At 72.0% G+C, this 56,849-nt stretch carries 52 protein-coding genes and 2 tRNA genes (2 of these 54 cut by a window edge); 17 read left to right on the top strand and 37 right to left on the bottom strand.

Annotated elements, in window-relative coordinates:
• The 4 genes from tyrS to argF form a co-directional block, all read right to left on the bottom strand.
• A protein-coding gene (tyrS, locus tag BLT44_RS06525; RefSeq protein WP_050803076.1) for a tyrosine--tRNA ligase crosses the window boundary here: on the bottom strand, positions 1–672 show its 5' portion. It extends 654 nt beyond the left edge of the window; 672 of the gene's 1,326 nt are visible here — the first part of the coding sequence; the start codon lies at positions 670–672; the stop codon falls past the left edge of the window.
• A 165-nt stretch (positions 673–837) separates the two neighbouring features.
• On the bottom strand, positions 838–1,296 hold the full coding sequence (locus BLT44_RS06520; protein WP_010154841.1) for a hypothetical protein: 459 nt from the start codon (positions 1,294–1,296) through the stop codon (positions 838–840).
• Positions 1,297–1,303: 7 nt separating this feature from the next.
• Positions 1,304–2,764 (bottom strand): argininosuccinate lyase, encoded by a 1,461-nt coding sequence (gene argH, locus BLT44_RS06515; RefSeq protein ID WP_050803151.1) that lies wholly within the window; start codon positions 2,762–2,764, stop codon positions 1,304–1,306.
• Positions 2,765–2,783: 19 nt separating this feature from the next.
• Positions 2,784–3,707 carry an ornithine carbamoyltransferase gene (argF, locus tag BLT44_RS06510; RefSeq protein ID WP_010154844.1) on the bottom strand — a complete coding sequence of 308 codons (924 nt, stop codon included), beginning with the start codon at positions 3,705–3,707 and terminating at the stop codon, positions 2,784–2,786.
• Positions 3,708–3,815: 108 nt separating this feature from the next.
• Between argF and BLT44_RS15590 the strand changes: the two genes are divergently transcribed.
• The 3 genes from BLT44_RS15590 (at position 3,816) to BLT44_RS06500 (ending at position 5,065) form a co-directional block, all read left to right on the top strand.
• Positions 3,816–3,953, top strand: coding sequence for a hypothetical protein (locus BLT44_RS15590; RefSeq protein WP_155818983.1), 138 nt, complete (start codon positions 3,816–3,818; stop codon positions 3,951–3,953).
• A 17-nt stretch (positions 3,954–3,970) separates the two neighbouring features.
• A complete protein-coding gene (locus BLT44_RS06505) occupies positions 3,971–4,195 on the top strand; it encodes a hypervirulence associated TUDOR domain-containing protein (RefSeq protein ID WP_010154845.1) in 225 nt (74 codons plus the stop codon).
• Positions 4,196–4,300: 105 nt separating this feature from the next.
• Positions 4,301–5,065: an HAD-IIB family hydrolase gene (locus tag BLT44_RS06500; protein ID WP_010154846.1), complete on the top strand. Its 765-nt coding sequence runs from the start codon at positions 4,301–4,303 to the stop codon at positions 5,063–5,065.
• 70 nt (positions 5,066–5,135) lie between these two features.
• Here BLT44_RS06500 and BLT44_RS06495 read toward each other — a convergent pair whose 3' ends face one another.
• Complete coding sequence (locus BLT44_RS06495; RefSeq protein ID WP_029608028.1) at positions 5,136–6,638, bottom strand: malate:quinone oxidoreductase; 1,503 nt, start codon at positions 6,636–6,638, stop codon at positions 5,136–5,138.
• A gap of 30 nt (positions 6,639–6,668) precedes the next feature.
• On the bottom strand, positions 6,669–7,991 hold the full coding sequence (gene radA / locus BLT44_RS06490; RefSeq protein ID WP_010154848.1) for a DNA repair protein RadA: 1,323 nt from the start codon (positions 7,989–7,991) through the stop codon (positions 6,669–6,671).
• A gap of 95 nt (positions 7,992–8,086) precedes the next feature.
• Here radA and BLT44_RS06485 point away from each other — a divergent pair, with 95 nt between their 5' ends.
• Positions 8,087–9,880 carry a bifunctional 3'-5' exonuclease/DNA polymerase gene (locus BLT44_RS06485; protein ID WP_074690038.1) on the top strand — a complete coding sequence of 598 codons (1,794 nt, stop codon included), beginning with the start codon at positions 8,087–8,089 and terminating at the stop codon, positions 9,878–9,880.
• Here the strand turns inward: BLT44_RS06485 and BLT44_RS06480 are convergent.
• From BLT44_RS06480 to BLT44_RS15245, 5 genes are all read right to left on the bottom strand, one after another.
• Positions 9,849–11,537: an MDR family MFS transporter gene (locus tag BLT44_RS06480; RefSeq protein WP_010154852.1), complete on the bottom strand. Its 1,689-nt coding sequence runs from the start codon at positions 11,535–11,537 to the stop codon at positions 9,849–9,851. The two genes, BLT44_RS06485 and BLT44_RS06480, sit on opposite strands and share 32 nt — an antisense overlap.
• A 98-nt stretch (positions 11,538–11,635) precedes the next feature.
• Complete coding sequence (locus BLT44_RS06475) at positions 11,636–12,286, bottom strand: TetR/AcrR family transcriptional regulator (RefSeq protein ID WP_010154853.1); 651 nt, start codon at positions 12,284–12,286, stop codon at positions 11,636–11,638.
• 139 nt (positions 12,287–12,425) lie between these two features.
• Positions 12,426–13,565 carry an HTTM domain-containing protein gene (locus BLT44_RS06470; RefSeq protein ID WP_010154854.1) on the bottom strand — a complete coding sequence of 380 codons (1,140 nt, stop codon included), beginning with the start codon at positions 13,563–13,565 and terminating at the stop codon, positions 12,426–12,428.
• Positions 13,562–14,380, bottom strand: a complete 819-nt coding sequence (locus BLT44_RS06465; RefSeq protein ID WP_231291479.1) for a DUF5819 family protein — start codon at positions 14,378–14,380, stop codon at positions 13,562–13,564. Before BLT44_RS06465 ends, BLT44_RS06470 begins: the two co-directional genes overlap by 4 nt.
• Positions 14,381–14,524: 144 nt before the next feature.
• Entirely contained in the window at positions 14,525–18,100 is a 3,576-nt protein-coding gene (locus BLT44_RS15245) for a choice-of-anchor G family protein (RefSeq protein WP_010154856.1), read from the bottom strand.
• Positions 18,101–18,558: 458 nt separating this feature from the next.
• On the opposite strand from BLT44_RS15245, the gene BLT44_RS15240 reads away from it, so the two are divergent.
• On the top strand, positions 18,559–21,078 hold the full coding sequence (locus tag BLT44_RS15240) for a LuxR C-terminal-related transcriptional regulator (RefSeq protein WP_010154857.1): 2,520 nt from the start codon (positions 18,559–18,561) through the stop codon (positions 21,076–21,078).
• 10 nt (positions 21,079–21,088) lie between these two features.
• Positions 21,089–21,179, top strand: a tRNA-Ser gene (locus BLT44_RS06450).
• 117 nt (positions 21,180–21,296) lie between these two features.
• Here BLT44_RS06450 and BLT44_RS06445 read toward each other — a convergent pair.
• Together BLT44_RS06445 and BLT44_RS06440 are read right to left on the bottom strand one after the other, a co-directional pair.
• The gene (locus BLT44_RS06445) at positions 21,297–21,944 is read right to left on the bottom strand and encodes a hypothetical protein (protein ID WP_143026011.1); all 648 of its coding nucleotides are present in this window, start codon (positions 21,942–21,944) and stop codon (positions 21,297–21,299) included.
• 109 nt (positions 21,945–22,053) lie between these two features.
• Positions 22,054–22,368, bottom strand: a complete 315-nt coding sequence (locus BLT44_RS06440) for a hypothetical protein (protein ID WP_143026010.1) — start codon at positions 22,366–22,368, stop codon at positions 22,054–22,056.
• A 412-nt stretch (positions 22,369–22,780) separates the two neighbouring features.
• Here BLT44_RS06440 and BLT44_RS06435 point away from each other — a divergent pair, with 412 nt between their 5' ends.
• From BLT44_RS06435 to BLT44_RS06420, 4 genes are all read left to right on the top strand, one after another.
• Complete coding sequence (locus tag BLT44_RS06435) at positions 22,781–23,689, top strand: cation-transporting ATPase (RefSeq protein WP_143026009.1); 909 nt, start codon at positions 22,781–22,783, stop codon at positions 23,687–23,689.
• 60 nt (positions 23,690–23,749) lie between these two features.
• Positions 23,750–23,995, top strand: coding sequence for a hypothetical protein (locus BLT44_RS06430; RefSeq protein ID WP_010154863.1), 246 nt, complete (start codon positions 23,750–23,752; stop codon positions 23,993–23,995).
• Positions 23,992–25,056: an SRPBCC family protein gene (locus BLT44_RS06425; protein WP_074690034.1), complete on the top strand. Its 1,065-nt coding sequence runs from the start codon at positions 23,992–23,994 to the stop codon at positions 25,054–25,056. Before BLT44_RS06430 ends, BLT44_RS06425 begins: the two co-directional genes overlap by 4 nt.
• A 79-nt stretch (positions 25,057–25,135) precedes the next feature.
• Entirely contained in the window at positions 25,136–26,533 is a 1,398-nt protein-coding gene (locus tag BLT44_RS06420) for an MFS transporter (protein ID WP_010154866.1), read from the top strand.
• 90 nt (positions 26,534–26,623) lie between these two features.
• Here BLT44_RS06420 and BLT44_RS06415 read toward each other — a convergent pair.
• The 3 genes from BLT44_RS06415 to BLT44_RS06405 all read right to left on the bottom strand — a co-directional run bounded on the left by BLT44_RS06415 (position 26,624) and on the right by BLT44_RS06405 (position 28,254).
• Positions 26,624–26,714 (bottom strand) — tRNA-Ser (locus BLT44_RS06415).
• Positions 26,715–26,812: 98 nt separating this feature from the next.
• Entirely contained in the window at positions 26,813–27,541 is a 729-nt protein-coding gene (locus BLT44_RS06410; RefSeq protein WP_010154867.1) for a DUF981 family protein, read from the bottom strand.
• 152 nt (positions 27,542–27,693) lie between these two features.
• Positions 27,694–28,254, bottom strand: a complete 561-nt coding sequence (locus BLT44_RS06405) for a phosphorylase family protein (RefSeq protein WP_010154868.1) — start codon at positions 28,252–28,254, stop codon at positions 27,694–27,696.
• A gap of 368 nt (positions 28,255–28,622) precedes the next feature.
• Here BLT44_RS06405 and BLT44_RS06400 point away from each other — a divergent pair, with 368 nt between their 5' ends.
• On the top strand, positions 28,623–28,946 hold the full coding sequence (locus BLT44_RS06400; protein ID WP_010154870.1) for a hypothetical protein: 324 nt from the start codon (positions 28,623–28,625) through the stop codon (positions 28,944–28,946).
• Positions 28,947–29,006: 60 nt separating this feature from the next.
• A complete protein-coding gene (locus BLT44_RS06395; RefSeq protein WP_010154871.1) occupies positions 29,007–29,498 on the top strand; it encodes an S-ribosylhomocysteine lyase in 492 nt (163 codons plus the stop codon).
• Here BLT44_RS06395 and BLT44_RS06390 read toward each other — a convergent pair.
• The 5 genes from BLT44_RS06390 to BLT44_RS06370 all read right to left on the bottom strand — a co-directional run bounded on the left by BLT44_RS06390 (position 29,453) and on the right by BLT44_RS06370 (position 34,041).
• Positions 29,453–30,187: an HAD family hydrolase gene (locus tag BLT44_RS06390; RefSeq protein ID WP_010154872.1), complete on the bottom strand. Its 735-nt coding sequence runs from the start codon at positions 30,185–30,187 to the stop codon at positions 29,453–29,455. The two genes, BLT44_RS06395 and BLT44_RS06390, sit on opposite strands and share 46 nt — an antisense overlap.
• Positions 30,184–30,936 (bottom strand): nucleoside phosphorylase, encoded by a 753-nt coding sequence (locus BLT44_RS06385; protein WP_010154873.1) that lies wholly within the window; start codon positions 30,934–30,936, stop codon positions 30,184–30,186. Before BLT44_RS06385 ends, BLT44_RS06390 begins: the two co-directional genes overlap by 4 nt.
• A gap of 81 nt (positions 30,937–31,017) precedes the next feature.
• Entirely contained in the window at positions 31,018–32,352 is a 1,335-nt protein-coding gene (locus BLT44_RS06380; protein WP_010154874.1) for an amidohydrolase, read from the bottom strand.
• 35 nt (positions 32,353–32,387) lie between these two features.
• Positions 32,388–33,251: an SDR family NAD(P)-dependent oxidoreductase gene (locus tag BLT44_RS06375; RefSeq protein ID WP_083351978.1), complete on the bottom strand. Its 864-nt coding sequence runs from the start codon at positions 33,249–33,251 to the stop codon at positions 32,388–32,390.
• A 4-nt stretch (positions 33,252–33,255) separates the two neighbouring features.
• Positions 33,256–34,041 (bottom strand): isoprenyl transferase, encoded by a 786-nt coding sequence (locus tag BLT44_RS06370; protein ID WP_010154877.1) that lies wholly within the window; start codon positions 34,039–34,041, stop codon positions 33,256–33,258.
• Positions 34,042–34,143: 102 nt separating this feature from the next.
• On the opposite strand from BLT44_RS06370, the gene trhA reads away from it, so the two are divergent.
• The gene (gene trhA, locus BLT44_RS06365; protein WP_010154878.1) at positions 34,144–34,899 is read left to right on the top strand and encodes a PAQR family membrane homeostasis protein TrhA; all 756 of its coding nucleotides are present in this window, start codon (positions 34,144–34,146) and stop codon (positions 34,897–34,899) included.
• A gap of 18 nt (positions 34,900–34,917) precedes the next feature.
• Here trhA and BLT44_RS06360 read toward each other — a convergent pair whose 3' ends face one another.
• From BLT44_RS06360 to mca, 4 genes are all read right to left on the bottom strand, one after another.
• Positions 34,918–35,613, bottom strand: a complete 696-nt coding sequence (locus BLT44_RS06360) for a gluconokinase (RefSeq protein ID WP_010154879.1) — start codon at positions 35,611–35,613, stop codon at positions 34,918–34,920.
• A 190-nt stretch (positions 35,614–35,803) separates the two neighbouring features.
• Positions 35,804–37,864 (bottom strand): DNA helicase RecQ, encoded by a 2,061-nt coding sequence (recQ, locus tag BLT44_RS06355; protein WP_010154880.1) that lies wholly within the window; start codon positions 37,862–37,864, stop codon positions 35,804–35,806.
• A 4-nt stretch (positions 37,865–37,868) separates the two neighbouring features.
• Entirely contained in the window at positions 37,869–38,246 is a 378-nt protein-coding gene (locus tag BLT44_RS06350; protein ID WP_010154881.1) for a hypothetical protein, read from the bottom strand.
• Entirely contained in the window at positions 38,243–39,109 is an 867-nt protein-coding gene (gene mca / locus BLT44_RS06345) for a mycothiol conjugate amidase Mca (protein ID WP_010154883.1), read from the bottom strand. The genes BLT44_RS06350 and mca overlap by 4 nt, the downstream gene beginning before the upstream one ends.
• Before the next feature lie 85 nt (positions 39,110–39,194).
• Here mca and BLT44_RS06340 point away from each other — a divergent pair, with 85 nt between their 5' ends.
• Positions 39,195–39,647, top strand: coding sequence for a DUF4307 domain-containing protein (locus BLT44_RS06340; RefSeq protein ID WP_010154884.1), 453 nt, complete (start codon positions 39,195–39,197; stop codon positions 39,645–39,647).
• 196 nt (positions 39,648–39,843) lie between these two features.
• Entirely contained in the window at positions 39,844–40,329 is a 486-nt protein-coding gene (gene greA / locus BLT44_RS06335; RefSeq protein ID WP_010154885.1) for a transcription elongation factor GreA, read from the top strand.
• A gap of 46 nt (positions 40,330–40,375) precedes the next feature.
• Here the strand turns inward: greA and BLT44_RS06330 are convergent, their stop codons facing one another.
• The gene (locus tag BLT44_RS06330; protein WP_010154886.1) at positions 40,376–41,788 is read right to left on the bottom strand and encodes an APC family permease; all 1,413 of its coding nucleotides are present in this window, start codon (positions 41,786–41,788) and stop codon (positions 40,376–40,378) included.
• A 27-nt stretch (positions 41,789–41,815) separates the two neighbouring features.
• Entirely contained in the window at positions 41,816–43,615 is a 1,800-nt protein-coding gene (locus BLT44_RS06325) for an amidohydrolase (RefSeq protein ID WP_010154887.1), read from the bottom strand.
• 248 nt (positions 43,616–43,863) lie between these two features.
• On the opposite strand from BLT44_RS06325, the gene BLT44_RS06320 reads away from it, so the two are divergent.
• A complete protein-coding gene (locus tag BLT44_RS06320; RefSeq protein WP_029608034.1) occupies positions 43,864–44,463 on the top strand; it encodes a TetR/AcrR family transcriptional regulator in 600 nt (199 codons plus the stop codon).
• Positions 44,464–44,677: 214 nt separating this feature from the next.
• Here the strand turns inward: BLT44_RS06320 and ilvA are convergent, their stop codons facing one another.
• From ilvA to BLT44_RS06295, 5 genes are read right to left on the bottom strand one after another with little or no spacing between them, the layout of a single operon-like run.
• The gene (gene ilvA, locus BLT44_RS06315) at positions 44,678–45,922 is read right to left on the bottom strand and encodes a threonine ammonia-lyase (protein WP_010154889.1); all 1,245 of its coding nucleotides are present in this window, start codon (positions 45,920–45,922) and stop codon (positions 44,678–44,680) included.
• A complete protein-coding gene (locus tag BLT44_RS06310; RefSeq protein ID WP_010154890.1) occupies positions 45,919–47,115 on the bottom strand; it encodes an AI-2E family transporter in 1,197 nt (398 codons plus the stop codon). The genes ilvA and BLT44_RS06310 overlap by 4 nt, the downstream gene beginning before the upstream one ends.
• Before the next feature lie 35 nt (positions 47,116–47,150).
• Entirely contained in the window at positions 47,151–48,566 is a 1,416-nt protein-coding gene (locus tag BLT44_RS06305) for an aldehyde dehydrogenase family protein (RefSeq protein WP_010154891.1), read from the bottom strand.
• A gap of 23 nt (positions 48,567–48,589) precedes the next feature.
• The gene (locus BLT44_RS06300; RefSeq protein ID WP_010154893.1) at positions 48,590–48,886 is read right to left on the bottom strand and encodes a hypothetical protein; all 297 of its coding nucleotides are present in this window, start codon (positions 48,884–48,886) and stop codon (positions 48,590–48,592) included.
• Positions 48,883–50,250 (bottom strand): inorganic phosphate transporter, encoded by a 1,368-nt coding sequence (locus BLT44_RS06295; protein ID WP_010154894.1) that lies wholly within the window; start codon positions 50,248–50,250, stop codon positions 48,883–48,885. The genes BLT44_RS06300 and BLT44_RS06295 overlap by 4 nt, the downstream gene beginning before the upstream one ends.
• Positions 50,251–50,492: 242 nt before the next feature.
• Between BLT44_RS06295 and BLT44_RS06290 the strand changes: the two genes are divergently transcribed.
• Positions 50,493–50,768 carry a mycoredoxin gene (locus tag BLT44_RS06290; RefSeq protein ID WP_029608035.1) on the top strand — a complete coding sequence of 92 codons (276 nt, stop codon included), beginning with the start codon at positions 50,493–50,495 and terminating at the stop codon, positions 50,766–50,768.
• A 33-nt stretch (positions 50,769–50,801) separates the two neighbouring features.
• Here BLT44_RS06290 and BLT44_RS06285 read toward each other — a convergent pair whose 3' ends face one another.
• From BLT44_RS06285 to manA, 5 genes are all read right to left on the bottom strand, one after another.
• Entirely contained in the window at positions 50,802–51,839 is a 1,038-nt protein-coding gene (locus BLT44_RS06285) for a 6-phosphofructokinase (protein ID WP_029608036.1), read from the bottom strand.
• Between the two features lie 179 nt (positions 51,840–52,018).
• On the bottom strand, positions 52,019–54,178 hold the full coding sequence (locus BLT44_RS06280) for a DEAD/DEAH box helicase (RefSeq protein WP_010154897.1): 2,160 nt from the start codon (positions 54,176–54,178) through the stop codon (positions 52,019–52,021).
• A gap of 182 nt (positions 54,179–54,360) precedes the next feature.
• Entirely contained in the window at positions 54,361–55,299 is a 939-nt protein-coding gene (locus BLT44_RS06275; RefSeq protein WP_010154898.1) for a bifunctional riboflavin kinase/FAD synthetase, read from the bottom strand.
• On the bottom strand, positions 55,299–55,796 hold the full coding sequence (locus BLT44_RS06270; protein ID WP_010154899.1) for a hypothetical protein: 498 nt from the start codon (positions 55,794–55,796) through the stop codon (positions 55,299–55,301). Before BLT44_RS06270 ends, BLT44_RS06275 begins: the two co-directional genes overlap by 1 nt.
• A 31-nt stretch (positions 55,797–55,827) precedes the next feature.
• On the bottom strand, positions 55,828–56,849 hold the 3' portion of the coding sequence (manA, locus tag BLT44_RS06265; protein ID WP_010154901.1) for a mannose-6-phosphate isomerase, class I. It continues 286 nt past the right edge of the window; the window shows 1,022 of its 1,308 coding nt (coding positions 287–1,308); its start codon lies off the right edge, out of view; the stop codon is at positions 55,828–55,830.

Raw genomic sequence — 56,849 nt, 5'->3', positions numbered from 1 at the left:
GCTCGTGAGGTTGCCCCACTGATCGCTGCCGCCCGACTGCAGCTTGCAGTCGTACTGGCGGTACAGCTCGAGGAAGTCGAGCCCCTGGAGGATCTGGTAGCTGAACTCCGTGTAGCTGATGCCCTCATCCGAGTTCAGCCGCTTCGCGACGATGTCCTTCTTGATCATCGTGCCGACGCGGAAGTGCTTGCCGATCTCGCGGAGGAAGTCGATCGCCGACAGCGGCGCCGTCCAGTCGAGGTTGTTGACCAGTCGCGCCGCGTTCTCCCCCTCGAAGCTCAGGTAGCGGGAGACCTGCCGGCCGAGGGAGTCGACCCACTCGGCGACGGTCTCGCGCGAGTTGAGCACGCGCTCGGCGGTGGGGCGCGGGTCGCCGATCAGACCGGTCGACCCGCCGACCAGGCCGAGCGGCCGGTGGCCGCGCAGCTGGATGCGGCGCATGAGCAGCAGCTGGACGAGGTGCCCGAGGTGCAGGCTCGAGGCCGTCGGATCGAACCCGCAGTAATACGCGAACGGCTCGCCCTCGAGCAGGTTCGACAGCGCCTCGGCGTCCGTCGACACGTGGATCAGCCCGCGCCACTCCAGCTCCTCCCACAGGGTGGGGAAGCTGTCGTCGTTGCGCTGGGCGGCCAGGATCTCGGTGCGATCGTTCAGTTCAGACACGCCTGTCATCGTAGCGCCTGCGCGGCGCGCGCGTCGGTGAGGGGTTCGGCTTCGGCGCGCGCGTCGGTGAGGGATTCGGCTTCGGTGAGGCTGATCACCGCCGATGCGTCTCACCGACGCCGCATCTCCGACCGACGGCAGTGCGGGAGGAGGGAAGGAATGGAGCGCGGGGCATCACTCGCCGCGGCGATCCTCGCGGTCACGACCGCGGCTGCGACGCACGGCTCGGGCGGCGCTGCGCACGGCCGCAACCACGATGGCGAGCGCGCCGCCCCAGATGAGGATCGCGAGCATCCACAGCGAGGCCGACCTGCGGCCGCCCCCGAGCACGTCGCCCCAGCCGGTGCCCGCCGCGTGCAGCACGAGCGGCCCCGCCGACATGACGGCGGCGCCGACGAGCAGCAGCGCCCAGCCCGCCGCGCCCGGTGCCCGCTTGCCCCGCGCATCGGCGGGCCCGAACGCGAAGACCGCGCCGCCCATGATCGCGAAGCCCGCGCTCACCGCGGCGAACCCCCACCCCGTCGGGTCGTCGCTCGAGATCGCGACGGCGGCCATCGCGACGGCGACCACGGCGAAGAACGCGACTGAGAGCCCGACGACCGCGAGCGGATTGCGCGGGCGCCCCGAGCTCATCGGAGGATCAGGCCCGGAACTCCGCGATGCGCTCGCCGAGACGGGCGAGCTGCTCCTCGACGCGCACGCGGGCGGTGCCGCCCGCGCCCACGCGCGAGTTCACCGATCCCTCGACGGTCAGCACCTCTCGCACGGCGGGCGTGAGGTGCTCCGAGACCGACGCCAGCTCGGCGTCGCTCGGCTCGTGCAGTTCGAGCCCGCGCTCCTCGCAGTAGCGCACCAGTTCGCCCGAGATCTCGTGGGCGTCGCGGAAGATGACGCCCTGCTTGACGAGCCACTCGGCCACGTCGGTCGCGAGCGAGAACCCCTGGGGCGCGAGCTCGGCCATGCGCTCCGTGTTGAACGTCATCGTGGCGACCATGCCGGTGAAGGCCGGCAGCAGCACCTCGAGCTGGCCGATCGAGTCGAAGACGGGCTCCTTGTCCTCCTGCAGGTCGCGATTGTAGGCGAGCGGGAGTCCCTTCAGCGTGGCGAGCAGCCCGGTGAGGTTGCCGATGAGCCGCCCCGACTTGCCGCGCGCGAGCTCGGCGATGTCGGGGTTCTTCTTCTGCGGCATGATGCTCGACCCCGTCGAGTAGCCGTCGTGGAGGCGCACGAAGCCGAACTCCTTCGTGTTCCAGAGGATGATCTCCTCCGAGAACCGCGACAGATCGATGCCGATCTGCGCCGCGATGAACGCGAACTCGGCGACGACATCGCGGGCGGCCGTGCCGTCGATCGAGTTCTCGAGCGGATCGCCGAGGCCGAGCTCCGCGGCGACGAGCCGGGGATCGAGCCCGAGCGACGATCCGGCGAGCGCGCCCCCGCCGTACGGAGACGCGCTGGCGCGCGCCGTCCAGTCGCGCAGGCGCTCGAGGTCGCGCACGATGGGCCACGCGTGGGCGGCGAGCTGGTGCGCGAGCAGCACGGGCTGGGCGTGCTGCAGGTGCGTGCGGCCCGGCAGGATCGCGTCGGGGTGCGCGGCCGCCTGGTCGGCGATCGCGTCGAGCAGATCGAGCAGCATGGCGCGGATCACTGCGGCGTGATCGAGCAGGTAGAGGCGCACCAGCGTCGCGATCTGATCGTTGCGGCTGCGGCCGGCGCGGAGCTTGCCCCCGAGCTGCACGCCGGTGATCTCGATGAGCAGGCGCTCGAGCGCCGAGTGCACGTCTTCGTCGTCTTCGGCGGGCACCGCGCGGCCGTCGGCCACACGGACGGCGAGTTCGTCGAGCGCCGCGCGCATCTCGGCGAGCTCGTCGTCGGTCAGGTAGCCGGCCGCCGCGAGCGCCGTCGCGTGGGCTTTCGAACCGCGGATGTCGTAGGGGGCGAGCACCCAGTCGAACTGCGTCGACTTCGAGAGCACGGCCAGGGCGGGGGCCGGCCCGCTCGCGAAGCGACCGCCCCAGAGCGCGCCGCTCTCCCCCGCCCGGTTGCCCGGGGCTCCGGCTGCGTGCTCGTCTCCTGCGGTGGGCACCTGATCGTTCGTCATCATCCAGTCTCTCTCCGTGTTACGCCTGCGCGAGCAGCCAGGTCATGAGCGCCTTCTGCGCGTGCACGCGGTTCTCCGCCTCGTCCCACACCACGCTCTGCGCGCCGTCGATCACCTCGGGGGCGACCTCGTACTCCCGGTACGCGGGGAGGCAGTGCAGAAAGATCGCGTCGCGCGCCGCCAGCTCCATGAGCTCGCCCGTGACGCGGTAGGGCGCGAAGGTCTCGATGCGCGCGGCCTTCTCCGCCTCCTGCCCCATCGACACCCAGGTGTCGGTGATCACGGCATCGGACCCGGCGACGGCGCGAGCCGGGTCGGTGAAGATCTCGACGCTCCCGCCGGTCTCGGCTGCGATCCGCTCGGCGTCGGCGACGATGTCGGGGCGCGGGTGGTGGCCCTCGGGGCCGGCGATGCGGATGTGCATGCCCGCGGTCGCGAAACCGAGCAGGTACGAGTGGCCCATGTTGTTCGCCGCGTCGCCGAGGTACGTCGCGGTGAGCCCCGCGAGCTCGCCCTTCTGCTCGCGGATGGTCTGCAGGTCGGCGAGGATCTGGCACGGGTGGAAGTCGTCGGAGAGCGAGTTGATGACGGGCACGCTCGCGTGGGCCGCCATCTCCTCGAGCCCGGCGTGCGCGAACGTGCGCCACACGATCAGCGACACCATGCGCGACAGCACCTTCGCGGTGTCGCCGATCGACTCCTTCGCGCCGAGCTGCGCCTCGCCCGGGTTCACGATGATGGGCGACCCGCCGAGTTCGGCGATGCCCGCGGCGAAGCTGAAGCGCGTGCGGGTGGAGGTCTTGTCGAAGAAGACCGACACGGATCGCGGGCCCTCGAGCGGGCGCTCCGAGAACGGCTCCCGCTTGAGACGGGCGGCGAGTTCGAGAACGTCGCGCTGCTCGGCCGGGCTCAGATCGTCGTCGCGGAGGAAATGTCGGGTCACCCGTATCAGTCTAGACGCGCGCCGGCGGGGCGTCGCCCCGGCGTGCGCGGCCCCCGGTCTCCCGAGGTAGGCTGATTGCGACCCGATGTGCACCCAGAGAGGCCCGCAATGTTCAACAAGATCTTCGACGCCGTCGCCCTGTTCACCTGCGTCGTCTTCGTCGGTACGGCGGTCGCGACGCTCGGGCTGGTGCTCGTCTCCGCGATCACCGGGACGTCGCCGATCGACTTCTCCGGCCAGCACTAGGCCGCGGGAGCTGCATCGTGAGCGAGCCGCTGCAGGTCGGCGATCGCGTCAGCTGGAATACGCCGCAGGGTCGCACGCGCGGCGAGGTCGTCGCGGAGAAGACCCGCGACTTCACCCACGACGGGCAGCGGTTCACCGCCTCGCAAGAGGCTCCCGCCTACCTCGTGCAGTTGGAGAAGTCGGGGGCGACGGCGGCGCATCAGCGCTCCGCACTGCGCAAGCTCCCGCACGGCGGCGCCTGATCCCCCACGGCGGCGCCCGATTCCCACGGCGGCGCCCGACCGCGCACGGCGGCCCGTGACCGCGCGTCGAGCCTCCGCAGCGTCGGCGCGTGGAAGAATCTTCCCGTGACCGAACTCCCGCGCATCATCGCCTTCGACCTCGACGACACCCTCGCACCCTCGAAGTCTCCGCTCGACCCGCGCATGCTGGCCGTCTTCGCCCGGCTGCTCGAGCGCACGAGCGTGGCCGTCATCTCGGGCGGCAACTTCCAGCAGTTCGAGTCTCAGCTGGTCTCCCAGCTCGACGGCGTCTTGAGCGTCACCGAGGAGGCGCTGGAGCGACTGCACCTGTTGCCCACCTGCGGCACCCGCTACGAGCGCCGCGAGGGCGGCCGATGGGTGACGGTGTATCAGGAAGAGCTCTCAGCGGAGGAGCGCCGCGACGCGCTCGCCGTGCTGCGCGCGGAGGCCGAGCGTCTGGGGCTCTGGGAGCGGGAGACGTGGGGCGAGATCCTCGAGGATCGCGGTTCCCAGATCACCTTCTCCGCCCTCGGGCAGCGCGCCCCCGTGGAGGCGAAGCACGCCTGGGATCCGTCGGGCGCGAAGAAGAGCGCGCTCCGGGCGGCGGTTGCCGCGCGACTGCCGGGGCTCGAGGTGCGCAGCGGCGGGTCGACCTCCGTCGACATCACCCGGCGCGGCATCGACAAGGCGTACGGCATGCGGAAGCTCGTCGAGTACACCGGTGTGCCGCTCGGCGACATGCTGTTCATCGGCGACCGTCTCGACGAGGACGGCAACGACTACCCGGTGCTCGCGCTCGGGGTGCGCTGCCATGCCGTCACCGGCTGGGCCGAGACCGCCGACTACATCGAGGCGCTGATCGCCGCGTAGCGACGCCGCGCCGCCCGTGAGCGGTCAGTACGGTGCGCTATCGCGCCGGATAGCGCACCGTACTGACCGGTCACAGGGCGGTGTCGGCGCTCGCCCGGGTGAGGCCGAGCACCTCGGAGGTGTGCGCGAGCGAGGCCGCGGCGAGCTCGGGGTGGTCGTTGAGACCGCCGGTCTTGAGGGCGGGGATGTTCTCCGCGAACACGGTCTCCCACGCGCCGGTGAACTGCTCGGGGAAGCACTTGCGCAGTACGCCGAGCATGGCGTACACCGCGGTCGATGCACCGGGCGATGCGCCGAGCAGGCCCGAGATGGTGCCGTCGGCGCCCGTGATGACCTCGGTGCCGAACTGCAGGATGCCGCCCTTCTCGGGGTCGTTCTTCATCACCTGCACGCGCTGGCCGGCCTCGATCATCTCCCAGTCCTCGGTGCGCGCCGTGGGCATGTACTCGCGCAGGGTCTCCATCTGCTTCTCGCGGCTCGCGAGGAGCTCGCCCAGCAGGTACTTCTCGAGGGCGAACTCGGTGAGCCCGACCTTGAGCATCGGCCCGAGGTTGTGGGGCCGGATCGACCCGGGGAGATCCCACCAGGAGCCCTTCTTGAGGAAGTTGGGGCTGAACCCGGCGTAGGGGCCGAAGAGCAGGCTCTGCTCGCCGTCGACGACGCGCGTGTCGAGGTGCGGCACCGACATGGGGGGTGCGCCGACCGCGGCCTTGCCGTACACCTTGGCCTGGTGCTGGCGCACGATCTCGGGGTTGCTCGTCTTCAGGAACTTGCCGCTGATGGGGAACCCGCCGAAGCCCTTGATCTCGGGGATGCCCGAGGACTGCAGCAGCGAGAGCGCCCCGCCGCCGGCGCCGACGAAGACGAACTTCGCGTTGACGATCGAGGTCGTGTACCCGGCGCGATTGCGCACGTAGACGTCCCACGTGCCGTCGTCGAGGCGGCGCAGCTTGCGCACCTCGGCGCCGAGGCTCAGCGCGGCGCCCTCGGAGACGAGGTGCGAGATCAGCTGCCGCGTCAGGGCGCCGAAGTCGACGTCGGTGCCGCTCTCGGAGCGGGTGGCCGCGAAGACCTCGTCCTTCGAGCGGCGGTCGACGAGAAGGGGGGTCCACTCCGCGATCTGCTCGGGGTCCTCGCTGAACTCCATGTCGGAGAAGAGGGGCTCGCTGCGCAGCAGCTCCCAGCGGCGGCGGAGGTAGTCGACGTTCTCGGCCCCGCGCACGAAGGTCATGTGCGGGGTGGCGTTGATGAACGAGGACGGCTCGCCGAGCACGCCCTCCTCCACGAGCTTCGCCCAGAACTGGCGCGAGAGCTGGAACTGCTCGTTGATGTCGATGGCCTTGGCCGCCGACAGGCTCCCGTCCTTCCCCTCCGGCATGTAGTTGAGCTCGCAGAGGGCGGCGTGACCGGTGCCCGCGTTGTTCCACGCGTTGCTGCTCTCGGTCGCGACCTCGGTGCGGGACTCGAAGATCTCGATGGACCAATCGGGCTGGACCTGCTTGATCAGCGTGCCCAGCGTGGCGCTCATTACGCCGCCACCGATGAGGACGACGTCTACGGTGTTCTTGCTCACGATGTGCAAGTCTAGCTCGCTCCGCCGAGCCTAGAACCCAGCTTGACGTCGCGCGCGATCCAGGGTCTCGACCGACGCGTCGACGACGCGCGCGTAGCCGAGGCGCGCGGCCTCCGATGAGCGCTGGGCCCCGCTCGCGACGGGTCGCACCTCACCGGCGAGGCTGATCTCGCCGAACGCCGCGAGATCGTGGGGCAGCGGCTGGTCGGCGATCGCCGAGAGCACGGCGAGCGCGATCGCGAGATCGGCCGCCGGCTCGGCGAGCTTCACGCCGCCCACGGTCGACACGTACACGTCCTGGTCGTGCAGGCGCGCCCCGAACCGCCGCTCGAGCACGGCGAGGATCATCGCCACGCGGGACTGATCGACCCCGCTCGTGACCCTCCGCGGGTTCGGCGTCGCGCTCTTGGCGACGAGCGCCTGCACCTCGACGGGCAGCGCGCGCCGCCCCTCCATCGCGACGGTCGCGCAGGTGCCGCTCACCGGCGACGCCGATCGGCTGAGGAACAGGCCGCTGGGGTCGGGCACCTCGGAGATGCCGCGATCCGTCATCTCGAAGCAGCCCACCTCGTCGGTGGGGCCGTACCGATTCTTGAGCGTGCGGAGGAACCGGAGCGCCGTGTGGCGGTCCCCCTCGAAGTGGCAGACCACGTCGACGAGGTGCTCGAGGAGGCGCGGGCCCGCGACCGACCCGTCTTTCGTGACGTGCCCGACGAGGATCACCGGGGTGCCGCGCTCCTTCGCCGCGCGGATGAGCGCGGCGGCGACCTCCCGCACCTGTGCGGGGCCGCCCGCTCCCCCGTCGACCTGATCGCTCGCCATCGTCTGCACCGAGTCGACGATCACGAGCGCGGGGTCGACCGCCTCGATGTGGCCGAGCACCGTCGCGAGGTCCGTCTCGCTGGCGAGGTACAGCGTGTCGTGCATCGCCCCCGTGCGCTCCGCGCGCATGCGGATCTGCCCCGTCGACTCCTCGCCGCTCGCGTAGAGCACCCGCGCCCCCGACTGCGCTGCCCGCGACGCCGCGTCGAGCAGCAGCGTCGACTTGCCCACCCCGGGCTCGCCCGAGAACAGGATCGCCGCGCCCGGCACCACCCCGCCGCCGAGCACCCGATCGAGCTCGCCGATGCCGGTCTGCCGGTGCTGCACCCGGTCGCCCCGCAGCTCGGTGATCGGTCGCGCCTCACGGCCCGCCCCGGGCGCGCTCGCCCGGGTGGTGCGCGCGATCGACGCGCCGGCCCGCCCCTGCTCGACGACCGTGCCCCACTGCTGGCATTCGCCGCATCGGCCGACCCACTTCGACGTCTGCCACCCGCACTCCGCGCAGGTGTATGAGCCGCTTGATTTCGCCATGCTGCGAGCCTACTGGCGACCTCCGACATCGTCGGTCGCGCGGTCTCGGCGCCGATCGCGGCCGGAGTGTCGGCGGTCGCCGCTACGGTGAGAGCGTGACCGGATCCACGCCTCCGAGCCCCGGGCGGGCGGCAGCCGCCGCCGGGCCGCGCTGGTGCGTCGTCGGCCGCCGGGGCGATGGCTGGTCGCTCGTCGACATCGGCGCCGGCGGCGACGCCGGCTCGGCGGTGCCGGTGAGCGACGCTGAGCTCCCCGCGGCGGTCGCCGAGCGCGAGCGGGCGCGCGCACCGCGCTGGGTCTGGTGCGACACTCCGCACGTGTACGCGCCGTTGCTCGCCGCCGGGGTGCGTGTGGCGCGCTGCCACGATCTGCGGCTCGCGCATCAGATTCTGCGCCACGCCGCAGCAGCGGGCGGCGGCCCCGCGGCGCGCGAACTGCGCAGTGCCGACGAGTGGAACGCTCCGCCGCGAGCGGCCCCCGTGCCGCCCGCGGCCGCCCCGGGAGCCCCGATGCTCTTCGACGATGTGATCGCGGCGGCCCCGGAGCCGGGCGGGGTGCCGGAGTCGGTCGAGGCGGCGCTCGCCGAGTTCGAGCGGCAACGCGCAGCGCTCGGGGCCGCGTCGCCCCCATCGGGGCTCGCGCGCCTCGTCGCCGCGGAATCCGCGGGAGCCCTGGTCGCCGCCGAGCTGACCGCGGCGGGGCTGCCGTGGGACGCCGACGAGCACGACCGCATCCTCGCCGCGGAGCTCGGCCCGCGGCCGCCCCTGGGCGTCAAGCCGGAGCGCATGCAGCGGATCGGGGCGGATGTGCGCCGGCACCTCGGCGCGCCCGACGCTCCGCTCGACTCCCCTCCGCGGCTCCTGCGCGTGCTGCAGGCCGCCGGCATCGACGTGGCGTCGACGTCGCGCTGGGAGCTCCGCGAGCACGAGCACCCGGCCATCGCCCCGCTGCTCGAGTACAAGAAGCTCTCCCGTCTGCTCACGGCGAATGGATGGGCGTGGCTCGACGACTGGGTGCGCGACGGGCGCTACCGCCCCGTCTACGTACCGGGGGGCGTCGTGACCGGGCGGTGGGCCTCGAGCGGCGGCGGCGCGCTGCAGATTCCGCGCATGCTGCGGCCCGCGATCCGGGCCGACCCCGGGTGGGTGCTCGTCTCGGCCGACGTCGCGCAACTCGAACCGCGCGTGCTCGCCGCGATGGCGGGCGACCGTGCGATGGCGGCGGCGGGATCGGGCAAGGACCTGTACGCGGGCATCGTCGAGAGCGGGGCCGTCGCGACGCGCGAGGAGGCGAAGTACGCGGTGCTCGGCGCCATGTACGGCGCGACGAGCGGCACGGGCGGCCGCCTCGTGCCGCGCCTGCGCCGCGCCTTTCCGGCCGCGATGCGCCTGGTCGACGACGCCGCCGAACGGGGCGCCGCGGGCGGCACGGTCTCGACGTGGCTCGGGCGCAGCTCGCCGGCGCCCGGCGCGGAGTGGAACGCCGTGCAGTCGGCCGCGAGCCTCCCCGGGGCCAGCGCGCGGGACGAGGCGCTCGCACGTCGCCTCGCGCGGGAGCGCGGCCGCTTCACGCGCAACTTCGTGGTGCAGGGAACGGCCGCGGAGTGGGCCCTCTGCTGGCTCGCCGAGTTGCGCACGCGACTCGCAGGTCTCGACGCGGCACCCGCCGATCGCACGGCTCGCGCATCCGGCGCCGTCTTCGCGCGCCGACCCCATCTCGCGTTCTTCCTGCACGACGAGGTGATCGTGCACGCCCCCCTCGCGCAGGCCGACGCCGTGTCGAGCGCCATCGAGGAGTCGGCCCGCGCCGCGGGTCGACTCCTCTTCGGGGACACCCCGGTGGAGTTCCCGCTCGACCTCAGGGCGTCTGAGCGGGCGGGGAAGAGCTAGCGGCGGGCGCTGCCTGCGATTCCGACGCCGACGCCGACCCCGCGGCCGGCGCCGCCGATCCCGGCGACGCCCCCCGCAGCTCCGCTTCGAGACGCTCCGCCTCCTCGCCCGAGATCGCCTCCCCGCGGGCGACCAGACCCGCCTGATCGGAGAGCGGGATCTGCTTCAGCACGAGCGACAGCACCAGAGCGACGGCGATGAACGGGATCAGGTACCAGAACACGGGCGCGAGCGCGTCGGCGTACGCCGTCACGATCCCGTCGCGCACCTCGTCGGGAAGGGCGTTCAGCGTTGCCGGATCGATCGTGGAGGTCGCGGCCGCCGCGGCGGAGGGGCTCGCTCCCGCCCGGGTGAACACCTCGGTGAGGTTCTCGGCGAGGCGCGTGGTGAAGATCGTGCCGAACACCGCGGTGCCGAGCGAGGCACCGACTTCGCGGAAGTAGTTGTTGGTGCTCGTCGCCGTGCCGATCTGCGCCGCCGGCACCGCGTTCTGCACGACGAGCACGACCACCTGCATGATGAGGCCGAGGCCGGCCCCGAAGAAGAACAGGTAGACGCAGATCAACCAGACCGGGGTGGTGGCGGCGAGCGTGGTCATCGCGGTCATCGCGAGCCCGGTGACGATCGTGCCGACGATCGGGTAGATCTTGTAGGCGCCGGTCTTCGAGATCGCGATGCCCGAGGCGATCGACGTGCCCATGAGCCCCACCATCATCGGGATCATGAGCAGCCCCGACGCCGCCGCCGAGGTGCCCGACGACATCTGCAGGAAGGTGGGGATGAAGCCGATCGCGGCGAACATGCCCACGCCGAGCACGAGCCCGATGGCGGTCGCGTTCACGAAGATCGGGTTGCGGAAGAGTCCCAGCGGGATGATGGGATCCTTCGCGCGGGCCTCGGTGATGATGAACGCGGCCGCAGCGACGACGAGCCCGGCGCCCCACAGCCACGTCGCCGGCGAGCTCCAGCCGTACTCCGCATCGCCGCCGAAATCGGTGAAGAAGATGAGGCAGGTGGTCGCTGCCGAGAGGAAGACGACGCCGAGCACATCGATGGGCTGCGTCGCCCGCTTCGTCGGCAGCTTCAGGGCGACGAGGCCGATGATGAACGCCGCGATGCCGACCGGGATGTTGATGTAGAACGCCCACTGCCACGTGAGGTGGTCGACGAAGTAGCCGCCGAGCAGCGGGCCGGCGACCGCCGAGAGGCCGAAGACCGCGCCGAGCGGGCCCATGTACTTGCCGCGCTCGTTCGCGGGCACGATGTCGGCGATGATCGCCTGCGAGAGGATCATCAGCCCGCCTCCGCCGAGACCCTGCATCGCGCGGAACACGACGAAGCCCCAGAAGTCGGTCGCGAAGGCGCACCCCACAGAGGCGAGCGTGAAGAGCGCGATCGCGAGGAGGAAGAGCCCGCGGCGGCCGAGCACGTCGCCGAACTTGCCGTAGATGGGCATCACGATGGTCGTGGCGAGCAGGTACGCGGTCGTGATCCAGACCTGGTGCTCGACGCCGCCGAGCTCGCCGACGATCGTCGGCATCGCGGTGGAGACGATCGTCTGATCGAGGCTCGAGAGCAGCATGCCGGCGATGAGGGCGCCGAAGATGATCCAGATTCTGCGCTGCGTCAGCAGAAAGGGGGTGGCGGGTGCGGTCATGATTCCATTTCGAGAGGGGGCGGGGTTCGGGCGCGGATCCGGGAGCTGCGGAGCGGGATCCGGGACTGCCGGGGCGGGCTGCGGGCGCGATGCGGCAGTCACCGCAGCAGCGATCGGGCGATCTCGATCCGTTCGCGCAGCATGCGGGTGTAGGTGTCGATGCCCATCGGGCTGCGCTCGGGCTGCCGCTCGGCGGTGGAGAAGTACTCCTCGGCGACGAGGCGCGTCATCGCGCCGAGCAGGTGGACGAGCGTCGCTGCGCGCCGGTCGCCGGCGTCGAGCCGCTCGCGCCGTTCGACGAGTGCGATGTCGATGAGTTCGCTCTCGCGCAGGTGCTCGAGTATGCGGCGGTGCAGCCGCGGTTCGCGATCGACCGCGGCCATCAGCGCCTGGGCGTCGTCGAGCGCGAGGTCGAGGTGCTGCCAGCGGGCGCGGAAGAGCTCGACGAGGTCGTCGACGAGTGCGGGGCTCAGCCCGGTGCCGGCGCCATCGGCCGCCGCCCCTCCGGCGACGAACGCCTCCTGCAGCTCGGCGTCGTCTCGGTCGGCCGGCACCCCCAGCACCGCGTCCTCCTTCGAGGCGAAGTAGTTGAAGAACGTGCGGCGCGAGACGCCCGCGGCATCGCAGAGCTCTTCGATGGTGAACCCGCTGATGCCGCGCTCGGCGGTCCAGCGGCGCGCGTGCGACGACAGCGCACGCGCGGTGAGGGCGCGGCGGCGCGCGCGTGTACTGGTTGCACTCTGAGGCATGGAATGCATTTTTGCACTGCAACGCTGAAAGTGCACTGAACGGCCCCGGGGATCACCTGTGGGCGATCCAGCGCACCCGTCGGCCCCGCTTCGGCGCCCCGCTTCGGCGCCCCGCCTCAGCGCCCCGCCACCGCGACCGCTACGACGAGCGCGTCGCCGCGAGATCCCGTGGTCGCTCCACGCGCTCCGCCGCAGGCTCAACCGGGCTGCCGGGCCCGGCCGGAGACCCCGCATCGTCGCCCCGACCCATGTGCTGCCGCCAGCGCCGCGACACCGACGCGCTCAGGTGCTTCCAGCTGCGGTCGCGGATGAAGATCGAGTCGATCGCGATCATCGTCAGCGAGAACCACGGCAGCCCCATCAGCACGCCGATGGCGATGTGGAAGCTCAGAATGCCGAAGAGCGCGAAGAGCCGTGTGGGCCGCGACAGCAGCATGAGCAGGAACGCCACCTGCAGCACGATGGACCCCCAGGTGCCGATCGCGACAGCGGGGCCCCAGGCGGTGACGATGTCGCTCAGGATCGGCCACGTGCCGAACCGCATCGTCTGCAACGGGTTGTACACCGCGTAGCCCTCCGCCCACGGCGCCCCCTGGGCCTTGTACAGCCCGCCGGAGGCGTAGACGAACGTCACCTGCGCGGTGAGCGCCACGAGCGCCAGATTGTGGAGCACCGTGCCGATCTGGTTGCCCGACGAGCCGGCCGGGAACCACTCCCGCCGTGCCCGGCGACGCGCGTCGAGCGACCACCGGGCCGCGGGGTCGGCGAAGAACATGAGGATGAGCGCGATGCGGAACATGTTGTCGCCCTGATCGCCGACCATGTCGTTCATCTCGATGAAGCCGACCCAGAGCGCGAAGAACACGGGGTGCACGATCCGGAACCGCCACCCGAGCAGGAAGAGCACCGCGAGCACCATGAGGCAGAGATACAGCAGCGTGAACGCGACATCGTTGCCCGCGACGGCGTGGAACGCCCCGAAGATCCACACCTTCGGGAAGTCGCTGACGGGCTCGGCGAGCTCCCCGTTCCAGGCCGACCCCGAGCCGAAGATGTAGAGGCGGGTGCCGAAGTTCGCGAGGAGGAGCCCGAGCGCGGTGGCGCCGAAGACGATGCGGGTGACGGCGAGACCGTACAGCGCTTTCTTCCCGTCGAACAGCCACCGCTCGACGAAATCGAACGCGCGGCCGATCGTGCCCGTCACGGCCGACCACGCCGCGGCGACGAGGCTGCCGATGAACGCGCCGAACCGGCCGGGAGCGGAACCCTGCTCGCTCATTCTGAGATCCTCTCGAACTGCCCGCCGAAGACGTCGGCGAAGTTGCCCTCGTTCTGGCCCTCCTCGACCACGAGGGGCCGCCACCCGGGGAGCACCACCGCGGGCTCCGGGCGCTTCGCGTCAGGGTTGTGGCGCTGCGCGAACGGGATGATGTTCTGGCGGCTCACGCGATACTGCACGGCCACCACCTCATCGCCCCAGACGGCCTTCGCCACCTGCGTGGCGTACGCCGTGGAGCGGCGCTCGTCGCTCATGAACTGGTCGACCGCACCCGCGTTCTCCTCCACCGCGGCGGCATCGAGCCCCGAGTTCTTCGCCCCGTTCTCGAGCGCGGCGCGCAGCCCGATCTCCCACTCCGGAGTCGCGAAGTCGCCCGCCGCAGTGGTGCGCTGCACCTCGGTGAGCGCATCGAACGACTTCTTGAAGCTCGAGGCGAGCTCGGTCGACTGGATGCCGGCGCGCGGCGGCGTGAGGTTGTAGCGGATCATCGAGAGCTCGACGTCCGTCGCGCTCACCCAACCCGTCTCCGTGCGCGCCCCCGACTCGTCCTCCACCGCGGCGCGCACGTTGAAGTGGTAGTCGCCGTTCACGGGCTCCGGCGCGAACACGCTCCACGACTGGCCGAACATCGGCAGCATGTACGAGCTGAGCGCGTCGCCCGGAACGATCTCGCGCGCGTTCGCCGAGTACGGAGCGATCCACAGGAACGAGGCGAGGATGTGCCAGGCCGCGAGCAGCACGGCCGCCCATGCGACGAGACGGACCCAGAGCTTCACCGCGGGTCGCGCGCTCGGTTGCGTCGTTTCAGGGGTCACACCTGCTCCTGTCTAGCCGGAATGGAGTGCAGTCGTGGCGAACCTATCACTGCGAGAACCCGCGCGTCAGCAGTGCGTCGCGCGTCGCCACGACGAAGGCGTGCGGCCGGGGCGCTCCCCGACCGCACGCCTTCGCGACTCCGATCAGTCGGTGCGCGCGTGGGTGCGACGGCGAACCGTCAGCGCCACGCCGGCACCCGCGAGCACCAGCAGCAACCCGGCGATGCCGAGACCGAGCTGGCTCTCGCCGCCGGTGTTGCTGAGGTACCCGCCGCCGGAGGCGTTGCTCGAACCCGAGGCGCTCGCCGACGAGGATCCGCCGGCCGACGACGTGCCGCCCGCGTCAGCGGCGCCACCCGCATCGGCCGCACCCCCGGCGCTGGGATCGGCATCGGCGGCCCCGGCCGCGAGCACCGTGAGCTCCGCGGCGTCGGTCGTGACCGTGGTGGTCCCGTCCGTCGCGACGGCCCGGAAGAGCATGCCCGTCTCGGGCACCTCGGCGTCCTCGATGGTCAGCGTGCGGCCATCGTCGGACACGGGCTCGTCGGTCGGCGACCAGGCGTTCTCGGCCATGGGCTGGACGCCCTCGGCTGCACCCTCGGACTCCGACGGGGCGACCGGCGTGTACTCCTCCCACGTGATCGAGGTCGGCGAACCCGAGACCACGTCGACGGTGAACACCGCGTCCTCGCCCTCGGTGACGGTCACGTCGGCGGGATCCGACAGCACCAGCTCCTGGCCGTCGGCGTCAGCGGTGGCGTCGGCCGAAGCCGCAGCCGACGCATCCGCCGACGACGTCGCCTCAGCCGCAGCCTCCGACGCCGCATCCGCAGCCGACGACGCATCCGCTTCCGCCGCAGCCGAAGCCGCCGCCGACGCATCCGCGTTCGACGCCGCATCCGCCGTCGAATCCGCACTCGCCGTCGCCGCAGCCGAAGCCGCAGCATTCGTCTCAGCCGACGCCTCCGCAGACGCATCCGCCGTCGCAGCCACCTCGGCCGCCGCGTTCGCCGACACATCCGCAGCCGCCGAAGCGTCGCTCGTGTTATCCGCGTTCGCCGCCGCCTGAGCCGCAGCCTGCGCCGAAGCCGAAGCCTCGTCATCCGCAGCCGCATCAGCCGAAGCCGACGCGGACGCCGACGCGTTCGCATTCACCTCGGCATCGGCATCAGCGGTCGCGTCGGCCGAAGCCGCCGCCGACGCATCCGCCGACGACGTCGCCTCAGCCGCAGCCTCCGACGCCGCATCCGCAGCCGACGACGCATCCGCATCCGCCGCAGCCGAAGCCGCCGCCGACGCATCCGCGTTCGACGCCGCATCCGCCGTCGAATCCGCACTCGCCGTCGCCGCAGCCGAAGCCGCAGCATTCGTCTCAGCCGACGCCTCCGCAGACGCATCCGCCGTCGCAGCCACCTCGGCCGTCGCGTTCGCCGACACATCCGCAGCCGCCGAAGCGTCGCTCGTGTTATCCGCGTTCGCCGCCGCCTGAGCCGCAGCCTGCGCCGAAGCCGAAGCCTCGTCATCCGCAGCCGCATCAGCCGAAGCCGACGCGGACGCCGACGCGTTCGCATTCACCTCGGCATCGGCATCAGCCTCGACCACCGTGGTGGCCGTGGCGGTCAGCCCGCTCGTCGCGCCCGTCGCGGTGAACGTCGCCTCGCCGGGCTCGTAGTCGGCGGGCACCTCCCAGGTCGCGGTGACCGCTCCGCCGGCTGCGGCGGTCACGGTCTCCGTGGTGCCGTCCGGGAAGGTAATGGTCACGTCCTCGCCCTCGGTGAAGCCGCCGCCCGTCAGCGTGACGGTGCCGCCCTGCTCGACCGGGTTCGGCGTGGCCGTCAGCGTCGCCGCAGCGTCGGCGGCCACCTCCGTCGTCGCCGTGGCCGTGAGTCCGCTCGTTCCGCCGGTCGCCGAGAAGCTCGCGGTGCCGGGCGCGTAGTCGGCGGGCACCTCCCAGGTCGCGGTGACCGCTCCGCCGGCTGCGGCGGTCACGGTCTCCGTGGTGCCGTCCGGGAAGGTGATCGTCACGTCCTCGCCCTCGGTGAAGCCGCCGCCCGTCAGAGTGACGGTGCCGCCCTGCTCCACCGGGTTCGGGGCGGCGGTCAGCGTCGCGGCAGCAGCTTCGGCGAACGCCGAGGCTGATCCGAGCTGCACGTCCACCGACGCGTCGCCGAGCAGCGGCAGCAGCGTGACGCTCAGCGCCCGCACCGTGAAGCCCTCGGCCCCGAGATCGCTCTCCTCCGGCTGCTCGTTGATGGTGACATCGAGCACCTGGGTGAGCACCGGCTCGAGCGCCTCGTCGAGCAGCCCCGTCACGATCGGCTCCAGGAGCTCGACGAGCGACGGCTGGATGTCTGCGACGGTCGTGGTGAGCACGGGCAGGATCGCCGCGCCGATGCTCGAGACGACCGGCGTGATCGCGTTGACCACGGGCTGCAGCACTGCGCCGAGGTCGACCGGAACGGGGAGCCCGGGCAGCAGCGTCACGTCGGACGTGTCGATGCCGAGCGGGTCGTAGCCCGCCTGCCCCAGGATGCCGCCGAGCGTGCCCTCGATGAGCACCGAGCCGGCGGCGACGTCGACCGTCGACAGTCCGAGGTCCAATCCCAGCCCGACCTCGAGGTCGACCGTCAGGCCGACGCCGTAGACGCCCTCGGTGATCAGGGTCGTGGCCTTCGTCACGAGGGAATTGGGACCCGGGCCGACGAGAGCCTCGCTCACGCCGTTGAGGATCGCCGTGACCGTGTCTCCGCTCAGCACGTCCGTGTTGGGCGCGAGGGTGCTCAGGGTCTCGCCCGGCTGACCGCTGATGGCCAGCTGATCCAGGTAGACGGTGATCGTTCCGTCGTTGAGGTTGACCGACACGCTGCCGTCGCCGTTCTCGACCGGCTCCTCCAGCAGCTGCTCGCGCAGCTGGCCCGTGAGGGGGGTCGTGTCGAGCCCGATGCTGTTGACCGAGGCGTCGACAAGCGGCAGCGCGTTCAGCGTGCCGACCAGGGTGGTGACGAGGGTGTCGACGCTGCCGCCCTCAGCGAGGAGCGCGTCGACCGGATCGAGGAGGGTGGCCGCGAGGCCGTCGACGTCGTCGACGAGACCGCCGACGGCGGGGCTCGACAGCTCGAGCTCGAGGCCCGAGAGCGAGTACTCCGAGGTCGGCGCGCCGTTCTCGGCATCGACGCGCGAGGCGAGGGCGCCGACGCTCAGCGTGGCTTCGTCGAGGAGCTCGTCTGCGACGGCGTCGCCGAGGAGCTGACGCACGAGGGCGCTCGCGTCGAGCTGCGCCGGAGTGAAGCTGGATGGGTCGTTCACCGGTCCGAGATCGATGCCGCCGTCTTCCGTGATGATGCCCGACGAGGCGACCGAGGAAGTCGCGGAGGGCGAAGCGGAGTAGCTGGAGAGCGCCCCGAGATCGCCGAGTGCCAGCAGGCCCCCGTTGGTGCCGTCGCTCAGCAGCGGCAGCGTGAGCCCATTGGCGTCGACCGTCGCGGTCTGCAGCAGTGCGAGGTCCAATCCGCTCGTCTCGGGGCCCGCGGCGCCCGGAAACTCGGTGCTCGACGATGCCGTGCTCGCGACGTCGAGGCCGAGGCCGTCGATCCAGAGCCCGTGCCCGTGGCCCGCCGATTGCGCGTCTGCGCTCGGAAGGTCTGCATCGGCGACCGCGGCGGTCGCGCCGAATGTCGCTGCCGAGGCGAGCGCGGTCAACGCCGCCAGCCCCGCTGCCATCGGACGAGCGGCTCGCCTGAAGCCTCTCCTCCGCCTGTCTTCTCTGTACCCCACGAAAGGCCCCCTCTGATTCGTGCTGACGTGTGCTCCGCGTCGCTGCGGCGTCGGGGTTCGGACAGAGTCCTGTCCCCTCCGGCGAGGCTATTTCTGAGCGTTGGCTGAAGCTACGGCTTGCCGTAGTGCTGCGCGCGCCGGCGCTTCACGCCGAGACATGGGCACCGAACTACTGAGTGGCGGGCGCGCATTACTGATGCGCTGCGCAGCCTGCTCCGTACGTTTCTCCGGGCACCGCTGAGGCGAAGCCGATGCCCGGCTGAAGTCAACCCCTCAGCACAGCACTATCGGCAAGCTATGGTGTTCCCAGAAGCCGTATGTGTTGAGCGAATGCTCAGCGCTTACGGAGGCAGTTCGTCTTTCAAGGGGGGAAGGGCGTGAGTCGACGCGTGCAACGAGGCAGGGTGCGGAGCGATCTGATCGCTCAGGTGGTGCAGGAGCTGGAAGCGCCCGGCACCGTCGTGCTGTCGGGCCGGAGCGGGAGCGGCCGCTCGCACATCATCCGCGCGGTGGCGGGCGCGCTGCGCGAATCCGGGCAGCCGGTGCTCGCCTGCAGCGCCGCCGAACCCGAGGCATCGACACTCGTCTCCGATGCCGATCGCGCGCGCGTCGTGCTCGTCGACGACGCGGAGCGGGCCCCGGCCGAGCTGCTCGGCGTGCTCGTCGAACGCGCGCGCGCCGGCGGGCGGATCCTCTGCGCCGCGGCCTCCGAGCAGCCGGCGGAGGAGTCGCACCGCACGCCCGAGTGGGCGCGCCTGCTCGCGCCCGACGGGCCCGACGCATCCGCCACCCGGTACGTGCGACTGGAGCCGCTCACCCCGCCCGAGACGCTGCAGATCGCCGTCGAGGTGACCACCGCGCCCATCGACGCCGGCGTGCTCGCCGCCCTGCACGCGATGTCGTGGGGTCGCCCGGCATGGCTCATCGATCTGATCCACCTCGCCGCGCAGGGGGCGGTGATCGCCACCCCCTGGCCCCGCCTATCGCTCACGCACCTCAGCGAGTCCGGTGTCGCCACGCTCGAACACGCCGATGCGCTGGCCCGGAGCGCGCTGACGCCCGACGAGATCGCCGGCGCCATCACGCTCGCGCAGCTCGAACCGCGCACCCTGTACGGTCACGAGGACCTCATCGGCGGCCCAGCGGTCGCGTCGCTCGTGGCGAACGGCGTGCTGATCCCGACCCCGCGCGACACGACCCTCTACGGCGTCCCCGAGCTCCTCGCGAGCGGCATGCGCCTGCGGGCGGCGCCCGACGCGGTGGCGAGCGCCGAACGGCGCGCCGCGCGCACGCTGATGCTGCAGGAGTCGCTCGGCGTACCGCTCTCCGAACGGGAGGCTCACTTCTGCACGACGGTGGCCGACGACGAGGCGGGCCGCCGGCGCCCCGATCGGTCGCGAGCCGCCCTGTTCGAGCGGGCGTCCCTCGACGCGCTCGGCTTCGGGGCCGGCGCCGAGTGCCGCGATCTGCTCGTGCGCGGCGCGGGATCGGGCGCTGCGCTCCACCCGCTCGATCGCAGCCGCGCCGCCACGGTGATGCACGGGGCGCTGGCGGGGCTCCGCAGCCTGCACTCCGTGTCTCGCGACGATGTGCCCACCCCGGCGCTGCGCATCGCCGCGAGCGCGCTGGCGAGTCAGCTGTCGGCCGAGTCGCCCATCCCGCAGCGGGCGCGATCGAGCGCGTTCGCCGGCGCGGACGACCAGGAGCCGCTCGAGCGCGATGCGGAGTTCGTCTTCGCCCGGTGGAACACGACCGAGCCGATCGGCTCCGACCTCGACGACATCCGGCGCATCGCGGCCACGCACCCGTTCCCCGAGGTGGCGCTCCTCGCAGGCCAGCTCATCGACGTCGAGAACATCAAGATCGGTCGGCGCCCGGGCGATCCGGCCACGTGCACCGAGCGCATCGCCCGAGTCACCGACATCGCCGTATCGAGCCCGCCCGAGCTGCGCGACCTGCTCGCCTCGGCGACCGTCACGGAGGCGATGCTCGCGCTTTATCTCGGCGATACCGATGGGAGCGACGTCGCGCTCTTCTCGCTCACCGAGTCGCTCCCCGCCACCACGCGGCATCGGATGTGGCTCGGGCACCTCGGCGCGGTCGGTCAGGCGATCTCGTCGGGCGACATGCCCCGGGCGCTCCGGGAATGGGAGCTGTTCGCCGCTCGCCTGCCGCGATTCATGCCGCAGCGACTGACCGCGCTCATCTCCGACACCGGCAGCGCGATCCTCCGAACCGCGACGGGCCACGCCGACCTCGACGGGAACGGCGAGGAGATCGTCGACGACTTCCCGACGCAGGTGCTCGCCTACTTCAGCGGGCGGATCGACCGCATCGGATCGCGGATCCGCCGCTACGAGCACCTCCACGGGACGCCAATCGACGCGTCGCGCGCCCTCCCCATCGCGTCGCTCGCGCGCGCCCACGTGCAGGCCGCGAACGATCAGAACCCCGTCGCGCTGCTGCAGTGCGCCGACGCACTCACGACGGCCGGGTACTGGGCCCCGGCCGCGCACGCGCTGCGCGAGGCCAAGCGCATCTTCATGCGGCGGCGCGCCGCCGGGAGCGTGAATCGCTGCGAGGCGCTGCTCGGGGAGCTCGAGACCGCCGCGCGGCGGGTGGATCCATGGTTCAGCCTCGACCGGCTCCCGACGAGCGACCACGTGCAGCTCACCCCCCGCGAGTCGGCGACCGCCCGACTCGTCGCCGAGGGGCTCAGCAACAAGGAGATCGCGGTGCGCCTGCGCTGCAGCGTGCGCACCGTCGAGTCGCACATCGCCCATGCGCGCGCGAAGCTGAGCGCCGGCGACCGGGGCGAGCTCGCCGCGCTCATGCGCGAGGTGCGGGTGCCGGGCGAGGAGCGGGAGCGCGCCGCCGTCATGCGGCGTCGACTCGATTCGCGTCTCGTCGATCAGATGCGCTAATCTCGGTAGCGGTGACGTGTCCGAGCGGCCGAAGGTGCAACTCTCGAAAAGTTGTGTAGGGTAACCCCCTACCGTGGGTTCAAATCCCACCGTCACCGCCACTCGAGGGCCCCGCGCCCCTGCATTCGCAGGGAGAAACGGGGCCTTCGTCGTGCCGGCGGGCGAACGTTCGGCGCGGCGGCGAGGCGGAGCGTCGGCGGCGGGCACGGGAGCTCGGCTCAGCCGGCCGCGCCGAGCACGGGAACGCCCCAGATGCGCGCCGCATCCGACACGAGGCGATCGAGGCCGTCGGGCGTCTCACGACGGAGCGGCGACTCGTCGCGCGTCACCGGGATCGGGATCGCGGCTCGCTCGGCGCCGTGCGAGACCACGACCACCAGGGTCGGGTAGAGGAACGCCCCCTCCTGAATACCGCCGGTCGCGACCCCCACGATCCGGTCGCGCGGCACGCGGTACGCGGTGACGAGCCGCGCTCCGCCGCGAACCAGGCGGAACCCCGACGGGTCGATCACGCCGGTGGGGCTCGACGTCAGCAGCCCGCGAGGCCGGGCGCCGAGCCCGAGCTGCGGGATCGCGCGCGCGAGGAACGCCGCAACGCCGTTGAGCGCGTACGAGCCGAAGACGCGCGCCCGCGGCTCGCGCTCCTGCAGCGCCCGCCGCTGGTGGCGCTGCAGCCTCCCGATCCGTCCGAGCACGAGCCAGACGATGAGACCTGCGGCCCCCACGCCCGACGCGAAGAGGAGCAGGGTCTCAGCGGGCGACTCCCCGCGGACGAGGGGGCGCACCAGCGCAGCCCAGACGAAGAACGCCGCGAGCACGGCGGCGATCACGAGGACGAGGCGGTTCGCGGGCGGGTTCTGACGCACGGGCATTCTCTCCTTCGGGGCGCGGTGATGGGGCGCGGTGATGGGACGCGGTGATGGGGCGCGGTGATGGGGCGCGGTGATGCGGCGCGGGGCGATGCGGCGACGCCGGTCAGACGCCCGTCAGGAACACGACCGCGGGGAGGAGCTGCAGTGCGCCGAGCACGAGGCCGACGACCGGCCACCCGTACCCGCCCGGCTCGGAGCGGGCGAGCGTGATCCCGATGATGCCGAGCACTCCGGCGATGGCGCCCATGAGCACGGCCCACGGGAGCGTGACGAACAGGAGCCATCCGTAGTTGGGATCGACCGTCCCGGCGAGGATCCACACGATCCCGTTCGGCAGGATCCCGACGAGCGCGACGACTGTTGCGGCGATGCCGAACCCGCGTCCTCGGCGAGGCCGCGGCGGGGAGAACTGGGTCACGCACACGAGCATAGCCCTCCCCTGCAGCAGCACCTCGCGGCGGACGCGAGCCGATCCCCGCCCCGTCTCCTCCCCTTCCGGCCGAAGCTTCGGCGAGCACCCGCGATTTCCCAGCCATGGCGCGTCGCAGGTCGGTATCTTGGAGGGCACCAAGGGGAGTACTCCCGTCTTGTGGTGGGTTCGTCATTACGGATGCGCAGTGCATCCCGGCCCACCAGCTGATGCGTCAGTGGAGGAGACCTTGTCGATCACCGACGTCACCCTTGGAGACCCCGATGCACGCAGATGCCTCAGCCGCACGCGGATCCCGCGTCGCCGCGTCGCACTGCGCCCTCGCCCCCGTGCGGGGCCGCCTCGGTCGCCCCTCCTCGGGTGATGCGCACCGCGCACTCCACTCAGAAAGGGACCACCGATGAGCAACATGAAGAAGCTGTTCAACCTGGCCAAGCGGGCGATGGACTCGCGAGACTCCGACGCGGCCGAGTCGCAGCGGGGAGGATCGGCCCAGGGGTCGACCGACTGGCGAGCGCTCGTGCATCGGGCCGCGGATGCGGTCACCGGCGAGTCGCGCGATCGCGCGCCGCACTCCCCCGCGCCTCGGGCCGATACCGCGCAGGCCCCCCGCAGCGGCCCCGGGCAGGCTGCGCGCAGCGGCCCCTCCGCACCGCCGGCGCCGCCGACGGCTGCCTCCCCGCAGGATCGCGCGGCCGTCGCCCGCTACACCTACCTGCTCGAGACGGCTGATCCGCGGCAGCTCGAGCAGGTGCACGCGGAGGCCTTCGCGAAGCTCACGCCGGCGCAGCGCGCGCTGCTGCAGCAGGACCTGCAGCGCGATCTCCCGGCCGCTGAGCGCCCGGCATCGGCGGAGCCGGCCGACCTCGCGCGGGCGGCCACGCGGGGCGAGATGCGCAGCCCGGGCACGCTGCGGCGCCTCCTCGCTCGCTCGGGAGGCGCACGCGGTCGCGGCGCCGTCACAGCCGGAGCGGCCGGGGTGGCCGGGGCGGGAGCCCTCGGGCTGCTCGGAGTGGTCGCCGGCGGCGCAGTCGCGACCGCGATCGGCGGATCGCTGCTCGCCGAGGCTGCGGCTTCGGGCGTCGACTTCGACGCCCTCGCGAGCGGGCTGGATCACGAGGCGCTCCTCGGGGATTTCGCCGCGGGTGACGCGTTCGCGGGCGTGGGCGAGGCCGTGCCGGGCGTCGAGGAGGCCCTCTCGGGCGCGGGCGATGCCGCGAGCTCGACCCTCGATGCGGCGCAGGGCGGCCTCGGTTCGCTGGGCGATGCCGTCTCGGGGTTCGATCTGCGCGGCTTCTTCGAGCGATGAGCCGCTGCAGGTGAGCAACCAGGGTTGACAGCCGCGATCCGCGCAACGTAGGTTGACAGCATGGATTCGATGCAACTCGCGGCGCGCGCCGCCGACCTCAGCGACCCGCGGGCCGGGCTGCGAGCCGTGGCCTCGCTCCGCGTGCTCGCCGACACCCTCGAACTGCGCCAGGTCGAGGCGGGGCTGCGCGCGGGAATGAGCTGGCAGCAGATCGCCGACGCGCTCGGCGTCACCCGCCAGGCCGTGCACAAGAAGTACGCCAAGCGCGTCGACCCCGCGATCGCGATTCCCCGGAGGCAGGCATGAGCAAGTTCACCCGATCGGCCGACGCCTCGCACCGCCTCTCGCTCGCGGCGATGGAGGAGGCGTCGCGCGTCGGCCTCCGCACCGCCGACATCGAGCACCTGCTCCTCGCGCTCGTCATCGACCGCGACCGCGCGGGGAGCGTGCTGCGCAGCCACGGCCTCACCCTCGATGCGACGCGAGCCGGGATCGCCGCGCAGCACGCCGCGCACCTCGCCGTCATCGGCGTCAGCGCGCAGGGGCCCGAGGCGGGCCGCATCGTCTTCCACGAGACCGACGGGTACGCGTGGAGCGATCGGGCGCAGCGCATCTTCTCGAGCGCGAACCGGCGGGGCAGGTCGGGCGACGCCGTCGCGGTGCTCCGCGAGCTGCTCGCCGAGCCCAGTGGATTCATCGAAGCGGTGCTGACCGAGGTCGGGGCGAGCCGAGCGGCGATCGAGGGCGACCTCGCCGCACTCGACGACCCGGCCGCGCGTGCCGCCGCGCCGGCTCCCCCCACCGGCGGCGCCGCCCGCCGGGGTACCGGCCCGCTCGCCGGCACCACCGAGGCGTTCGTGCCCGCTCCCCTCGCCGAGGTGTGGGCGCTCCTCTCCGACCCTGCGCGCATGCCCGAGTGGCAGCCGTCGGTCGCGAGCGTTTCCGCGCACCCCGAGCCCGCAGCGGGTGGGAGCGCCGAACCCGGCGCATCCGACGAGCGCGGCACGATCTGGAGCGCGCGCGCGACCACGACGCGCCCCGACGGCTCCGAGCTCAGGGTGGGCGAGGCGTTCCGCAGGCTGCGCATCGAACTGCTGCTGCACGACCCCGAGCGGCGCATCACATGGCGGCTCGCCTTCCCCGACGCGCGGCAGGCGAACACCCGCGCGTTCGACATCCGCCTCGCCCCGGAGGCCGACGGAACCCGCCTGCGCATCGACTTCGCATGGGAGCGCCCCGCCGACGGTGTGCGGCGGGGGGGCGTGCTGGGGCCGCTGCTCGGCGTGCTGCTGCGGCCCGCGCACCGGCTGCTCGTCTGGGTGCAGCTGTCGCAGCTCGTCAGCAGTATCAGCCGGGTCTTCCGCTGAGCGACGCCCCGGGCGAGCATCAGCCGGGTCTTCCGCTGAGCGACGCCCCGGCGCGCGGCCAGCGGCGTATCCTGCTCGCATGACCGATTCGCGCTCCGGGGCTCCCCCGCGGCTCAGCGCCCCGCAGCGCCTCGTCACGACCATCGCGACCCTCGCCTCGTTCGTGACCTCCCTCGACATGTCGGTCACGAACGTCGCGCTCCCCCGCATCTCGGAGGAGCTCGGCGGCGGCCTCAGCACGCAGCAGTGGGTGGTGGATGCGTACCTCGTGACGTTGAGCGCGCTCATGCTGCTCGCGGGCTCGATCGCCGACGCCTACGGGCGCGTGTTCATCATGCGGATCGGGCTGATCGGATTCGGCATCGCCTCGATCGCGGTCGGGCTCGCCGTGAACCCCGAGATGATGATCCTCGCCCGCGCGCTGCAGGGAGCCGCGGGCGCGTTCCTGCTGCCGAGCTCGCTCGCGCTCATCACGTCGCGCATCGCCGGGGCCGCGCAGGGTCGCGCGATCGGCGCCTGGACGGCGGTGACGACGGGCGCGATGATCGTCGGGCCGCTGCTCGGCGGCGTCTTCACCGACTACCTCTCGTGGCGCCTCGTGTTCCTCATCAACGTCCTGCCCATCGGGGCGACCCTCTGGATGCTCACGAAGCTGCCCGACACCGACGACCGCCGGCGGGGCGTGCGCATCGACTGGCTCGGCGGCGCGGCGGCGGCGATCGGGCTCGGCCTCGCGGTCTGGGCGCTCATCGAGGAGCCGGCGCACGGGTGGGCGAGCCCTGCCATCTGGCTGCCGCTCGGCGCCGGCGTCGCACTGCTGCTCGGGTTCCTCTGGTGGCAGACGCGCGTGACGTCGCCCATTCTGCCGCTCGCGCTCTTCCGCGTGCGCAACTTCTGGACGGGCAACCTCGCGACCCTCTTCATCTACGCGGCGCTGTCGCTCAACGGCTTCGTGATCGGCGTGTACCTGCAGAACCCGAACGGCCCGGCGCTCACCGCCACGCTCGCGGGCCTCGCGAGCCTCCCCATCACGATCCTCATGGTGCTGCTGAGCTCGAAGGTGGGTGCGCTCGCCGGCAGGTACGGCCCGCGCCTCTTCATGACCGTCGGCCCGCTCCTGCTCGGGTGCGGCGCCCTGCTCCTGCTGCTCGTCGGCGACCAGTTCTCCTACTGGGGGCAGGTGCTGCCGTCGATGGTGGTCATGGGGCTCGGGCTGTCGATCATGGTCGCCCCGCTCACCGCCGCCATCCTCGGGGCCATCGGCCCGGAGCGCAGCGGGATCGCCTCCGCCGTGAACAACGCGATCTCGCGGGTCGCGGGCCTCATCGTCATCGCGCTCCTCGCCACCATCGTGGGGGGCCGGCTCGATCTCGGCGGCTTCCACTCGGCGGCGATCGTCACGGGGGTGCTGTTCTTCGCGGGAGCGATCGTGTCGTTCCTTGGGATCAGGAATCCGGCTCCGGAGGGCGCGGCGTAGACAGCCGCGCGATCGGTGCGCCGGCGCAGAACGAGCGAACGAGCGAGGGCCCCGCGCCTCCCTGCAGTGGCAGGGGCGCGGGGCCCTCGGTGGCGGTGACGGTGGGATTTGAACCCACGGTAGGGGGTTACCCTACACAACTTTTCGAGAGTTGCACCTTCGGCCGCTCGGACACGTCACCGCGGAAGAGCTTACGTGATGAGTGCGCGCGGCGCGAATCCGGCCGGGCGGGGCGCGTCGCGGACGGTACGCGGCGCCCCACGAGCCCGCGGGGCGCCGCTAGGCGGTCGTGTTGATGATGAGGCCGATGTGCGTGAAGTAGTTCAGCGCCCCGAAGAGCAGGAAGGCGAGCCCGGCGAGCCCCCACGCCGCTCCCGCGACGACCGCGACCGGCCGCAGCTTCGGCGCCGCGGAGCTGAAGCCGCGCAGGGCGAAGGGGAAGAGCACCGCTCCGACCCCGACGAGCGCGAAGAGGCCCGACATGAACGTCGCCTCCACCCACGGGTACTCGGCGAACGCGCCCGAGATCGGCTCCTCCGGCGGTGCGGCGAAGAGCTGGAACACCATGCCCGCCGCGGCGATCCCGAACATCGCGAGACCGAGCCCGAAGACGAAGACGCCGAACGGGTACGCGGTGCGCGCGAGCTGCGCCCCCGGGTCGGGCGACGCGGCGATGACGGCGGAGCGGCGCCACAGCAGGAAGGCCGCTGCGAGCAGCAGCACCCCGAACCCGAGACTCGGCTCGCCGAAGATGATGTTGTCGAACGGGAAGTACGCGGCGAGCGGCCACGTGAGCGTCATGTGGGCTCCGGTGAGGGTGAGGATGCCGCCGAGCACGGCCGCGGTCAGCGCCCAGCCCTCCGGCGCGAAGCCCTCGGGGCGCCGGAGCGCTCGCACGAGGCCGAGCATCCACAGCAGCCCGGCGCCCGCGGCGAGCGACATGATCGTGTTGTACGTGGGCATCAGCGTCCAGTCGACGACGAGCCCATCGGTCTCCATGAGATGCATCTCTCCCCTTCCCTCGGCGCAGCGCACGCCGCATGCTCCAGGTCTATCGCAGGGGGCGCGGGTGCGGCGACGGCCTTGACGCGGAGCGGATCCCGCACGACGCACGTGCGCGTGCGCACCGCCGCGACGCGCGCTCGGCCGGCGTCGACGCGCTACGCCAGCCGCTCGTCCCAGAACTCGCGGAGCTGCTCGCTCTTGCGGAACACGATCGCGTCCCACTCCTCATCGGTGGTCGCCGAATCCGCGAAGTCGGAGGGCACCTTGAAGATCTGCAGCGCGGCGCCGAAGCGGGCGCACACGCTGGCGTAGGCGTACGCCTCCATGTCAACGAGGCTCGCTCCGAGCCCGGCGATGGCCGCCCGCTGCGCGTCGCTCTGCACGAACACGTCGCCCGTCGCGATGACCGCGGTCGACTCGGGGGGCAGGATCGCGTCGCCGCCGGGCCGCAGCTCCGGCGAGGGCAGCGAGAAGTCGTGCTGCACCACGCCGGTGATCTGGTAGACGGCGTCGAGCGACGGCCGCTCCGGCCCATCGCTCACGACGCCCGCGGTGCCGAGCACCACGACCCGCTCCGCCGGCCGCTCCGAGAGCTCGGCGGCGAGCGTCACCGCCGCATTGACCTTGCCGACGCCGGTCACGACGTGCGGCACGTCGCCGAAGGCGGAGGCCTCGTCGCGGTGCGCGAAGACGAGCAGGGTGGAGGGTTCAGGCATCGGTGCTCCCAGCGGCGCGCGAGCGCCCGTCGATCCGGATATTCGACACCACACTAGCGCCGATCGAAAATGTGTTCTAATATGAGGTGTCGGGTTCGCGAGCCGTACGCATGATCGCCGTTGAACGGCACGTCGAGATCACCTCAACTCTGCGTCAGAAGCCGCGACACCCACCGAGCACCGCAGGCCTCCAGACGAGGCCGGTCCCCCGATGAGACCGGTGCAGATGCGCTCCGCCTTCGATCGCGCAGATCGAGCGGGCTGTACCGACGCAGCCCCGGCGAAGCAGCGCAGGGCTCCACGTGAGCCACACCCCGAGAATCGCTCGGGGATCGCGCACCACGACGGTGCGCCACGAAAGGAACAACATGACTTCGCATACCCGAATCACCCATACCCCCGCCGCCCGCACCGCAGACGCCCGGCCCGCCGCGGCCGCGCCGCTGCGCACGCCCTACCACTCCCTGAGCGGAGCCGACGAGATGCTGGTGCCCGACTGGGCGCAGCGCCGCTCGGTCTACCGCAGCTCGGGCCGCACGCTCTACGTCGTCGAGACCGACCGTCTCACCGACGCCCGGAGCGACCTCAAGCGGCTCGACCGCGCCGGCTGGAACGTGACCGTCTCCGAGCTCCCCTCCAGCGAGCGGGCGCGCATCGCCCTGACCCGCAAGGAACTCGCGCGCGCTGCCTGATCGGTGCACGCGGCGTAATCTGCGCCGCGCGCACCGATCCCCCGTGGCACACTGGAGCGCATGAGCGATGTCGAACTTGCCGAGGTGGAGAGCTTCTCACTGGACCACACGAAGGTGCTGGCGCCGTACGTGCGCCTCATCGGCGTCGAGCACGGCCCGAAGGGCGACGCGATCTCGAACTTCGACATCCGCCTAGTGCAGCCGAACGAGGCGGAGATTCCGACCGCCGGCCTGCACACCATCGAGCACACGCTGGCCGCGCTGCTGCGCACCCGCTTCGACGGCCTCATCGACATCTCACCCTTCGGCTGCCGCACCGGCTTCCACCTGATCGCGTGGGGCGAGCCGAGCGTCGAGGCCGTGGCCGAGGCGATCAAGAGCTCCCTCACCGACCTCGTCGAGCGCGTCACCTGGAGCGACGTGCCCGGCACCGAGGCGGTGAGCTGCGGCAACTACCGCGATCACAGCCTGCACTCCGCCCAGGAGTGGGCGAAGGCGGTGCTCGCTCAGGGCATCAGCCTCGACGCGTTCGACCGCTCGCGCATCGCGTAGGCGTCGATCAGGCCGGGCAGCTCCTCCAGGCTCGAGAACACGAGCGACGCGCCCGCACCCCGCAGCGCCTCGGGACGGGTGCTGACCGCGCTCCCCGTCGAGAACCCGAATACCGTGGCACCGGCCGCGATGCCCGCGGTGACCCCCGCCACGGTGTCCTCGACCACGAGGGCGTCGGCCGGGTCGACGCCGAGCGCCGCAGCCGCCGCCAGGTAGACGTCGGGCGCCGGCTTGCTCGCCGCCAGCTCCATGCCGCTGAACACGCGGTCCCCGAACCACCGCCCCAGGCCGGTCACGTCCAACTGCATCGTGATCTTCACGCGATCCGCGCCCGACGCGAGGGCGATGCGGTCGCCGAAGCGCTCGACCACCTCCGCCATCATCCGCTCGGCCCCGGGCATCGGCGCAACGTCGACGCGGAGGGCGTCGTCGCGTCGCACGTGGAACTCGTGCACCCAGGCATCCGTGATGCGGAAGCCGGTGTTGGCGAGGATCACCTCCCACTCGTCGACGAGCGCGCGGCCGATGAAGGCGCGCACCGTCTCCTCGAACGAGATCTCCCAGCCCAGCTCGCGGAGCATCTCGGCGAGCACGCGGATGGTGATCGTCTCGGAGTCTACGAGCACCCCGTCGCAATCGAAGAGCACCGCCGCGAAGGGCAGGCGAGCGGTGCGCAGCGCCCCGCTCACGAGACGAGCACGTCGAGCGCCGCGGTGAGCGCCGCGTCGACCGCGGTCACTACGATCTCGCGATACGGGTCGTAGTCGCCCATGTCGGTGTCGTCGGCGGCGAGCGGGTTGCCGTCGATGGCGAACACGCCCGCGGCCTCGATGCCGTGCAGCGCGGCGATGACGAACAGCGTCGCGGCCTCCATCTCGACCGCGACGACCCCGGCGCGCTGCCACAGCGCGAGATCGACGCCGGTGATGACGTCGCTCGGGTAGAACATGTCCCCCGTCAGCACGACGCCGCGGTGCACGTCGAGCCCCGAGGCTGCCGTCGCCTGCGCGAGCGCGACGGTCAGCTCGGGCGTCGTCAGCGCCGGGAACTCCGTCGGCACGAGCTGGTGACTCACCCCATCGGCGCGCACCGCGCCCGTCGCGACGACGACCGCGCCGTCGACGATGCCCGGCTGCATGCCGCCGGCGGTACCCGACCGGATGATGCGCGTCACCCCGCCCCGCGCGAGCTCCTCGAAGCAGACCGCGGCCCCCGCTCCGCCGACGCCGTGCGATGCGACAGTCACGGGCACGCCCTTCCACGTGCCCGCGTACACGTGGTACTCGCGGTTCGTCGCGAGCCGGCGCACGTCGTCGAGGCGCTCGGCGACGCGCTCGGCGCGCGCGGGATCGCCCACCACGAGTGCGCGGTCGGCGAGGTCGGAGACGCGGACGCGCAGCAGGGGCAGTTCGGCGTCGGAGGGGAGTCGGACGGGCATGTGTGGCCTTTCGATGTGTGGATGGAAGCTCAGGCGGTGAGCTCGGGCAATGAGCTCGGGCGGTGCGCTCAGGCGGTGAGCTCAGTCGGTGCGTGCCGCGTCGCTCAGCCGGGCGCGGGCAGCTGCCGCCCGCGCGCGGATCGCGTCGGCGTCGAGCGTGAGGTGCTCGCCCTCCGCGTAGACGTGGCGGCCGCCGATGAAGACGTGGCGCACGTCCCCGCCCGTCGCGGCGAACCCGAGGTGGGAGACGAGGGACGCCGCCTCGAAGGGGATCGCGGAGGATCCCGTGACGTCGAGCGCGATCACGTCGGCGAGGCGCCCCGCTTCGAGGGCTCCCGTCTCGGGGAAGCCGATCGCCTCCGCGCCGCGCCGCGTCGCGATGTCGAGCACGTCGGCGGCGCGCACGATCGCGGCGTCGCCCCGCGCACCGCGGTGCAGGATGGTGCCGGTCTTGATCTCCTCGAAGAGGTCGAGCGTGTTGTTGCTCGCGACGGAGTCGGTGCCGAGCGAGACGCGCAGCCCCGCCGCCTGCCACTCCGGCAGGGCGGCGATGCCGTTGCCGAGCTTCAGGTTCGACACGGGATTGTGGCTCACCGCGGTGCCCGTGCGCGCGAACAGCTCGATCTCGCCGTCGGTGAGGTGCACGCAGTGGGCGGCGAGCACCTCGGCCTCGAAGAGTCCCAGCGCGTCCAGGTGCACCGCGGGGGTCGCCCCGTAGCGCTCCCGGATCTGCGCGACCTCCGCCGCCGACTCCGAGATGTGGGTGTGGATCGGGATGCCGAGCCGCACGGCCCGCTGCGCGATGTCTCGCAGAAACTCGGGCGGGCACGTGTAGGGGGCGTGGGGGCCGTAGGCGATCCGCACCTGCGCGTCGCCCGCGTACCGCTCGGCCAGCGCCTCCGTCTGGTCGGTCGCCTCCGCGCCCGTCCAGGGCGACACCCCGGGGAACCCGACCGCTTCGGGCGCGAACGAGGCGAGCGCGACGAGGGCGCGCATCCCCGCCGAGCGCACCAGTTCGATCAGGTCGGCATCCCAGTGGTACATGTCGGCGAACGAGGTCGTGCCGGTCTCGATCATCTCGACCATCGCGAGCTGCAGCCCCACCGCGACGTCGTCGTGCGTCAGGTGCTGCTCGAGCGCCTGCACCGCCGCCAGCCACGGCATGAACCCCTCGTCGTCGGAGACGCCGCGCAGCAGCGTCATCGCGGAGTGCGTGTGCCCGTTCACCAGCCCCGGCATGAGCACGTGCCCCGGGAGCTCGTGCACCACGCGGTCGCTCGCCGAGGCGGCATCGGGGCGGGCGGATCCGGCATAGGTGATGCGGCCCGACCCGTCGAAGGCGAGCTCGGCGCCGGCGATCGCCCCCTCCGGGGTCAGCATCGCGTCGGCGCGCAGCACCGTCTCGTAGTCGCTCATCGGCAGCTCCGTTCTCGAATCGGGGAAGGGGAGGGTCACCAGCCCGGCGTGGCCAGCATGCCGCCGTCGACCGCGAGATCCTGCCCGGTGATGAACGCCGCGGCCGGCGAGGCGAGCAGCACGCACGCGCCGCCGATGTCGGCGGCCGTCGCGAGACGCCCGAGCGGGGCGTGGGTCGTCCAGCTCGCGACGCCCTCGGGCCACGCCTCCGCGAGACCCGGGCGGTCGACCAGCCCGGGCGACACGGTGTTCACGCGGATCCCGAGCGGCCCGAGCTCCAGCGCCGCCGCGCGGGCGTGCATCACGACGCCCGCCTTCGCCGCCGCGTAGTGGGCGTGCGCGGGGCTGGGCCGCGACGCCTCCACCGAGGCGATGTGCGTGATCCAGCGATTCGCGGCGCGCTCGCCGCGATCGCCCGCCATCGCCGCGGCCGCGGCCTGGGAGAGTTCGAAGACCGCGCCGAGGTTCGTGCCGAGCACCTCGTCCCACTCGCCGCGCGTCGTCTCCGCGAGCGGCGCGACCGGCTGCACGCCCGCGTTGTTCACGAGTCCGTCGAGGCCGCCCAGGGCGGAGACCGCATCCGCCACCAGGGCCGGCGCCGCTCCCGGAGCGGCGAGATCCGCGCGCAGCGCCTCGACCTCGGCCCCCGCACCGCGCAGCTCGCGCACGAGCGCGCCGATGGCGTCGGCCGACGCCCGGCTCTCGCCGCGGTAGTGCAGGGCCAGCCGGGCGCCGGCCGCGGCGAACGCGCGCGCGATGCCGCCGCCCACGCCGCCCGAGGCCCCCGTGATCAGCACCCGCTGCCCCGCGAGGTCGGGCAGCCCGGGACTCGCCGGTGCCGGTGCCGCCGGTGCCGATGTCGTCGATACCGGTGCCGCCGGTGTCGCGTCGTTCGTCATCCGTTCAGCCCCCCATCCGCCGCTGCCGAGACGAGTAGTCGCGCAGCGCGCGCAGCAGATCCACCTCGCGCAGATCCGGGTACAGCGCCTCCACGAAGTAGAACTCCGAGTGCGCCGACTGCCAGATCATGAAGTCGGAGAGCCGCTGCTCCCCCGAGGTGCGGATCACCAGATCGGGATCGGCCTGACCCCGCGTCCACAGATGCTCGCCGATGAGCTCCGGCGTCAACCGCTCCGCGAGCGTGTCGATCGTGCCGCCCGCCGCCTGGTGCTCCGCGATCACGCTGTGCATCGCCGCGGTGATCTCGCTGCGACCCCCGTAGCCGACGGCGAGATTGATGTGCAGGCCCTCGCGATCCGCCGTCGCCGCCTCCGCCGCGCGCAGCGCCTCCGTGAGCTCGGGCGACAGACCCTCGCAGGTGCCGACGTGCTTCACGCGCCAGCCCGGATGCTCGGCCAGCAGACTCGCGAGCTCCGCGATGATGCCGAACAGGTCGTCGAGCTCCTGGCGATCCCGAGCGCCCAGGTTGTCGGCCGAGAGCAGATACAGCGTGACCGTGTCGACGCCCGCCTCCGCGCACCAGCCGAGGAACTCGGGAATCTTGCGTGCGCCGGCCCGATGGCCGAAGGCCGCGCGCTCCTGCAGCCGCTGCTTCGCCCACCGGCGGTTGCCGTCGACGATCACGGCGATGTGCTGCGGCACCCGACGCGGATCGATCTCTCGACGCAGGCGACGCTGATACAGCCGGTAGAGCAGACCGGCACGCGGATTCGACGGCTGGGCACTCACGTTCCGAGTGTACCGGCTCGATCCGCAGAGCGGCCGGGATGCTTCCGCTCCCGGCTACTCGCGCATGCCCGGTGCAGTGCGGCGCGACCGTAGACTCGACGCATGACGTCGCAGAGCCCGCGCTCATCGGAGCGCCCGCTGCCCGAGCCCGACCGGCTCTCGCTCCCCCTGCTCGAGGACGCCATCGACCACTCGCATGATCAGCCCGGAGCGATCGAGGCGAAGCCGAAGTGGCGCGGCTGGATCCATGCGGGCACCTTCCCCGTCACCATCGCGGCGGGGATCGTGCTCATCGCGCTCGCCCACGGCGCCGTCGCGAAGTGGGCGTCGGTCGTCTACATGCTGTCGAGCATGCTGCTCTTCGGCGTCTCGGCGCTGTACCACCGCTTCAACTGGAAGCCGAGCACGAAGCAGGTGTTCCGGCGCCTCGACCACGCGAACATCTTCGTGCTCATCGCCGGAACCTACACCCCGATCGCGCTGCTCGCCCTGCCCCTCGAGAAGGGCGTGCTGCTGCTGGTGCTGGTCTGGTCGGGGGCGCTGCTCGGCATCGGCTTCCGCGTGTTCTGGATCGGAGCGCCGCGTTGGCTGTATGTTCCGCTCTACGTGCTGCTCGGGTGGGCCGCGATGATGTACATCGTCGACATCGCGCGCGCCGATTTCGCGGCGATGGTGCTCGTCGTGGTCGGCGGCCTCCTCTACACGCTCGGCTCCATCATCTACGGCACGAAGCGGCCGAACCCCGTTCCCGGTGTCTTCGGATTCCACGAGATCTTCCATGCGCTCACCGTCGTGGCGTTCCTGTGCCACTGGACGGCGGCGCTGCTGCTCGCGCTCGACCCGTTCTTCCTGCGGTAGCGGGAGTTCGGGAGTGCGCTACCGCCCGAGGTGCTGCTCGATGCGGTCGAGCACCTCGACCTCCCGGCACGAGGCGTCGACGGTGAACCCCGGTTCGTCGGCGCCGAGCGGCTCGAGCGTCGCGAGCTGCGAATCGATCAGCGTCGCGGGCATGAAGTGCCCGGATCGGCCTCGCACGCGCTCGATCAGCACGTCTCGAGGCACCTGCAGCAGCACGAACTGCAGGTCTGCCCCGCTCCCCGAGCGCAGGCGGTCCCGATAGACGCGGCGCAGCGCCGAGCACGCGACGACGAGGTGCGCACCGTCCGCGGTCTCCCGCGCGATGCGGGCGCCGATCACTTCGAGCCACGGCCAGCGATCCTCGTCGGTGAGGGGCACGCCCCGGCGCATCTGCTCGACCGCCGCGGGCGTGTGCAGATCGTCGGCGTCAATGTACCACGCGCCGAGCTCTGCGGCGAGCGCCGCCGCGATCGTGCTCTTCCCCGAACCCGAGGCGCCCATCACGACGATCGCTCGCCCGGAGGTGTGGGGCGACGTGCCGGAGGAGTGCTCGGTGCGGTCGCGGTCCATGCGCTCAGTGTGCCATGCGGATGCGCCGCTCAGCACTCGACCTGCGGCGCGCACCGCGGCGTCGGCCTGCGGCACCGTGTCGACGAGCCCCGCGGCGTCAGCCTGCATCACCGCGTCGGCGAGAAACTCGGCTTCGGTGAGCAATTCGGCTTCGGTGAGACGGAAGCGGCGGATCTGCCCTCACCGACGCTCGATGTCTCACCGAAGCCCGGCGTACTCGCGGCCGGACGCCTGACCACCGAGCTGGGGCTGACGGCGACGCCCTGGGAGCAGACCGTCGCCGAGTGGGCGGCCTCGGTCGGCGGCACCTCGGCCGATGGCGCCGCGCGGCCGACTACTCCCCGGCCGCGAGGGCTTCGAGCACGGCGGCGCCGTAGCGCTCCAGCTTGACCTGCCCGATGCCGGAGATCGCGAGCAGGTCCTCGTCGGTCTTCGGCTCGTGCACCGCGAGCGCCGCCAGGGTCGCATCGCCGAACACCACGTAGCCGGGCACGCCCTGGGCGCGCGCCTCGCCGGCCCGCCACGCGCGGAGCCGCTCGAAGATCTCGGCCTGATCCGGCGTCAGATCGGCCGCGGCCGCCGAGCGCTTCTCGCCCCCGCCCCCGCTGCGCGAGGCGCGACCGCGACCGCCGCTGCTCGCGGCCCGCGACACGACCTCCTCGCGCATCATCACGGCCTCCTCGCCGCGCAGCACCGGCTTCGCCGCCTCCGTCGGGGCGAGCACTCCCCACTCGCCCTGCGCCTCGAGCAGGCCGGCGGCGAGCAGGTGGCGCACGACCCCCCGCCACTGCGCGACCGACCACTCCGTGCCGATGCCCCACGTGGAAAGCTCGTCGAGCCGCATCTGCCGCGTGCGATCGGAGGCCACGCCGCGCAGCACGTCGATGTGCTGCCCGGCGGCGTACGTGCGGCCGCGCTCCTTCTGCGTGCGGATGATCGTGGAGAGCAGCATCTGCGATGGAACCGTCGCGTCCCACAGCTGCGGCGGCGTGAGGCACACGTCGCAGTTGCCGCACGGCTCGGCGCGATCCTCCCCGAAGTAGCGCAGCAGGAAGACGCGGCGGCACTGCACGCCCTCGCAGAGCGCCAGCATCGCATTGAGGTGCCGCGTCTGGCTCGCCCGCGTCGCCTGATCTCCGTCTCCCGACTCGATCATCTGCCGCTGCTGCACCACATCCTGCAGGCCGTAGGCGAGCCAGGCCTCGGAGGGCAGCCCGTCGCGGCCAGCTCGGCCGGTCTCCTGGTAGTACCCCTCGACCGACTTCGGCAGATCGATGTGGGCGACGAAGCGCACGTCGGGCTTGTCGATGCCCATGCCGAAGGCGATCGTCGCGACCACCACCACCCCTTCCTCGCGCAGGAAGCGGGTCTGCGCGTCGAGGCGCACGTGCGCGGGCAGCCCCGCGTGGTAGGCGACGGCGTCGACCCCGGCGTCGCGCAGCGCGGCCGCGGTCTGCTCGACGCGCTTGCGGCTCAGCGCGTACACGATGCCGGCCTCGCCGGAGTGCTCGCGGCTCACGAACGAGACGAGCTGCGCCCGCGCGTTCTGCTTCGACTCGATGCGGTAACGGATGTTCGGCCGGTCGAAGCTCGAGACGAAGTGCCGCGCGCGCTGCAGGTGCAGGCGCTCGGTGATCTCGCGGTGCGTCTCGGGCGTCGCGGTCGCGGTCAGCGCGATGCGCGGCACGTCGGGCCAGCGCTCGGCGAGCGCGCCGAGCCGCAGGTAGTCGGGGCGGAAGTCGTGGCCCCACTGCGACACGCAGTGCGCCTCGTCGATGGCGAACAGCGCGATGCGCCCCTGCGCGAGCAGCTCGACCGTGCCCGGCGCCGACAGCCGCTCGGGCGCGAGGTAGAGCACGTCGAGCTGCCCGTCGCGGTACGCCTGCTCGACGGCGCGGCGATCCTCGATCGACATCGCCGAGTTCAGCGCGGCGGCGCGCACGCCCACGAGCTGCAGCGCGGCCACCTGGTCGTGCATGAGCGCCACCAGCGGGGAGAGCACGACCCCCGTGCCCTCGCGCACGAGTGACGGGATCTGGTAGCAGATCGACTTGCCGCCGCCCGTCGGCATCAGCACGACGGCGTCGCCGCCGCCGATCACCTGCCGGATGATCTCCTCCTGCTCGCCGCGGAAGGCGTCGTAGCCGAACACCTCCGCGAGCACCTCGCGGGGATCGCGGCCGACGTGCGGCCCGGCGGCGGAAGAGCCGGCACCGGTGGCGGGCGCCGCCTGCGAGACCTGCGGCGCCGGCGCACCCGAAGCCGCCTGCGCCGTCACCCGCGCCGCATCGGGCGGCGGCGCGCCCCACGCCTCACCGGGCCAGCGCTCGTCGTCGCCGAAGTCGAAGTCGGCGTACTGCTCGTCGGGGTCGCCCGGCGCTCCACCACCCGTCATGCGTTCAGCTCCGCGACTCGGCGCCAGGCTCGGTGCGCGAGCCACCAGGCTCGATGCGGGAGCCGCCAGGCTCGGTGCTCGGCGCGCCAGGCTCGGCGCCCGACGCACCCGCCTCGGCGCGACCGGGCTGCACGGGCGCCTGCGGATCCGCGGCCGCCGTGCCGACGGCGCCGTTCTGCGCCGCGAGCTCCTGCTCGATCTGCTCGCGCACCTCGGCGCGGTAGCTGTTGCGGCGCAGGCGCCTGACGAGGTTGAAGCCGAGCAGGATGATGCCGATTCCGAGCGCCGCGAACGCGATGAAACCGGCGACGCCGGGGCTCACGGTGTCGGGGTCGAACTCGGCCTCTTCGGCGATGCGGGCCGCCGTGGTCAACAGGCTCATGCGCCCTCCTCGATTCCCTGGAACAGGTCGGCTTCGAACTCGCTCGTGGCCACCCGGGAGGCGGCGAGGCGGTAATCCTCGAAGGGCCACGCCTGGCGCTGCAGCTCGTTCGGCCAGAAGAAGAAGGTGCTGTCGGGCGGCACCTGGCTGGCGTGGGCCCGCAGCGCCTCGTCGCGGCGCTCGAAGAAGCGCCCCACGTCGATGCTCGCGGTGCCCACGTAGGGGCGGCGCGTCATCCACTCGCGTATCTCGGTGAACTGCTCGATCATGGGCGACGTCGGATCGTTGTCGGCGAGCCACTGGTAGATCGTGTTCACGCGCTTCGCGTTGAAGATCTCCTCGTAGTAGAGCTTCGACATCTCCCACGGCTCGCCCGCCTCGGGGTACGCCTCGGGGTCGCCGGAGCGCTCCCACGCGATGCGGCTGATGTCGTGGCACCGGATGTGGTCGGGGTGCGGGTAGCCGCCCTGCTCGTTGTAGGTGATCATGACGTGCGGGCGGAACTCGCGCACGATGCGCACGAGCGCCTCGGCCGAGACATCGGCCGGGATGCCCGCGAACGAGGTCTCGGGCACGGTCTCCCCCTCGTCGGGCAGCCCGGAGTCCTGGTAGCCCAGCCAGCGGTGCTGGAACCCGATGATCTCGCGGGCGCGCGCCATCTCGTCGCGGCGCAGCCCGGAGAGGTCGCGCCGGCTCTTCGGATCGCGCGAGACGAGCTCGTTGAGCAGATCGCCCCGCTCTCCGCCGGTGCAGCTCACGATCAGCACTTCGGCACCCGAGTCGACGTAGTGCGCGTAGGTGGCGGCGCCCTTGCTGGACTCGTCGTCGGGGTGCGCGTGCACCGCGATCAACCTGAGCGTCATGAGGGTCCTCTCACATGCTTCCCGGGAGCTTCCCGGTACTCTGGCAACAGAGATCCAGTTTACCCAGCGCACATCGGAGGTTGCCGTGCCGCAGGCCGAGGCCGTCGACGCACCCGGCGATCCCGCGCCGGCCGCGCAATCGCTCGAGGATCGCTACGGCACCCGCCGACGCGCCTCGTTCGATCGGCGCTTCGCGTGGGCCGCCGCCGCCCTGCTCGTCGCCGCGGGCATCGCCTTCCTCCTGTTCAGCGGGTGGCAGCAGCCGAACCGCGTCGCCTTCCAGGACATCGGCTTCACGAAGCAGGGCGAGACGAGTCTCGACATGAAGTTCCAGGTGACCACCGAGCCGAACACGCCGGTGGCGTGCGCGGTGGAGGCGCTGAACACGTCGAAGGCGACGGTCGGCTGGAAGATCGTCGAGCTTCCCGTCACCGAGCAGCAGTCGCACACGGTCACGACGCGGGTCGTCGTGACGAACCCGGCGACGGCCGCCTCGGTGCGGGACTGCTGGGTGATCGAGGATCGCGCCGCCGAGTGAGGCGCAGCGGGCACCGCGCCGCGCCTCCGCGTCAACCGCTCCGTGCCTCCGCGTCAACCCCTCCGCGCGGAACTGACACCCGCGAGCACCCCTGGTAGCCTGGAGGCGACGCCCTGATGGTTCAGGGCGTTCTCTGCATTCCCGGCGCGTCCGCGCGTCGATTTCGAGACCGCTGATTGTGAAACGAGGATCGTCCATGGCCGAGCCCACCCAGACCTGGCTGACCCAGGAGGCTTACGACCGGCTCACGGGTGAGCTGGAGCAGCTCTCCGGGCCGGGCCGCAAGGAGATCGCGGCCCGCATCGAGGCGGCCCGCGAGGAGGGCGACCTCAAGGAGAACGGCGGCTACCACGCTGCGAAGGACGAGCAGGGCAAGATGGAGGCGCGCATCCGCGACCTCGAGGAGCTGCTGAAGCACGTCGTCGTCGGCGAGGCCCCGGAGGCGAGCGGGGTCGTCGAGATCGGCACCGTCGTCACGGCCACGATCTTCGGCGACGAGGAGCGCTTCCTGCTCGGCAATCGCGAGCTGGCGAACGGATCCGACCTCGACGTGTACAGCGCCGAGAGCCCCCTCGGGGCGGCCATCCTCGGCCGGAAGGTCGGCGAGGAGGTCACCTACGCGGCGCCCACGGGCAAGGAGATCGCCGTCAAGATCGTCGCGGTCGACACCTACGCGGGCTGAGCGCGCGCGACGTCGAGGGGTGGGGCCGCGCGAGCGGCCCCACCCCTCACTCGTACATGGAGAGGTTGATCGGCCCGGTGAGCTCGGGCGCCGGAGTGCGCAGCCCGCGCGTCTGCACGAGCAGGTAGACGACGCCGAGCGCCAGCCATGCGCCGCCGATGACCATCGAGATCGGGTCGAGGCTCAGCCACAGCCACACGTTGATGGCGACGCCGATCGCCGGCACGGCGACGAACGTCGCCCACGCTCCCGCGGTGCGGCGCTGCAGGAACTTGAAGAACACGAAGATCACCGACAGGTTCACGAAGGTGAATGCGATGAAGGCGCCGAAGTTGATCATCGATGCGGCCTGGTCGAGGTCGACGAACAGGGCCGTCAGCGCGACGAGGGCGACGATCAGCACGTTCACCACGGGAACGCCGGTGCGCGGGTCGACGGTGCCGAAGAGCCTCCGCGGCAGGGCGCCGTCGCGCCCCATCGCGTAGAGCAGGCGGGCGGCGCTCATCTGCTGCGTGATGCCGCAGCCGAGCACGGCCATCATGTACCCGCCGACGAAGACGGCCTGGAAGGCGGCGCCGCCGATGTACTTCGCGATCTCGGGCGATGCGCCGACGATGTCGGCGAGCTGGGTCACGTCGGGGAACAGCGTCTGCATGACATAGGTCACGGTGATGAAGAACGCGCCGGCCACCGCGATGATGATGAAGATGGCGCGGGGGATGTCGCGCTCGGGCTTCTCGGCCTCCTCGGCGAGCGTCGAGACCGCGTCGAAGCCGAGGAACGAGAGGGCCAGGATCGCCGCGCCCGCTGCGATGGCGGCGCCCTGCACGTCGCTCGAGATGAACGGGCGGACGGTGAACTCCGCGCCGTTGGCGCCGTTCACGATGTTGACGACCGTGAGCACGACGAACACCACGGCGACGACGAGCTGGATGCCGACGAGGATCACGTTCATGCTGGCCGCGAGCTTCACGCCGACGAGGTTCAGCGCCGTGCAGATGCCGACGGTCAGCAGCACCCACACCCAGAACGGCACGCCGGGGATCACGGCGGTCATGTAGATCGCCGAGAGGATCGCGTTGATCATGGGCAGCAGCAGGTAGTCGAGGGTGGCCACCCACCCGACGAGGAAGCCGAGGTGGGCGTTGATCGCCTCCTTCGTGTACGTGTACGCGGACCCCGCGATCGGGAAGAACCGCACCATGCGCGAGTAGCTGAAGGCGGTGAAGAGCACGGCGATCATCACGACGAGGTAGGCGAGGGGCACGTGGCCGCTCGTGACCTCCGCGACGATGCCGAACATGTCGAACACCGCGAGCGGCGCCATGTACGCGAGGCCGATGAAGACCAGGTGGCGGAGCTTCAGGGTGCGTTTGAGCGAGCCGGCCCCGGGGGCGAGGGCGTGCGCGATCTGGTCGTCGCCCGCTGCGACTGCTGAGTGCGATGGCGTCGTCGACATCTGGGATCCTCTGTTCGGTGTTCCGGGTCAGTGCGTGTGGGCGTGGTCGTGGGTGTGGGCGTGGTCGTGGGTGTGGGCGTGGTCGTGAGTGGAGGCGTGGGCGTGCGCGACGGATGCGGCCGGTGCGGCGGGTTCGGCGCAGGTCTGCCCGGCGCCGGCCGGATCCTGCCCGTGCGCGGCCGCCGCGACCCCGCCGAGCTCTCCCCGGGCGTCGTGGATCGCGGAGCCGCCGACCACGGTGAGGTCGGCGCGCTGCTCGAGCAGCTCCGCCGGCTCCATGGCGTACAGATCGCCCGACCAGACGACGACGTCGGCGAGCGCGCCGACCCGCAGGGCGCCGAGCTCGTGCTCGCGGTGGAAGGCCTCCGCGCCGCCCAGCGTGTACGCCCGCAGCGCGCGATCGAGGTCGAGGCGCTCGTCGACGGTCCACGCGTCGCCGCCGTCGAGGCGGGCGCGCGTCATGGCGCTGTAGAGCCCGATGAGCGGATCCATCTCGCCGACCTGCCAGTCACTCGAGAACGTGACGCGCGCGCCGGATTCGATCATCGATTTGAAGCGCCACGCGCGATCCCACCGGGCCTCGCCGACGTTCTCCATCCACGTGCCCGCCACCAGGTCGGGTGAGGCGTGCCGCGGCTGCATGGCGGCGACGACGCCGAGCTCGGCGAAGCGCGGCAGATCCTCGGGGGCGAGGCACTCGACGTGCACGATGCCGTGCCGGGTGTCGCGGGACGCGCCCGACCGCGCGTTCGCCCGCTGGGCCGCCTCGATCGAGTCGAGCGTCAGCCGGATGCCCCAGTCGCCGGTCGCGTGCGTGTGCACCTGGTAGCCGAGGCGGTCGAGCTCGACGAAGAGCTTCGTGAACTCGATCGGTTCGAGGCTCGGGCGGCCGCGGTGCCCCGGGCGGTTCGCGTAGTCCTCGAGCATGGCGGCGGTGTGCGGTTCGATCACGTCGTCGGCGTAGAGCTTGACCGGGCCGAGCGTGAACCGATCGTGCTGCGGCGTCTCGCGGATCGCCTCGGTGATGCGCGCGCGGAAGCCTCCGTCGGCGCCGACGGGGTGGTAGATCGCGGCGGTCGTTCGGCTGGTGAGCCTGCCCTCGCGCTCGGCGCGCGCGAACAGGTCGAGTTCGGCGAGGGGCACCTGGGGCTCGACGACCGATGTGATGCCGGATCGCGCGGCCATCTCCAGGCTGTTCGTGATCTTGCGGTAGCGCCGGTCGGGCGAGTACAGCGGGATGTCGCGCTGCAGCTCGGCGAGGCCCGCGATGGTCATGGCGCTCGTGTAGAAGTCGGTGACCCACCCCGTGGGCTCCCCCGTCGCGGCGTCGATCTCGGGGTTGCCCCAGGCGATGTCGCCGCCGCCCAGGATGCCGAGTTTCGCGAGCGCGGGGCGGTTCAGCCAGACCGAGTGCTGGTCGTAGGTGGTGATGAAGACCGGCCGGTCGGTGACGCCGACGAGGTCGTCGGCGCGGGGGCGGCGACCTTCGACGACGGAGTAGAGGGCGTTCTCGGCGCAGATCCAGTCGAGCTCGGGGTGGGCCTCGGCGAACTCGGCGATGCGTGCGCGCACCACGTCGAGGCTCTGCACCTGGTCGAGGCTGACCGCGAGGTCGTCGAAGCCGAGCAGGAGGTGGTTGTGCGTGTCGGCGACGCCCGGGGTGAGGAGGCGGCCCTCGAGCTGCACCGTGCGGCGTGCGGCCGGGGCGTCGGCGGCGGGCCCGACGTAGGAGATGCGTCCGTCGGTGACGCCGAGCGCCTCGGCCCACGGCTGGGCGGGGTCGAAGGTGCGGATGCGGCCTCCGGTGAAGAGGGTGTCGACGGCCATGTCAGCTCCTACGAGTTCGGCTCGACGGCGATCCGCCGAGTTCTTTTACTCAACAGTAAATTAATTTACGCAGATGTCAAATAACGCGTGGCGACCGCCCTCTCTGCCCTCCTGCCCGGCCCGCCTTCCGCCCCCTTGGTGCGAGCGGGGTCACTTGCGGAGGGTGTCGGCGGGTTGCGCGGGCCGACACCCTCCGCAATCGACCCCGCTCGCTCGGGGCGACCGGCTCGGCTGGCATACTGGCAGGCATGGCACGCCCGAGCACCCAGCAGCAGCGACGCAAGGAGGTCGTGGACGCCGCGCTCGCCGCCGCCGCGCAGCACGGGCTCCGCAGCCTCTCGCTCACCGACGTGGCCAACCAGGCGGGCGTCACCCGAGGCGCCCTGCTCTACTACTACGACGACCTCGACGCGATCCTCGTCGAGGCGCACGCCGCGGGCATGGAGCGCGTCGGCGCCGAGCGCGCCGAGCTGGTCGCCCGCGAGGTCGGGGCTCCGGCGAAGCTCGCCGTCGCCATCGCCGCCGGACTGCCGACCGGGCCCGACGACGCGCTCATGAGCCTGCTGTACGAATTCGACGTGCTCGGCGGCAAATCGCCGCTGCACGACGAGCTCGTGCAGCGGCTCTACCGCGAGCAGCTCGACCTCTTCCGGGGCATACTCGCCGAGGGGGTCGCCGCCGGCGACTTCTCGCTCACCGGGCCGCTGGACGACATCGCGATGAACCTCGTCGCACTCGAGGACGCCTACGGGCTCCACATCACCGGAGGCGGCAGCATCACCGTCGCCGACGCGCGCCGAGCGATCGCGCTCTACGCGCAGCAGGCGGGCGCGCCGCTGCCGCTCTGACCCCTCCCGCGTACGGCAGGCCCGGCGCCGAACCCCTGCCGGCGCGCCGAATCGGCAGGGGCTCGGCGAGCGAGCAGGGGCTCGGCGAGCGAGCAGGGGCTCGGCGGGCGAGCAGGGGCTTGGCGCCAGCGAGCAGGAGCTCGGCGCCAGCGAGCGCTCAGCGCCGCGCGCCGCGCGCCGCGCGATGCGCGTCGCCTCGGAGACCGAAGCCCGCTCAGTAGCGCTCGCCCACGCGCACGATGTAGCCGGCGTCGCGCAGCGCCTGCGCCACGATCTCGCCGTGGTCGTGGCCGCGCGTCTCGATGTGCAGCTCGAGCTCCACCTCGCTGATCGGCAGCTCGGTGGCGTGGCGCGTGTGGATCACCTCGACGACGTTCGCGTTGTGTTCCGCCACGATCGACGCGGTGCGCACCAGCTGGCCGGGCACGTCGGGGAGCAGGATGCGGAGCTTCATGTAGCGCGCCGAGGCGGCGAGACCGTGACCGATGACGCGCTGCAGCAGCAGCGGGTCGATGTTGCCGCCCGAGAGGATCACGGCGGTGGGTCCGCTCACCCGCGCCTTGCCGGCGAGCATCGCGGCGACGCCGGCGGCGCCCGCGGGCTCCACGACCAGCTTGGCGCGCTCGAGCAGCACGACGATGGCGCGCGCGATGTCGTCGTCGCTCACGGTGACGACCTCGTCGACGTAGTCGCGCACGTACTCGAAGGTGCGATCGCCGGGGCGGGCCACGGCGATGCCGTCGGCGATGGTGGGCTTCGTCGGGATGGTGACGGGTTCGCCCGCGTCGAGCGAGGCGACGAAGGGCGACGCGTTCTCCGACTGCACGCCGATGATGCGCATGGGGGTGCCGTCGCGCTCGGCGCGCAGCTTCGCCGCCGCGGCGACGCCCGAGACGAGCCCGCCGCCGCCGATGGGCACGACGATCGTCTCGACCTCGGGTGCGGAGTCGAGGATCTCGAGGGCGACGGTGCCCTGACCGTGGATCACCGCCTCGTGGTCGAACGGCGGGATGAACACGGCGCCGGTCTCGGCGACGAAGCGCTGGGCGGCCGCGTTCGTCTCGTGGAAGGTGGCGCCCTCGAGCACCACTTCGGCGCCGTACCCGCGCGTCGCCTGCAGCTTCGGCAGCGCGACGCCGAGGGGCGTGAAGATGGTGGCCTTGATGCCCAGCTCGCGCGCCGCGAACGCGACGCCCTGGGCGTGGTTGCCGGCCGACGCCGCGACGACGCCGCGCGCCCGCTCCTCGGCGGTGAGCTGCGTGAGCCGGTAGTAGGCGCCGCGCAGCTTGTAGGCTCCGGTGCGCTGCAGGTTCTCGCACTTCATGTAGACGGTCGGCACGTCCAGGATCTCGGCGAGGTAGCGCGAGGTCTCGAGCGGGGTGCGCTGCGTCACCCGGTGCACGACGTCGAGCGCCCGCTCGAAGTCCTCGAGCACCGGTGCGGTGGTCTGCTCGGTCATGAACGTCCTTCCTTGCGCCGCATCCGGGCGACGGCTCGCGCGCGGTGCTTGGCACGGTGGTGCAACTGATATCTGCGGTGGTACTCGGCCACGGGGTCGACGCCGGTCTCCCACTGCCGTTTGACGAGCACGTTGACGACCGAGTTGGCGGCCGCGGCGAGGGGGACGGCGAACAGGGCTCCCGGAATGCCGGCGAGCAGCGCGCCCGTCGAGACGGCGAGCACGACGCCGAGCGGGTGCACGCGCACGGCGCTGCCCATGACGAGCGGCTGCAGCACGTGGCCCTCGATCTGGTTGACGAGGATCACGACGCCGAGCATGAGGAGCGCCGTGACGGGTCCGTTGTAGACGAGCGCGACGAACGCGGCGAGCAGGCCGGTGCTGATGGCGCCGAGGAACGGGATGAAGGAGCCGAGGAAGACGAGGATCGCGATGGGGATCGCGAGGGGCACGCCGAGCACGGCCGCTCCGACGCCGATGCCGACCGCGTCGACGAAGGCGACGAAGATCTGCACGCGCACGTACTGCCCGACCGACACCCAGCCGGCCCGGCCGGCGGCGTCGACCGGCGCGTGCGCGCGTGCCGGGAGGAATCCGAGCACCCAGTTCCAGATGCGCCGGCCGTCGATGAGCATGAAGATGAGGGAGAAGATGGTGAGCAGGAGGCCCGCGACGAACTGGCCGGCAGAGGTGGCGACGCCGAGCGCCCCGTTCCAGAGCTCCGACTGGTGCTCGTCGACGGTCTTCCACAGCTGATCGGTGAACGCGCCGATCTCGTTCGCGGAGATGCCGAAGGTGGCCTCCGCCCAGCGGAGCATCTCCCACCACACCTCTTCGGAGCGGCTCGCGACATCGCCGAGGCCGTCGCGCAGCTGCGTGATGATGAGGGTGAGCAGCACCCAGACGAGGGCTATGAAGAGGGCCAGCGCGAAGACGACGCCGAGCCACCGGGGCAGCTTCTGGCGCTCGAACCAGTGCACGACGGGGGCGAGCAGCGCGGTGAGCAGGATGGCGACGAGCACGGGGATCACGATGATGCGCACCTGCACGACGAGCCACAGGAACCCCGCGAGCGCGATCCCGATGAGCACGAGGCGCCACGACCAGGCCGCCGCGACGCGCACGCCGAGGGGCAGCTCGTGGGCTGCGTCGCCGGCGCCCGCGGCGTCTCGGCTGTTCTGGGGGTCTGTCACAGGGCAATCCTAGCGACGGGGCGATCCGAAGCCGGTCATACGCTGCGCCCGCGCAGCTTGCCGAGCCATCGGCGCACGAGCGCGTCCTTGCGCGGGGTGAACGGCGGCATGATGGTGCCGGCGAGCGTGTCGGGGGTCAGCGGCTTCGCGAGCACCGCCTTCTCGTGGCTGAACGTGCGGAACGATCGCTCGCCGTGATAGGCGCCCATGCCGCTCTCCCCCACCCCGCCGAAGGGCAGGTCGGGCACGACGAGGTGGAGCGCGGGCGCGTCGAAGCCGAGCCCTCCCGAGCTGGTCTCGCGCTCCCACCGATGGCGGGTCTCGGCGTCGGCGCTGAACACGTACGCGGCGAGGGGCTTCTCGCGGCCGTTCACGAGGGCGAGCGCGTCGTCGAGACCCGCGACGTCGACGAGGGGCAGGATCGGTCCGAAGATCTCGTCGCGCATCACCGGTGCGGCGGGGTCGACGCCGCTCAGGGCGGTGGGCGCGATGAAGCGGTCCGCAGCATCGTGCTCGCCGCCGAACACGACGTCGCCGTCTGCGAGGTATCCGACGAGCCGGTCGAACTGATCCGCGTTCACGATGCGGCCGTAGTCGGGGTTCTGCTGCGGGGCGCTGCCGTAGAGCGTGTGGACGGCCTCGGCGAGCAGCGGGGCCAGCTCGCGGAGCACCTCGGGCCGGCCGAGCACGTAGTCGGGCGCGACGCAGGTCTGGCCGGCGTTCATGAACTTGGCCCAGGCGATGCGCTGCGCGGCGAGGTGGAGGGGCACGGTGTCGTCGACGTAGACGGGCGACTTGCCGCCGAGCTCGAGGGTGACCGGGGTGAGGTGCTCGGCTGCCGCGCGCGCCACGATGCGGCCGACGCGGGCGCTGCCGGTGTAGAAGATGTGGTCGAAGCGCTCGGCGAGGAGCGCCGTGGTCTCGGGCGCGCCGCCCTCCACGACGGCGACCGCGCGGCGGTCGAGCACGTCGGGTACGAGCCGGGCGATCAGCCGGGAGGTCGCGGGCGCGAGCTCGCTCGGCTTGATGACGACGGAGTCGCCCGCGGCGAGCGCTCCGACGACGGGCGAGAGCGCGAGCATGAGGGGGTAGTTCCAGGGGGCGATCACGAGCACGACGCCGAGCGGCTCGGGCACGATCCTCGCCGTGGCCGGCTGCACGGCGAGCGGCACCCGTACGCGCCGGGGCCGCATCCAGCGCGCGAGGTGCGCGAGGGCGTGGTCGATCTCGGAGACGAGGAACCCGATCTCGGTGAGCATCGCCTCGGTGCCCGACTTGCCGAGATCCGAGCGCAGCGCGGCCTCGAAATCGGCGCCGCGCTCCTCGAGCAGCGCCCGCAGGCGGGTGAGCTGCTCCCGGCGCCACTCCTCGGGCCGGGTGATGCCGCGCGCGTGGCTGTGCCGGAGGCCGGCGACGAGTGTCGGAATGCGGTGCAGTGCGGTCGCAGTCATGCGGTCACACTACTCCGGGCGACTCACCAGAAGTGCAACGCGGGAACGATGAGGAAGATGCCGACGAGTACGACCAGCACGGAGAGCCCGAAGCAGATGTTCGCCAGCACCGTCGCCCACCGCGGGCGGCCGATTGCGTCGACGTCGTCGTCCTCGTCGTCGCGGGAGGGCCCGTTGGGCGCGACGGATCCGTCTGCCAGTCGCGCCGGCGGGGCGGGGGTCGCGAGGAAGCGGAGGCCCAGCGAGTAGAGGGATACGACGAACAGCGCGGCGACGAGCGCCGAGCCGAAGACGATGAGGAATGCCGTCCAGTCGATCATCGGTCGCCCTCCTGCTGCCGGGTGCTGCGCGTCGGGATCGGCCCGTAGCCGCCGGGCAGCGCATCGCCCGCGCGCTCGGCCGCGAGTGCCGCCTCGCGAGCGGCTTCGCGGGCCGCCTCGCGCGCGGCCTCGTCGTCGCGCATCGCGGTCTGCGCGACCGAGTTCAGGGGCGCCGGGGCGCCGGCCTTCGACTTGGGCACCTTCACCTTCCCCTTGCGGATGCGCACCGCGTAGCCCGACTCGGCGACGTCGGGCGCGGGGATGGCGTTGGAGTGGTCGACCTTGTTGCGGCGCGAGCGCCAGAAGATGAAGATGATGAAGGCGAAGCCGAGCACTGCGTCGATGATGACGCCGACCATGCCGGTGTGCGCGATGGCGGCGGCGATCGCGCCGACCGCGCCGGAGGCGGGCAGGGTGAAGAGCCACCCCGAGGCGATGCGGCCGACGGTGCGCCAGCGCACGCTCGATCCGCGGCGGCCGAGGCCGGAGCCGATGACCGAGCCGGAGGCGACCTGCGTTGTCGACAGGGCGAACCCGAGGTGGCTCGAGGCCAGGATCGTGGCCGCGCTGCTCGTCTCGGCGGCGAAGCCCTGCGCGGGCTTCACCTGCGTCAGCCCGGCGCCGAGGGTGCGGATGATGCGCCACCCGCCCGAGTAGGTGCCGATCGCGATCGCGAGCGCGCAGGCGACGACGACCCAGAGGTGCGGCCCCGTTCCCGGCTCCTGCAGGTTCGCGGCAACGAGCGTCAGGGTGATGACGCCCATGGTCTTCTGCGCATCGTTCGTGCCGTGCGCGAGGGCGATGAGCGACGAGGAGGCGATCTGCGCGTAGCGGAACCGGCCGCGCCCATCCTTCTTGCCGTCGTGGCGGCGGGTGATCGCGTAGGCGGCCTTCGTGGCGGTGAAGGCGACGATGCCCGCGGTGAGCGGTGCGGCGACCATGGGGATGAGGATCTTCGAGAGGAAGACGCCCCCGTTGATCGACGCGACGCCCGCTCCGACGATGGCGGCGCCGATGAGGCCGCCGAACAGGGCGTGCGACGAGCTGGAGGGGAGCCCGTAGAGCCAGGTCACCAGGTTCCAGACGATGGCGCCAATGAGTCCGGCGAAGATCAGCTCGGGCGTGATCAGCACCCCGTCGCCGCCCTCGTTGATGAGGCCGCCCGAGATGGTCTTCGCGACCTCGGTCGAGAGGAACGCCCCGACGAGATTGAGGATCGCGGCGAGCATCACGGCGGTCTTCGGCTTCAGCGCACCCGTCGCGATGGGCGTCGCCATCGCGTTCGCAGTGTCGTGGAAACCGTTCGTGAAGTCGAAGAAGAGGGCCAGTACGATGACCAGCAGCACGATGATGGTGAGTTCCACCGGCGTCTTTCGGTTCGGGGTCGGGGGGTCCTGTCGAACACCGGCGAAGTCATCTCTCGTTCACGTTCCCGTGAACCCCGAGGGTGCCCCCGCAAGCGCCGTAATCATGGTTCCACCTCGCCTTCGGCAGGTCAAGCTGGGGGGTGGCCGTTCACGCCCCGTTCACCTGGGAGTCGGATCGCGGGAGCGTCGCCAGTCGACGCGCACAGTCGCTCCGGGGCTTCGGCGAGTACCCTGTGCGCATGAGTACTGCAACGCTGAACGAGTTCACGCCCGAGTCCGGCACGGTCACCATGTTCTCGACGACCTGGTGCGGGTACTGCAAGCGCCTCAAGCTGATGCTCGACAAGACCGGCATCGGCTACACCGTCGTCGACATCGAGGAGACGCCCGGCACGGAGGAGCTCGTGAAGTCGGTGAACGGCGGCAACGCGGTCGTGCCGACGCTCGTCTTCCCCGACGGGTCGACGGCGACGAACCCGTCGCTCAAGGACGTGCAGGAGCGCCTCGCCGTCTGACGCGCCTCCGTCCCAGCGAGAACGCGTTGCCGTTCAGCCGAAGTTGAGTCGGGCCTCTTCGTAGCGCGCCTCCGGCACCGTCTTGAGGTGCCCGACGGCTTCGGCGAGCGGCACCATCGCGATGCGGTCGCCCCGCAGCCCCGCCATGGTGCCCCACTGCCCCGCCTGCGCGGCGTCGGCGGCGGCGATGCCCGTGCGGGTGGCGAGCACGCGGTCGAAGGCGGTGGGCGATCCGCCCCGCTGCACGTGCCCGAGCACGGTCGCGCGGGTCTCGATGCCCGTGTGCTGCTCGATGAGCGGCGCGAGCACCTCGGCCACCCCGCCGAGCCGCTTGCGACCGAACCCGTCGAGCCCGTCGCGCGTGGTCTGCGCGGCGTCGCCCGCGAGCCGGAAGCCCTCGGCTACCACTACGAGCGATGACCGGCCGCGGTCGCGCACGCTCAGCACCCACTCGCTGATCTGCTCGATCGACTCGGGGAACTCGGGAACGAGGGTGACCTGCGCGCCGCCGGCCATGCCCGCGTGCAGCGCGATCCACCCGGCATCGCGGCCCATGACCTCGAGCACCATGCAGCGCCGGTGCGAGTCGCCGGTGGTGCGCAGGCGGTCGATCGCCTCGGAGGCGATCGAGACGGCGGTGTCGAAGCCGAACGTGTAGTCGGTTCCGCTGAGGTCGTTGTCGATGGTCTTCGGGAGCCCGATGGCGGGGATGCCGTGGTCCGTGAGCATCTGCGCAACGGTCTGCGTGCCGTTGCCGCCGATCAGCAGGAAGGCGTCGAGGCCGTATGCGTCGACGCGCTCGCGGATCACCCGGATGTCGGCCTCGTCGCCCCGCCCCGAGACGAACGGCTGCACCCGGCTCGTGCCGAGGATCACGCCGCCGAGCGGTGAGATGCCGCGCACCGCGGCGCGGTCGAGGGGCACCCGGTCGTCCTCGTGGAAGCCGCGCCAGCCGTCCATGAAGCCGACCATCTCGAAGCCGTGGACCTCGACGCCGCGGAGCACCGCGCCGCGGATCGCGGCGTTCATTCCGGGGCTGTCTCCCCCTGAGCACAGGACACCAATGCGCATGCGACTCCTCATTCTTCGGCGCGCGAGCAACGGGGCGGGATCGCCCCGTTCCACCCTAGCTTTGGCAGGATCGACGCGGATACGATCATTCTCGCCAAAATGCGGCATCGAACCTGCCACGGCGCGTCTGCGCCGAATCCCCCGGGGTCGCCCCGGGGGTGGGCGGAGACCGCCACTCCCTACGCGCCCTCGCGCTCCACCGCCTGCGCGAGCACGCTGACGAGCGCGAGCAGCTGCACCGAATCCGCATCCTCCGCGGGGGCGGCCGCTCCGTCGAGCGCGCGAGCGGCGAGGCCCGCCTTGCCGTCGATGAGCTCCGCGATCTTGGCGTCGATCGTCTGCGCGGCGACGATGCGCCACGCGGTGACGGGCTCCTCCTGGCCGATGCGGTGCACGCGGTCGATGGCCTGCGTCTGCTCGGCGTCCGTCCAGCTGAGCTCGGCGAGCACCACGTTCGACGACGCCTGCAGGTTGACGCCCACGCCGGCGGCGGTCAGCGAGCAGACCGCGACCGAGACGTCGGGATCCTGGTTGAAGGCGTCGATCTGCTCCTGGCGGAACGCCGCGGTCTGGTCGCCGCGGATCGACACCGTCTTGAGCCCGGCGTCGGCGAGCTGGCGCTCGACCCGATCCATCACGTCGATGTGCTTCGCGAAGAACACGACCTTGCCGACCGAACGTGCGAGCTGCACCGCGTAGTCGGCGGCGAGCTGCGCCTTCGCCTGACCGATCTGGCGCACCATCGTGAACACGTTGAGACCGTCGGCGGAGGCGTGCGACTCCTCGAGCTCCTGCGAGGCGACCATGCGGATGATCGCGGCGTCGTCGAGCTTCTCGCCGAGCTTGCCGCGCTTCACCGCGCGGAACCGGTCGAGCAGCTTCTTCGCGAGCTGCGCCTCCGCGTCGCGGATGCCGCGCCCGAGCTCGTCGTCCAGTTCGACCGGCAGGTCGACGACGCGCTTCGCCGGCAGGTCGGCGGCGACGTCGATCTTGCGGCGCCGCACGATGCCCATGTCGATGACGCTCTGGCGCGCCTCCGGGTAGAACGCCGCGTCGGCGGGCGTCCACCCGTTGTTCTCGAGCTGCGCCATGAGCTCGGGCCCCGGCTTGTCGCTCTCGGTCCAGCCGAGGAAGCGCCAGATCGCCCGGAAGTCGTCGATGTCGTTGATGAGCGGCGTGCCGGTCAGCGCGATGAGCAGCGGCGACACCCCGGGGGTGCGCTCGCGGATGCGCTCCGAGATCGCGAGCACGTTGCGGGATCGCTGCGACTGCACGTTCTTGATCATGTGCGCCTCGTCGACGACCATGCCCGCGAAGCCGAAGTCGGAGATCCAGCTGAGGTGCCGGTCGAGGATGTCGTAGTTCACGATGAACACGTCGGCGAACGCGTCGACGTCGTTGCCGTCGCCGTGGATCACGGTGACGCGCCGCTGCGGCGTCCACCGCTCGACCTCGCGCGCCCAGTTCATCTTCACCACGTTGGGCACCACGACGAGCAGCGGGTAGGCGTCGGCGACGGAGGCGGCGAGCACCGACTGCGCGGTCTTGCCGAGGCCCGGCTCGTCGGCGAGCAGGAAGCTGCGGTGGCCGTCGCGCACGCTCGCGAGGAAGCGCGCCTGGTGCGGCATGAGCTCACGCCCGGCGGGGGCGAGGCGATCCGGCACCGGGGGCTCCGGGAGCTCCATGCAGGCCGAGCCGCCGCCGCCCTGCTCGAACGACTTGAGCAGCGGCCCGAGCAGCTCCCAGTTCGCGAGTCGCACGACCGGGGTGGGCTGCTTCGGCGGCGCGAGATCGGGCTTGAGGAACGGGTTCGCGCGCATGCGCGATTCGATGCCCGCGGGCTCCACCTGCCGCTCGGCCAGCTCGGGGGGCACGATCGCGCGAGCGGGCTCGGGCGCCGCCTTCTCCTCCTCGGGCAGTTCGATGCCGGCCTGCGTCAGCATCTTGCGCTTCAGCAGTCGCGTCGCGTCGGTGATCGGCGCGGTCGGCTCGAGCAGCGTGATGAGGCTCGTGTCGCGGGCCGCGGTCTTCGCGAGGATCGAGGCGACGCCGTCGAGGCGCTTCAGGGTCTCGGCCCGCTCCGCGTCGCTGACCTGCTCGTCGGTCTTGACGCGGGCGCGCTCCTCGCGCATCAGCAGCGCGATCACGTGGAATTTGGTGCGGTTCGCGGGCGTCGCCTTGCCGCGCTGCGCAGACGCCTCGACCTCGCGTACGGCGCGGGCGAGCAGCGGGATGATGCCCTCGTTGTGCGTGTGCTTGCGGCGACCGTTCGAGCGCGACTGGCCGCGCTGCGCGCCGCTCTTCGTCTGGGGCTGACGCGTGGCAGTGGTGGATGCCAATGGATCTCCTGATCGGCGAGTTGCAGTCTCGGAACGCGTACCGAGTCGCAGGTCGCTCGCGGGTTCGGAGCCTGACCTCATGCGCGGCATGGGACTCGCGAACCGCAGAAAGCGCGACCGTGCCACCGATTCTAGCATCCGGCGCCGGGAGGATCGCGAGAGCGCGCTCGCAGCGGGCGCGCTCAGGCCCCGAGCAGCTCCCGCGCCCGCGCCACGTCGGCGTGCATCTGCACGACGAGCGCGTCGAGGCCGTCGAACCGCTCCATGCCGCGCAGGCGGTGCGCGAAGCGGATCTCGAGCGTGCGACCGTAGATGTCGTCCGAGAAGTCGAGGAGGTACGCCTCGACGCGCGAGACCTCGTCGGGCGTGAACGTCGGATTGTTGCCGACCGAGATCGCGGCGGGATGCGAGACGCCGTCGAGCACGGCCCAGCCCGCGTACACTCCGTCGGCGGGCACCAGCCCCTCGATGACCCCGCCCAGATTCGCGGTGGGGAACCCGAGCTCCCGCCCGCGCGCGTCGCCGTGCACCACCTCGCCGCGCACCGCGACGGGGCGGCCCGTCATGCGCCCGGCCCCCTCCACGTCGCCCGCGAGCAGCGCCTCGCGGATGCGGGAGGACGACACCTGACCCGCCTCGTCGTCCTCGACCCAGTCGAGCACCTCGGCGGTGAAGCCGTGCCGCTCGCCGAGTGCGCGCAGCAGCGCACCGTCGCCCGAGCCGCGGTGCCCGAAGCGGAAGTCGGCGCCCATGAGCACGTGCTTCGCGTTGAGCCGCCCCACGAGCACGTCGACGACGAACTCCTCGGCAGGGATCGACGCGAACGCCTCGTCGAACTCGACCATCACGCACGCGTCGAGGCCGAGACCCGCGATCGCCTCCAGCCGCTGCGCGCGACTCATGAGCGGACGGGGGCAGGCCTCGGGGCGCAGGTAGCTGAGCGGGTGGTTCGCGAAGGTGAAGGCGACGCTGCGCGCGCCCGAGGAGCGGGCGGCGGTGCGCATGCGCTCGAGGATCGCCTGGTGCCCGAGATGGAGGCCGTCGAACTTGCCGATGGCGACGCAGCTGCCGGACGCGAAATCGGCGGGGCGGATCGCGTCGAGCGATTCGATGATCTGCATCAGGCGGATCCTGCACGAGCCGTGCTGCGGAGCCAGATCAGCCCGAGCACCGGCAGCACGAGCGGGATGAAGAGGTAGCCGCTGCCGAAGAACGACCAGACCGACGGATGGCCGAAGAGCTGGGGCTCGAGGATGCTGAGCAGCCCGACGACGAGCACGCCGCAGAGCTCGAAGATGAGCGCGCCCCAGGCGATGCCGCGCCACACGCCGCGGCGCTTGATGAGCGCGATGGTCGCCACGATGTAGACCGCGCCCGACAGCGCCGACAGGGAGTACGCGAGCGGCGCCTCGTCGAACTTCGCGATGATCTGATAGACGGAGCGGAAGGTCGCGGCGAGCGCGAGCACGATGTACACCGCGATGAGCACGCGGCCGAGGCCGCCGAGGCGGTCGGAGGCCGCCGCCGATCCCGGCTCCGGAGCGCGCGCAGCGGACCGCGCGGCGGCGGGGGCTGCGGCGGTTCGCGAGGCGGGGGCTTCGGATTCGGCGTTCGACACGCGGATCAGTGTACTCGCCTTCGCAGGCCGATCAGCGCTCGCCGACTCCCACGGTCGCGAGGAAGACCTCCCCGTGCCCGGTGATGCAGATCGGCTCGCCGGCCGACACGTACAGCGACTGGCCCCGGCGCGCGCTCACCACCTCGGCGGGCTGCGCATCGGGGCGCTCGATGCGCACCTTGCCGGCGGTCACGACGAGCACGACGGGGGCGTGCGCCGGGAGATCGACGCGGGTGGCGGCCTCCGACGCCGCGTAGCCGCTGCCCGCCTCCGCCTCGGCCTCGCGCACGCGGGCGCGCACGAGCTGGAACTCGGGCACCGCGGGGCGCCACGCGAGCACCCCGCTGCCGAGGCGCTCGGCCGGGAAGCGGGGGTCGGCGAGCTCTCCCGTGTCGACGATGCGGCACAGCTCGTCGATGTCGACGTGCTTCTGCGTGAGGCCCGCGCGCAAGACGTTGTCGGAGGACGCCATCACCTCGACGGCGACGCCCGAGAGGTAGGCGTGGATCTGCCCCGCGCCCAGGTAGATCGCCTCCCCCGGTGCGAGCCGCACGAGGTGCAGCAGCAGCGAGACGAGCACCCCCGGGTCGCCCGGATGCGCCGCGGCGAGGGCGCGGAGCGCGGCGAGGCGATCCGGATCGACCGCACCCTCTTCGAGCGCGCGCTCCCAGAACCCGAGCACGCCCGACTCCGCGGCCGCGAGCACCTCCACGAGACACGCCAGGGCGTCGCCGACCGCCGGCTCGCGGCTGAACACCCAGGTCAGGAAGTCGCGTCGCAGCTCGCCCGCGTCGCGCCCGACCAGTCGGCAGGCGGCGCGCTCGAACCCCGCCGCCCCCGGTGCGAGGCCGAGCTCGCGGGCGGCGGCCGCCAGCAGCAGCAGATCCTCGCGGGCGAGCGCCAGATCGCGGAACCCGCTCAGCGCCGTCACCTCGGTCAGCGCGACCAGCAGCTCCGGCTTGTGCGTCGGATCGCAGTAGTTGCGCTCGCGGGCATCGCGCGGCACGCCCGCCCGCTCCTCCGCGGCGAATCCGGCCGCCGCCTGCTCGCGAT

This window comes from Leucobacter chromiiresistens, assembly GCF_900102345.1.
In the GTDB taxonomy this organism is placed as follows: Bacteria; Actinomycetota; Actinomycetes; order Actinomycetales; family Microbacteriaceae; genus Leucobacter; species Leucobacter chromiiresistens.
The sequence above is the reverse complement of the archived record's forward strand: the minus strand, read 5'-3'. Positions and strand labels throughout refer to the sequence as shown.

Coding starts and splice junctions, on each gene's coding strand:
- BLT44_RS06350 (WP_010154881.1), bottom strand. CDS start 38,246: ATGAGCCTGTTGACCACGGCGGCCCGCATCGCCGAAGAGGCCGAGTTC.
- BLT44_RS06285 (WP_029608036.1), bottom strand. CDS start 51,839: ATGCGCATTGGTGTCCTGTGCTCAGGGGGAGACAGCCCCGGAATGAAC.
- radA (WP_010154848.1), bottom strand. CDS start 7,991: ATGGCGAAATCAAGCGGCTCATACACCTGCGCGGAGTGCGGGTGGCAG.
- BLT44_RS06480 (WP_010154852.1), bottom strand. CDS start 11,537: ATGACCGCACCCGCCACCCCCTTTCTGCTGACGCAGCGCAGAATCTGG.
- mca (WP_010154883.1), bottom strand. CDS start 39,109: ATGACGCTCAGGTTGATCGCGGTGCACGCGCACCCCGACGACGAGTCC.
- trhA (WP_010154878.1), top strand. CDS start 34,144: ATGACGTCGCAGAGCCCGCGCTCATCGGAGCGCCCGCTGCCCGAGCCC.
- BLT44_RS06380 (WP_010154874.1), bottom strand. CDS start 32,352: ATGAGCGACTACGAGACGGTGCTGCGCGCCGACGCGATGCTGACCCCG.
- BLT44_RS06430 (WP_010154863.1), top strand. CDS start 23,750: ATGGATTCGATGCAACTCGCGGCGCGCGCCGCCGACCTCAGCGACCCG.
- BLT44_RS06320 (WP_029608034.1), top strand. CDS start 43,864: ATGGCACGCCCGAGCACCCAGCAGCAGCGACGCAAGGAGGTCGTGGAC.
- BLT44_RS15590 (WP_155818983.1), top strand. CDS start 3,816: ATGTTCAACAAGATCTTCGACGCCGTCGCCCTGTTCACCTGCGTCGTC.
- BLT44_RS06420 (WP_010154866.1), top strand. CDS start 25,136: ATGACCGATTCGCGCTCCGGGGCTCCCCCGCGGCTCAGCGCCCCGCAG.
- BLT44_RS06305 (WP_010154891.1), bottom strand. CDS start 48,566: ATGACTGCGACCGCACTGCACCGCATTCCGACACTCGTCGCCGGCCTC.
- BLT44_RS06290 (WP_029608035.1), top strand. CDS start 50,493: ATGAGTACTGCAACGCTGAACGAGTTCACGCCCGAGTCCGGCACGGTC.
- BLT44_RS06300 (WP_010154893.1), bottom strand. CDS start 48,886: ATGATCGACTGGACGGCATTCCTCATCGTCTTCGGCTCGGCGCTCGTC.
- BLT44_RS06475 (WP_010154853.1), bottom strand. CDS start 12,286: ATGCCTCAGAGTGCAACCAGTACACGCGCGCGCCGCCGCGCCCTCACC.
- BLT44_RS06470 (WP_010154854.1), bottom strand. CDS start 13,565: ATGAGCGAGCAGGGTTCCGCTCCCGGCCGGTTCGGCGCGTTCATCGGC.
- BLT44_RS06410 (WP_010154867.1), bottom strand. CDS start 27,541: ATGCATCTCATGGAGACCGATGGGCTCGTCGTCGACTGGACGCTGATG.
- BLT44_RS06435 (WP_143026009.1), top strand. CDS start 22,781: ATGAGCAACATGAAGAAGCTGTTCAACCTGGCCAAGCGGGCGATGGAC.
- recQ (WP_010154880.1), bottom strand. CDS start 37,864: ATGACGGGTGGTGGAGCGCCGGGCGACCCCGACGAGCAGTACGCCGAC.
- BLT44_RS15245 (WP_010154856.1), bottom strand. CDS start 18,100: ATGGCAGCGGGGCTGGCGGCGTTGACCGCGCTCGCCTCGGCAGCGACA.
- BLT44_RS06325 (WP_010154887.1), bottom strand. CDS start 43,615: ATGGCCGTCGACACCCTCTTCACCGGAGGCCGCATCCGCACCTTCGAC.
- BLT44_RS06520 (WP_010154841.1), bottom strand. CDS start 1,296: ATGAGCTCGGGGCGCCCGCGCAATCCGCTCGCGGTCGTCGGGCTCTCA.
- BLT44_RS06405 (WP_010154868.1), bottom strand. CDS start 28,254: ATGCCTGAACCCTCCACCCTGCTCGTCTTCGCGCACCGCGACGAGGCC.
- greA (WP_010154885.1), top strand. CDS start 39,844: ATGGCCGAGCCCACCCAGACCTGGCTGACCCAGGAGGCTTACGACCGG.
- BLT44_RS06395 (WP_010154871.1), top strand. CDS start 29,007: ATGAGCGATGTCGAACTTGCCGAGGTGGAGAGCTTCTCACTGGACCAC.
- BLT44_RS06400 (WP_010154870.1), top strand. CDS start 28,623: ATGACTTCGCATACCCGAATCACCCATACCCCCGCCGCCCGCACCGCA.
- BLT44_RS06275 (WP_010154898.1), bottom strand. CDS start 55,299: ATGCAGATCATCGAATCGCTCGACGCGATCCGCCCCGCCGATTTCGCG.
- ilvA (WP_010154889.1), bottom strand. CDS start 45,922: ATGACCGAGCAGACCACCGCACCGGTGCTCGAGGACTTCGAGCGGGCG.
- BLT44_RS06425 (WP_074690034.1), top strand. CDS start 23,992: ATGAGCAAGTTCACCCGATCGGCCGACGCCTCGCACCGCCTCTCGCTC.
- BLT44_RS06375 (WP_083351978.1), bottom strand. CDS start 33,251: ATGACGAACGACGCGACACCGGCGGCACCGGTATCGACGACATCGGCA.
- BLT44_RS06330 (WP_010154886.1), bottom strand. CDS start 41,788: ATGTCGACGACGCCATCGCACTCAGCAGTCGCAGCGGGCGACGACCAG.
- argH (WP_050803151.1), bottom strand. CDS start 2,764: ATGACGAACGATCAGGTGCCCACCGCAGGAGACGAGCACGCAGCCGGA.
- BLT44_RS06385 (WP_010154873.1), bottom strand. CDS start 30,936: ATGCCCGTCCGACTCCCCTCCGACGCCGAACTGCCCCTGCTGCGCGTC.